A 55788-nucleotide genomic window follows, 5' to 3' on the forward strand; every position below is an offset into this window, starting at 1 on the left:
TTTCTTCTTCCGGCTCGTAGAGCTTGCCGCCGATCAGGTTCGCGTATTCATTGGACTTGAAGTCCGACAGGCGCACGATGACCTTTTTCGGGTAGAACGCCGCAGCCAGGGTGCTGATGCCTTCGACCAGTTTCTCGACGTAGAAACCTACCGGGTCGTTGTAGCCGGCGATGCGCTTGTCGACGCTTTCCTTGATGTCCAGCGGCAGCCCGTCATAGTTCAGCAGTGCCTTGGGGTGCACGCCGATCATGCGGTTGATGATGAATTCCAGGCGGGCCAGGCCCACGCCGGCGTTCGGCAACTGCGCAAAATCAAAGGCGCGGTCCGGGTTGCCGACGTTCATCATGATCTTGAACGGCAGGTCGGGCATGGCGTCGATGGAGTTTTGCTTGATATCGAAGCCCAGCTCACCTTCGAAGATAAAGCCGGTATCGCCTTCGGCGCAGGAAACGGTCACGCCCTGGCCATCCTTGAGCAGTTGGGTGGCGTTGCCGCAACCCACGACTGCCGGAATCCCCAGCTCACGGGCAATGATCGCCGCGTGGCAGGTACGCCCGCCACGGTTGGTGACAATGGCACTGGCGCGCTTCATCACCGGTTCCCAATCCGGGTCGGTCATGTCGGAAACCAGTACGTCACCCGGCTGGACCTTGTCCATCTCGGACACGTCCTTGATGATCCGCACCTTGCCTGCGCCAATGCGTTGGCCAATGGCACGGCCTTCTACCAGCACGGTGCCGGTTTCTTTGAGCAGGTAGCGCTCCATGACGTTGGCCGAAGTGCGGCTCTTCACGGTTTCCGGGCGAGCCTGCACGATGTACAGCTTGCCGTCGTCACCGTCCTTGGCCCACTCGATGTCCATCGGGCACTTGTAGTGCTTTTCGATGATCATCGCTTGTTTGGCCAACTCACTGACTTCAGCGTCGGTCAGGCAGAAACGCGCGCGCTCGGCCTTGTCGACTTCAACGGTTTTGACCGAGCGACCGGCCTTGGCCTCATCGCCGTAGATCATCTTGATGGCCTTGCTGCCCAGGTTACGGCGCAGGATGGCCGGGCGGCCCGCTTCGAGGGTGCCCTTGTGTACGTAGAATTCGTCGGGGTTGACCGCGCCTTGTACGACGGTTTCGCCCAGGCCGTAGGCGCCGGTGATAAACACCACGTCACGGAAACCGGATTCGGTATCCAGGGTGAACATCACACCGGCAGTGCCGGTTTCCGAACGCACCATGCGCTGCACACCGGCAGACAGGGCCACCAGCTTGTGGTCGAAACCCTGGTGTACGCGATAGGAAATCGCACGGTCGTTAAAGAGGGAGGCAAACACTTCCTTGGCCGCGCGGATCACGTTTTCGACGCCGCGAATGTTGAGGAAGGTTTCCTGCTGGCCCGCAAAGGAGGCGTCCGGCAAGTCTTCGGCGGTGGCAGAGGAACGCACGGCAACAGCCATGTCCGGGTTACCGGCCGACAGAGTGGCGAAGGCGGTGCGAATTTCTTCGTTGAGCTTCTCGGGGAACTCGGCTTCCATGATCCACTGGCGGATCTGGGCGCCGGTCTTGGCCAGGGCGTTGACGTCATCGACGTCCAGGGCGTCCAGCGCGGCGTGGATCTGGGCGTTGAGGCCGCTCAGCTCGAGGAAGTCGCGGTAAGCCTGGGCCGTGGTGGCGAAACCACCGGGCACCGAGACACCAGCGCCTGCAAGATTACTGATCATCTCGCCGAGGGATGCGTTCTTGCCCCCCACATGCTCTACATCATGGACGCCGAGCTTATCGAGGGAAACTACGTACTCTACCAAGGTGATCTCTCCACTTTCTGTGTTGGAAAAGCTCAGGACGCGGGTTGCTCAGTAGGAGCTAACGCCAGCGCTTGTGGCCTGGACCTGGAAAATAAGTGAGAATGCGGCCCACTGCGGGACGGCAAAATCGCGCCTATCATATCCAAGATTCGCCATCAGCTTAAGGCCCAGGGCTCAAATGAAACGATCTGCTTTCTTTATTTCCGACGGCACCGGCATCACAGCCGAAACATTGGGCCAGAGCCTGCTCGCGCAGTTCGAAAACATTACCTTCGCCAAATTCACCCGGCCTTATATAGACAGCGTGGATAAAGCGCGGGCCATGGTACAACAAATCAATCTGGCGGCTGAAAAAGACGGTTTTCGCCCGATCATTTTCGACACCATCGTCAATCAAGACATTCGTGAGATTCTCGCAACGTCGAATGGTTTCATGATCGACATTTTCTCTACCTTCCTGGCGCCGCTGGAACAGGAGTTGAGTGAACATTCGTCCTATTCCGTCGGAAAGTCCCATTCCATCGGGCATAACTCCAACTATATGGAGCGTATCGAGGCGGTGAACTTCGCCCTCGACAACGACGACGGTGCCCGCACCCACTACTACGACAAGGCCGACCTGATCCTGGTGGGCGTGTCGCGTTGCGGCAAGACCCCCACCTGCCTGTACATGGCCATGCAATTCGGTATTCGTGCGGCCAACTACCCGCTGACCGAAGACGACATGGAGCACCTGACCCTGCCCGCCGCCTTGCGCGCGCATTCACACAAGCTGTTCGGCCTGACCATCGACCCGGACCGGCTGACCGCCATCCGCAACGAACGCAAGCCCAACAGCCGCTACTCCAGCTATGCCCAGTGCGAATTTGAAGTGCGTGAAGTAGAAAATCTGTTTCGCCGGGAGAATATTGCGCACATCAATTCCACGCATTTTTCGGTGGAAGAGATTTCGGCGAAGATTCTGGTGGAGAAGGGTGTGGAGCGGCGCTTCAAGTGATCTCTGTCGCCTGATCTGATCGTTCCCACGCTCTGCGTGGGAACGCCGCCTGGAACGCTCCGCGTCCCGCAATAGCGACGCGGAGCGTCGCAAGATGGATTCCCACGCAGAGCGTGGGAACGAGCAATAACGCGGTCTCACAGATGAAACCGCCCGCCCCCCTGCCCCAACGCCGTCGCCAGCGCATCAAACCCCTCGCGCAATAACTGATCATCACCCGACGTGTTGCAGATACTCGCCCGAATAAACTGCGGCACCGCCGTCTGCCCCACGGCAAACGCCTCGGCGGTGGCGATCAGGTAATTGTTCTGCTTGAGCTCTGCCTCGATTTCCGAGGCCCGCCAGGGCTCCGGTACTTCGATCCAGAAGTGCGGGCTATTGAGGTGGGTGCGATAGGCCAGGCCGGTCAATAAATCTTCGACCAGCGTCTTGCGACGGCTGATCTCGTTGATCTGCTGACGCAACAAATATTCCGCCGTGCCGTTTTCAATCCACTGGGTCGCCAGTTCCAGGGTCACAGGTGTGGCCATCCAGCAGGTCGAACGTAGCGCCGCCGAAATGCGACTGACCAGCGCCGGCGGCGCATGCACGTAGCCCACCCGCAAACCGGCCGATACCGCCTTGCTCAGGCTGCTGATCAAGATCGTACGCTCAGGCGCGAAATAACTGAGGGGCGGCGGACGGTCCTCCACCAGCACACCGTGGGCTTCGTCCTCCAGAATCAGCAGGTTATGTTCGCGACACACCCTGGCCAAGGCTTCGCGGCGCGCCACCGACAACACAGCGGTGGTCGGATTCTGGATAGTCGGCGTGCAGTACAACGCCGAAATACGGTGATTGCGACAGACCTCATCCAGCGCCGTGGGCAGTACGCCTTCCTCATCCATCTCCAGGCCGATCAGCCGCACCCCCAGCATACGCGCAGCGGTAATCAGCCCGGGATAAGTCAACTGCTCGGTGACCACCGTATCGCCAGCACGCAGCAACGCCATCATGGCGCACAGCAAGCCGTGCTGGCCGCCGTTGACGCAGATGACCTGCTCGGGAATCGGATGAAACTCGCGCTGTACCAGCCATTGCGCGCCCGCTTCACGGTAACGCGGCAGGCCGGCGTCGGGGGTGTAGGCGCTGATGTCCTGGAGGAACTTGGCGTTGGTCGACAGGGTTTGAAAGCTCTGGGCGAGAAACACCGTCTCTTGCCCGGGAATGTGCATGTTGCGGCTCATGTCGAAGTACTGGCGCGGCTCCTCGCTGAAATTACGAAAGCCCTCATCACGCTGGCGCTCCATCCCACGCTTGCGCACGAAGGTGCCGTCACCTACCCGTGCAACCACCAGGCCCAGGCGTTCCAGTTCACCGTAGGCCCGGCTGATGGTGCCGATGGTCACGCCTAAATTGTCGGAAAGCACCCGATGGGGCGGCAGTTTTCGTCCCGGTTCAATCAAGCCTTCGAGGATGCCCCGTTCCATCACATCAGACAGGCGCTTGTACTTCACGCCCTGCCCGTTGGACAGGCCCTCACGCATAATTGACACCATGTCAATATTTGTTTTGACAGCCATCTTTCGCCCTAATAGTGTGCTTTTACGGGTTCAATCGCCGATAAACATAACTCATTACAAGTTCAATATAGAGTTCAATTTCGGCCCAGGGAAGCAATAAACGATGCCAATGTCCGCCGTTCTCGAAAACACTGCAAAAACAAAAACGCAAAAACAGTGGCTCGCCGGGCTGGTGACCAGCGTGATGTTCCTGATCGTGTGCCTGAGTTGGGGCACTACGTGGCTGGGCATCAAGATCGCCGTCGAGAGCGTGCCGCCGCTGACATCTGCCGGCCTGCGCTTTCTCATCGCGTTTCCGCTGTTCCTGTGTTTTGCCATGGTGCGCCGTGAGCCGATCCTGTTTCCCCGGGAAAGCCGCTGGTTCTTCGTATTCGTGACCCTGTCCTACTTCAGCGTTCCCTACTATTTGCTCAATTACGGCGAAATGCATGTGTCGTCGGGCCTCACGGCCCTGCTGTTCAGCTGCATGCCAGTGTTCATCCTGATCTTCTCCGCGCTGTTCCTGCGCGAGCGCATCTATTTCTCCCAGGTGGTCGGCATCGGCATTGGTTTCGGCAGCCTTTACATGATCATCAAGAGCCAGGGCCTGCACCTGGACCACGCCGAGTTCTTCGGGGTGCTGGCCATTCTGAGCGCCGCGATCATGCACGCCTTGTGCTATGTCATTACCAAACAAAAAGGCAGCGCCATCAGCGTCATCACCTACAACACCCTGCCCATCGGCATTGCCGGGCTGATGCTGTTCCTGGCCGGCCTGTGGTTTGAAACACCGACGTTCGACGACATCACCCTGCGTTCCTGGAGCGCGCTGTTCTACCTGGGGCTAGTGGCCTCGGTGGGTGGGTTCATTGTGTATTTCATGCTGCTCAAGCGCCTGAGCCCGATCATCCTGTCGTTCGTCTTCATCATCTTCCCGGTGTTCGCGGTCATCATCGGAGCCTGGTACGAAGGCGTGGAAATTTCCCGCGACCTGATGCTGTACTCGGCGATCCTGCTGGCCGGCTTTGCGATTACCAAGTTGCCGATCGAAAAACTCATGGCCAAGAAAAAGTGACCCTCAACCAACGCGAGAGAAACATGGACGTCCTCCGCCCCACCGCCCTGGAACAGATCTACGCCCACGCCAGCCGCAGCTACCCCGAGGAGTGCTGTGGTTTCGTCTTCGCCGACGGCAGCGTGTACCTGGGCAGCAATATCCAGAATGAGCTGCACCGCAAGAACCCCGAGATGTACCCACGCAGCGCGGCCAATGGCTACACCTTTTCGGTGGCCGACACCTTGCTGATGAACAAGGCGTTTCGCAGTGACAACCCGGTGGTGGTGATCTACCACTCACACCCGGATGTCGGCGCCTATTTCAGTGACGAAGACCAGGACAAGGCACTGTTTCTGGGCGAGCCGATCTTCCCCGTCAGCTATTTGGTGGTGGATGTCCGCCAGGGCCAGGCCCTGGGCTCCAAGCTGTTTGCCTGGGATGGCAAGCATTTCTCCCTTCAACCTTTCAACGACCTGCACACGGAGTTGTCCATGAACGCTGTCTCTTTCCCCGACATTCTGGTTCGCGTGGCCAAGCTGCCGGAATCGACCCTTGAGGGCGCCGGATCGACATTGCGCGAAGTCATTGAAAATCTCTGCACCCATCACCCCCAATTGCGTCAGCACCTGTTCCATGAAAAGAACAACCAGCTCAAGGAACACTTCCTGTTTACCGCCGAGGAGGCGCTGATCGAAGCCGATGAAGCCCTGCCGCCGAAATCCCGGATCGAAGTGTTGCTCGCCACCTCAGGTGGCATGGACATCGATACCCTGAGCAACGAAGAAGTGCAGCGCTACGTGCGCCACATCACCCTGCCGGGCGTGGGCCGCGAAGGCCAATTGAACCTGAAGAAAGCCAAGGTACTGGTCATTGGTACCGGCGGGCTGGGCTCGCCCATCAGCCTGTACCTGGCCGCGGCCGGCATCGGCACCCTGGGGCTGGTGGACTTTGATGTGGTGGAAAGCAGCAACCTGCAACGCCAGATTGTGCATGGCAACAGCACCCTGGGCATGCCCAAGGTCGAGTCCGCCAAGCAGCGCCTGCTGGACCTCAATCCACATATCCAGATCAACGCGTACAACACCGCGCTCAACAGCGACAACGCCCTGGAACTGGTGGGCGCCTATGACCTGGTGATCGACGGAACCGACAATTTCGACACCCGCTACCTGGTCAACGACGCCTGTGTGCAGTTGGGCAAACCTTTGGTGTACGGCGCTATCTACCGTTTCGACGGGCAGATCAGCGTGCTCAACTATAAAGGTGGGCCGTGCTATCGCTGCCTGTTCCCCAAGGCCCCACCCGCAGAGTTGGCACCCAATTGCAGCGCGGGCGGTGTGATCGGCGTGTTGCCGGGCGTGGTCGGTATGATCCAGGCCACCGAGGCGATCAAATTGCTGATCGGTATTGGCGAACCCTTGTCCGGCCGCTTGATGCGCTTCGACGCGCTGGCGATGAAGTTCAGCGAAATCCGCTTCAAGCGCCGCGCTGATTGCCCCTGCTGCTCGGACCTGCGCCATAGCGAAACCGTCGCGCCGGCCACCTGCGCCGATGCCGTACCGAGCCTGCCCTCCCTGGCCGCGGAACGCTACATCAAGCCCCAGGTGCTCAAGCAAGTGCTTGAACACCCCAGCAGCGCCGATGTATTGCTCGACGTGCGCGACGCCAGCGAACTGGAGGTCTGCAAATTACCCGGCGTGGTGCATATCCCGCTGGCAGAACTGGATGGACAGCTCGCGAGCTTGAGCCGCGACAACACCCACTACCTGATCTGCTACGCAGGCGCCCGTGCCGAGCAAGCCGCCAGCACCCTGTTGGCGGCCGGCTTTGCCAACACCAAAGTCCTCCAGGGTGGCATGAAACATTGGGTTCGCGACGTCGAACCTGACATGCCGTTGTACTGAAAGTGGGGACGTGCTGATGCTGCATAACTCCATTCTCGACGTCATCGGCCAAACGCCGATCGTGCGTCTGGCCCAGTTTTCCGAAGACCTCGGCATCGAGGTCTACGCCAAGCTGGAGTCCCTCAACCCCGGCGGCAGCCACAAGGCACGCATCGCCCTGGGCATGATCCTGGATGCCGAGCGCCGCGGCGTGCTGATCCGTGATTCCGGGCAAACCATCATCGAACCCAGTGGCGGCAACACCGGCATTGGCCTGGTGATGGCCGGCAATGTGCTGGGTTACAAAGTAGTGCTGGTGATCCCTGACAACTACAGCCCGGAAAAACAGAAACTGCTGCGTCTGTATGGCGCCAGGGTAGTGCTGTCCGACAGTCGCCTGGGCAATAACTCCCACGGCGAAAAGTGCATGGAGCTGCAGTTGGAGAACCCCAACTATGTGATGCTCAACCAGCAACGCAATGGCGCCAACCCCCAAACCCACCGCGACACCACCGCCCCGGAAATCCTCCGCGCCTTCGGTGAACAGCGCGTGGACTACTTCGTCAGCGGCATTGGCACCGGTGGACACATCACCGGTATCGGCGAAACCCTCAAGGCCGCCTGGCCGGCGCTGCGGGTGATGGGTGTAGAACCGGAAGAGTGCGACCTGCTCAAAGACCAACACGCAGCGCACGGGATCCAGGGCCTGTCGATTGGCCTGATCCCCAGCATCCTCAACCTGGACGTGATCGACGGCATGCTCAAGGTGTCGCACGCCGATTGCCTGGACATGATCAAACGCATCATGCGCACCGATGCCATCAGCCTGGGGCTGTCTTCGGCCGCCAACATGGTTGCCATCGCCCAACTCGCCCCCGAACTGCCGCCTGAAACGGTGGTGTTGACCATGGTCTACGACAATGCCGACAGCTACCTGCCCAGTTTCGAATAACGGGGCTTCCAACCATTCAATGTACGGGGGTGTCTCCATGGGGGGCTTTATCGACATGCAACAGCTGCACGATGAGTTGCTCACCCACCTCATCACCACCCTGACGCCCAGACAGATGAAGCAGTTGGAGCCGCACCTGGCACCGTTGATCCAGACCGCCGCCCAGGCGGTGGCCGAGGACCTGATTGCCTATGCCTATCGCGACCCCGCGTCCCGTGGGCGCGGTGAGTTGATCCTGGAATCCTACGCCTCGTTCAAGGCCGTGCTGTTCTACCGCCTTGCGCACCTGGTGTGGCATTTCCAGGCCGCTGACCACGGCGATTTTTCGCGCATGGCCCTCAAACTGAGTAACCAGGGCAAGATTCTCTCCGGCGCCGAGATTCACCCGGCAGCGCGCATCGGCCGGCGCTTTGTGCTGGACCATGGCTACGGCACGGTCATCGGCGAGACCTGTGTGATCGGCAACGACTGCTACATCCTCTGCGGCGTGACCCTGGGTGCGCGCGGTATTGCCAACAACCCGGACGGCAAACGCCACCCGCGCCTGGGCAACAACGTCGAAGTCGGCGCCGGCGCCCGGGTGCTGGGCTATGTTTCGATCGGCGATAACGTGTTTATCAGCCCCTCCTGCGTGATTACCCAGGACGTGCCGGCAGGCACCAAGGTCAAGGTGGTCAACCAGATCCAACTGCAGAAAAACGATGAATCGGACCACAGCAACTACCTCGGCGCCTTTGCCCTGGATGAGCGCTTGCACGTGGTGGGCGAAGTGAGTGCCGGCCACAAGGTCACCGTGCTGGACGCCGACTTTCATCCGCTGCAAGGGCTGATGCTCGAACCCACGGTGAAAGAGCGGCACCACCTGCAGTTTCGCCTGCGTCGCCTCGACAACGACGAGCAACTGCCACGCCTGCCGCTGAACCTGAAGGTGTGCGGGCCGGAATTTGAAATCACCCTGCTCTCTCCCCCTGGCTTGAGCGCACTGGTGCGCCACCTCTTGCAAGCCACCCCATTGATCGTCGGAGGTTGAACATGTCCGTGCATACCATGGAAACCCTGGCGCTGTTTGACAGCGCGCCCTACCAGAACGCCTTCAGCGCCCGGGTGATTGCCGTCAGCGAACAAGGTATCGCCCTGGAGCACACCCTGTTCTACCCCACCGGCGGCGGGCAACCGGGCGATACCGGCCACTTCACCCTGGCCGATGGCACACGGGTCGAGGTGACAGGCACCGTGCGCGACCCGGTGTTGCGCTCGATCATCTGGCATCAGGTAGACCATTGCCCCGAACAGTTGGCCGCTGGCGTCCAGGTCGACGCCGGGCTGGATTGGGAGCGGCGCTACCAGCACATGAAGATGCACACTTGCCTGCACTTGCTGTGCTCCCTCATCGACGCGCCCGTGACCGGTTGCAGCATCAGTGCGGATAAAGGCCGACTGGATTTCGACCTGCCGGAGATGACCCTGGACAAAGACGGCCTCACCCGTGACCTCAACGCCCTGATCGAGCAGGCCCACGCGGTGAAAACGCTGTCGATGCCTGCCACCGAGTACGCGACCCTGCTGCAGATCACCCGCACCCAGGCGGTTGCGCCGCCGGTGGTCTCCGGTTCGGTACGGGTGATTGAAATCCCCGGCATCGATATCCAGCCCTGCGGCGGTACCCATGTGCTCAATACCGAGGAAATCGGCCGGGTGTTCTGCGAGAAGATCGAGAAAAAGAGCAAGCACAACCGCCGGGTGATACTGCGGTTTGGACACGCTTGAGCCTGCGTCATTGCCTCTGTAGGAGCGAGCTTGCTCGCGAAAAACCCATAGGCGCCGCGCTTACTCAGGAAGCACGCGGCATCGTTGACGTTTTTCGCGAGCAAGCTCGCTCCTACAGTGACTGTGCTGTTTTTCAGATAGTGAGCAGGTCCATGAAACGGTTGACTGGAGTAGCCTCAAGCCGTGCCTGATCCTTGCACAACGCAAAGATTTCGGCGCTGCGTTGCGCGGTGAACCGCGTGGCCAGGTTGGCCTTGAACTTGTCTTCCAGCAGTGGAATGCCGTCCACCCGACGGCGGCGATGGCCAATCGGGTACTCCACCACCACCTGCTCGGTGCAGGTGCCATCCGTAAAAAACACCTGCACCGCGTTGGCAATCGAGCGCTTGTCGGCCTCCAGGTATTCGCGGCTGTAGCGCGGGTCTTCGATGACGACCATCTTGTCGCGCAGCTCATCGATGATCGGGTGGGCCGCGTGGAAATCATCTTCATACTGCTCGGCCACCAGATTGCCGAACGCCAAGGGCACGGCGGTCATGTATTGCAGGCAGTGGTCGCGATCGGCGGCATTCGCCAATGGGCCGACCTTGGAAATAATGCGAATCGCCGACTCATGGGTAGTGATCACGATACGGTCGATTTCATGTAAACGATGCTTGACCTGCGGATGCAGGGCGACTGCCGCTTCACAGGCGGTTTGCGCGTGAAACTCGGCCGGAAAGCTGATCTTGAACAGCACGTTTTCCATCACATAGGTGCCGTAGGCTTGGGGCAGGCTGAAAGCTCGCTTGTCCTCGGGCTTGAGCGCCAGGTCCTTGTTGGTGTGGCTGAACAGCACGTCATAGAAGCCCCACTGCGGCGCACTCAACACGCCGGGGATGCCCATTTCGCCACGCAGGGCGATGTCTGCCAGGCGCACGCCGCGGCTCGACGCATCGCCCGCCGCCCAGGATTTGCGCGAGCCGGCATTCGGTGCATGACGATAGGTGCGCAGCGCCTGACCATCGACAAAAGCGTGGGACAACGCCGATAGCAACTGCTCGCGGTTGGCGCCCATCAGCTTGGCGGTGACCGCCGTGGTAGCGACTTTCACCAGCAACACATGGTCGAGGCCTACCCGGTTGAAGGAATTCTCCAAGGCAATCACGCCTTGGATTTCGTGAGCCATGATCATCGCTTCCAGCACTGCACGCACGGTCAACGGCGCGTCGCCTTTGGCCAGGCGCTTTTGCGACAGGTGATCGGCCACGGCGAGGATGCCGCCCAGGTTGTCCGAAGGGTGGCCCCATTCGGCGGCAAGCCAGGTGTCGTTGTAGTCGAGCCAGCGCACGATGCAACCGATATCCCAGGCGGCCTTGACCGGGTCCAGGCGAAACGAAGTGCCCGGCACCCGTGCGCCAAACGGCACCACGGTACCCTCTACCATCGGCCCCAGGTGCTTGGTGCACTCGGGGAAGCGCAGGGCCAGCAGGCCACAGCCGAGGGTGTCCATCAGGCAGTTGCGGGCGGTATCCAGGGCGTCCTGGGAGTCAATGCGGTAGTTGAGGACGTAGTCGGCGATGCCCTGCAAAACCGGGTCGTAGTCGGGGCGGTTGTTCTGGTCGACGTTGGCGCTCATGGCGGTTCTCCTAAAAGGTGGGGTTGTTCCTCAAGGTCAAGGTTGATTTGATCGTTCCCACGCTCCGCGTGGGAATGCATCCCGTGACGCTCTGCGTCACAGCAGGACGCAGAGCGTCCCAGGCGGCGTTCCCACGCGGAGCGTGGGAACGATCAAGCTAAAAGGCGTCGCCGGGGATGCGCACGTAGCCTTCCATCAACACCCGCGCACTGCGGCTCATAATGGCTTTTTTCACCACCCATTCACCGTCCACCTGGCTGGCCTCGGCGCCCACGCGCAAGGTGCCCGACGGGTGCCCGAAGCGCACGGCATTGCGCTCCACGCCGCCCGCCGCCAGGTTGACCAAGGTGCCGGAAATCGCCGCGGCGGTGCCAATCGCCACCGCCGCAGTGCCCATCATCGCGTGGTGCAGTTTGCCCATCGACAAGGCGCGCACCAGCAGGTCCACATCGCCGGCCTTGATCGCCTTGCCGCTGGAGGCCACGTAATCGGCTGGCTTGGCGACGAACGCCACCTTGGGCGTGTGCTGGCGCTGGGCGGCTTCGTCCAGGTGTTGGATCAGGCCCATGCGCAACGCGCCATACGCCCGCACGGTCTCGAACATCGCCAGGGCCTTGGGGTCGCTGTTGATCGCGCCTTGCAGCTCGGTACCGGTGTAGCCCAGGTCTTGGGCATTGATGAAAATCGTCGGAATACCGGCGTTGATCAACGTGGCCTTGAAGGTACCGACGCCGGGCACCTCCAGGTCGTCGACGAGGTTGCCGGTGGGGAACATCGAACCACCACCGCCCTCTTCTTCCGCCGCCGGGTCCATGAATTCCAACTGCACTTCGGCGGCCGGGAAGGTCACGCCGTCCAGTTCAAAGTCGCCGGTTTCCTGCACCGCGCCGTCAGTGATCGGCACGTGGGCGATGATGCTCTTGCCGATATTGGCCTGCCACACCCGCACCACGGCCACGCCGTTATGGGGCACGCGGGCCGCATCGACCAGGCCGGCACTGATGGCGAACGAACCCACCGCCGCCGACAGGTTGCCGCAGTTGCCGCTCCAATCGACAAATGGCTTGTCGATGGAGACCTGGCCAAACAGGTAATCCACGTCGTGATCGGCGCGGCTGCTTTTGGCCAGGATCACGGTCTTGCTGGTGCTCGAGGTGGCACCCCCCATGCCGTCGATCTGCTTGTCATAGGGGTCGGGGCTGCCGATCACCCGCAGCAACAAGGCGTCGCGTGCAGGGCCCGGCACCTGCGCCGCTGCGGGCAGGTCCTGGAGGCTGAAGAACACGCCCTTGCTGGTGCCGCCACGCATGTAGGTGGCGGGGATCTTGATTTGCGCTACGTGTGCCATGGTTATCCTCTTCAGGCGGTCGCCTTTGATTCCAGGAAGTCCTGGGCGAAACGTTGCAACACGCCACCGGCCTCGTAGATCGACACTTCTTCGGCGGTGTCCAGGCGGCAGGTCACTGGCACCTCGACACGTTCGCCATTCTTGCGGTTGATCACCAGGGTCAGTTGCGCACGCGGGGTGCGCTCGCCGACCACGTCATAGGTTTCACTGCCGTCGATTTGCAGGGTGTGGCGGTCGGTGCCCGGCAGGAACTCCAAGGGCAACACGCCCATGCCCACCAGGTTGGTGCGGTGGATACGCTCGAAGCCTTCGGCGGCAATGGCTTCCACACCGGCCAGACGTACGCCCTTGGCCGCCCAGTCACGGGACGAGCCCTGGCCATAGTCGGCGCCCGCGATGATGATCAACGGCTGTTTGCGTTCCATGTAGGTTTCAATCGCTTCCCACATCCGCGTGACCTTGCCTTCCGGCTCGATACGCGCAAGAGAGCCCTGCTTGACCTTGCCGTTTTCCTGCACCATTTCGTTGAACAGTTTCGGGTTGGCGAAGGTGGCGCGCTGCGCCGTCAAATGGTCACCCCTGTGGGTTGCGTAGGAGTTGAAGTCGACTTCCGGCAAGCCCATTTTCGCCAGGTATTCACCGGCGGCGCTGTCCGGCATGATCGCGTTGGACGGCGACAAGTGGTCAGTGGTGATGTTGTCCGGCAGCACCGCCAATGGGCGCATGCCCTTGAGCGGCCGTGCGCCGGCCAGCGCGCCTTCCCAGTACGGCGGGCGGCGGATATAGGTGCTTTGTGGGCGCCAGTCGTACAGCGGCGTGACCTTGGGCCCGGTGTCTTCGTGGATGGCGAACATCGGGATATACACCGCACGGAATTGCTCGGGTTTCACCGAAGCCTTGACCACCGCGTCGATCTCGTCATCGCTCGGCCAGATGTCTTGCAGGCGGATTTCCTTGCCGTCGGCGTCCAGGCCGAGCACGTCCTTCTCGATATCGAAACGGATGGTACCGGCAATCGCATAAGCCACCACCAGCGGCGGCGACGCCAGGAAGGCTTGCTTGGCGTAGGGGTGAATGCGCCCGTCAAAGTTGCGGTTACCCGACAACACTGCGGTGGCGTACAGGTCGCGGTCGATGATCTCTTGCTGGATCACCGGGTCGAGCGCGCCCGACATGCCGTTGCAGGTGGTGCAGGCAAAGGCCACCACGCCAAAACCGAGTTTTTCCAGCTCATGGCCCAGGCCCGCTTCTTCCAGGTACATGGCCACGGTTTTCGAGCCCGGCGCCAGGGACGACTTGACCCACGGCTTGCGGGTCAGCCCCAGCTTGTTGGCGTTGCGTGCCAACAGGCCGGCGGCGATCACGTTGCGCGGGTTGCTGGTGTTGGTACAACTGGTGATGGCGGCGATGATCACCGCGCCGTCGGGCATTTGCCCCGGCACGTCATCCCATTGGCCGGCAATGCCTTTTGACGCCAGGTCGCGGGTGGCCAGGCGGGCATGAGGGTTGCTCGGTCCGGCCATGTTGCGCACGACGCTGGAGAGGTCGAAGCTCAGGCTGCGCTCGTACTGCGCGCCTTTCAGGTCGTCCGCCCACAGGCCAGTGTGGCGTGCATATTGCTCGACCAGGGCGACTTGTTCGTCTTCGCGACCGGTGAGTTTGAGGTAGGCAATGGTTTGCGCGTCGATGTAGAACATCGCGGCGGTGGCGCCGTACTCCGGGGCCATGTTGGAGATGGTGGCACGGTCACCCAAGGTCAGTGCCGAAGCCCCTTCGCCGAAGAACTCCAGCCAGGCGCCGACCACCTTTTGCTGGCGCAGGAATTCGGTGAGTGCCAGCACCATATCGGTGGCGGTGATGCCCGGTTGCAGCTTGCCGGTCAATTCCACGCCAACGCTTTCCGGCAGGCGCATCCACGACGCGCGGCCGAGCATCACGCTCTCGGCTTCCAGGCCACCGACGCCGATGGCGATCACACCCAGGGCGTCTACGTGAGGCGTATGGCTGTCGGTGCCGACACAGGTATCCGGGAAGGCCACACCGTCACGCACTTGAATCACCGGAGACATTTTCTCCAGATTGATCTGGTGCATGATGCCGTTGCCCGGCGGGATCACATCGACGTTCTTGAAGGCCTTTTTGGTCCACTCGATAAAGTGGAAGCGGTCTTCGTTGCGACGGTCTTCAATGGCGCGGTTTTTTTCGAAGGCTTGCGGGTCAAAACCACCGGCCTCGACGGCCAGGGAGTGGTCGACGATCAGTTGGGTGGGCACCACCGGGTTGACCTGCGCCGGGTCGCCGCCTTGCTGGGCGATGGCATCGCGCAGGCCGGCGAGGTCGACAAGAGCGGTCTGGCCGAGGATGTCATGGCACACCACGCGGGCCGGGAACCACGGGAAGTCGAGGTCGCGCTTGCGCTCGATCAGTTGGCTCAGGGACGCGTCGAGGGTGGCCGGGTCGCAACGGCGCACCAGGTTCTCGGCGAGCACGCGCGAGGTGTAGGGCAGCGTGGCGTAGGCGCCGGGGGTGATTGCCTCGACAGCCGCACGGGCGTCGAAGAAATCCAGGCGGCTGCCGGGGAGTGGTTTGCGAAATTCAGTGTTCATCGTCAGGACTCGGTCACGGTAAGTTCGAAAGGTGAACTGTCGACACTGGCTTTGTTTCCTGTGGGAGCTGGCTTGCCTGCGATGGCATCACCTCGGTGTACCTGTCACACCACAGTGATGCCATCGCAGGCAAGCCAGCTCCCACAAACAAGCACATGAGCCAGCGGGCACAGCCCATCCCATTCAGCGACGTTCGATTGGCACGAACTTGCGCTGCTCAACGCCGGTGTACTCGGCGCTTGGACGGATGATGCGGTTGTTGGCGCGCTGCTCGAACACATGCGCAGCCCAGCCGGTCAGGCGCGAGCATACGAAGATCGGCGTGAACAACTTGGTCGGGATGCCCATGAAGTGATACGCCGAGGCATGGTAGAAATCGGCGTTGGGAAACAGCTTCTTCTGTTCCCACATGGTCTTGTCGATGGCTTCGGAGACCGGGAACAACACGGTGTCGCCCACTTCGTCAGCGAGTTTTTTCGACCAGCCCTTGATCACCTCATTGCGCGGATCGCTGTCTTTATAGATCGCGTGGCCAAAGCCCATGATCTTGTCTTTGCGCGCCAACATGCCAAGGGTGCCTTCAACCGCTTCCCGGGCCGAGGAGAAACGCTCGATCATTTCCATCGCCGCTTCGTTGGCACCGCCATGCAGCGGGCCGCGCAGGGAGCCGATGGCAGCGGTGACGCAGGAATACAGGTCGGACAATGTCGATGCACACACCCGTGCGGTGAAGGTCGAAGCGTTGAATTCGTGTTCGGCGTAGAGGATCAGTGACACGTTCATCACTTTGACGTGCAGCTCGCTCGGCTTCTTGCCATGCAGCAGGTGCAGGAAGTGGCCACCGATGCTCGGCTCGTCGGTCACGCAGTCGATGCGCTGGCCGTCGTGGCTGAAGCGATACCAGTAGCACATGATCGCCGGGAACGCGGCGAGCAGGCGGTCGGTGACATCGCGCTGTACGCTGAAGTCTTTCTCCGGCTCGATATTGCCCAGGAACGAGCACCCGGTGCGCATCACGTCCATCGGGTGGGCGTCGGCGGGGATGCGTTCGAGCACTTCTTTCAGGGCCTGGGGCAGGTCACGCAGTTTGCTCAGCTTGTTGCTGTAGGCGGCCAGTTCTGCCTGGGTCGGCAACTCACCGTACAGCAGCAGGTAGGCGACTTCTTCAAACTGGGCGTCGGCGGCCAGTTCGCGTACGTCGTAGCCACGGTAGGTCAGGCCGGCGCCGGCCTGGCCCACGGTGGACAGTGCAGTCTGCCCGGCGACCTGGCCACGCAGACCAGCACCACTCAATACTTTTGCTTCAGCCATGGTTCTTCTCCAATTTTGTAATTATTCAGGGAGCCGTCCAGCTCACACCCTGTAGGAGCGAGCTTGCTCGCGAAAAACGCAAGGGCATCGCGTTTCTCCAGGTTTCTCGCGTTATCGTTGGCGATCTTCGCGAGCAAGCTCGCTCCTACAGTGCAATTACTTTTTCGCGGCGAACAGCGCGTCGAGCTTCTGCTCGAAGGTGTGGTAGTCGATGCGATCGTAAAGCTCCATGCGCGTTTGCATGGTGTCGATCACGTTCTGCTGGGTACCGTCGCGACGAATCGCGGTGTAGACATTCTCGGCGGCCTTGTTCATGGCACGGAAGGCCGAGAGCGGGTACAGCACAATGGAAACATCCGCAGATTTCAACTGTTCGGTGGTGTACAGCGGTGTGGCGCCGAACTCGGTGATGTTCGCCAGGATCGGCGCCTTAACGCGGGAGGCGAACAGCTTGTACATCTCCAGTTCGGTGATGGCTTCCGGAAACACCATGTCGGCACCGGCCTCGATGCACGCGGCTGCACGCTCCAGGGCGGACTCCAGGCCCTCGACCGCCAGGGCGTCGGTGCGCGCCATGATCACGAAGCTGTCATCGGTACGCGCATCCACGGCGGCCTTGATGCGGTCGACCATTTCCTGCTGGGACACGATTTCTTTGTTGGGGCGATGACCGCAGCGCTTGGCGCCCACCTGGTCTTCGATATGGATGGCGGCGGCACCGAACTTGATCATCGACTTGACGGTACGCGCCACGTTGAACGCCGAGGAGCCGAAACCGGTGTCCACGTCCACCAGCAGCGGCAGGTCGCACACGTCGGTAATGCGGCGCACGTCGGTGAGCACGTCATCCAGGCCGGTGATACCCAGGTCCGGCACGCCGAGGGAGCCGGCGGCTACACCGCCACCTGACAGATAAATCGCCTTGAAGCCGGCGCGCTTGGCCAACAGCGCATGGTTGGCGTTGATGGCGCCCACCACTTGCAAGGGCTGTTCACTGGCGACGGCGTCACGGAAACGCTGGCCGGGAGTGCTGTTGTTGTTGGAACTCATGACTCACCTCGTGATGAAGGCGCACCGTCCGGGAAGTGACGGGCAATGTTGCGTTTGGAGGCGCCGATATGCCGGCGCATCAACAGTTCGGCCAGTTCACCGTCGCGATCGGCAATCGCGTCCAGAATGCGGTGATGCTCGGCAAAGGCCTGGCGTGGACGATTGGGGGTGGCGGAGAACTGGATGCGGTACATGCGCACCAGTTGATACAGCTCGCCGCAGAGCATTTGGGTGAGGGTGCGGTTACCGGCACCTTGAATGATGCGGTAGTGAAAATCGAAGTCGCCTTCCTGCTGGTAATAGCCGACACCGGCCTGGAACGCCGCATCCCGTTCGTGGGTGTGCAACACCTGGCGAAGCTCCTCGATCTCTGCGTCAGTCATGCGCTCGGCGGCCAGGCGACAGGCCATGCCTTCCAGGGACTCGCGAATCTCATACAGTTCGACCAGCTCGGCATGACTCAAAGACACCACGCGTGCGCCGACATGAGGCACCCGCACCAGCAGGCGCTGGCCTTCCAGGCGATGGATCGCTTCGCGCAGCGGGCCGCGACTGATGCCGTAGGTGCGCGCCAGCTCCGGCTCGGAAATCTTGCTGCCGGGGGCGATTTCGCCTTTGACAATGGCGGCCTGGATACGCCGGAAGACGTTCTCTGACATGGTCTGGGAATCGTCTGGTGCCACCGCTGGTTTTTCCAGTTGCTCCAACATATTGTCGACACCTTTAAAATCAATGCCGCAAAAACTAGCCAATAAGCCTCTCGCAGTCAAAGAATAAATACACATTGTCGACAATCGTCTAATAACCCCCTCATTCGCTTGCCAAGGCATGGCCGCCTGCCAGCGCTGGCGCCAAAAAAGCATCATGTTAGAATGCCCGCCGCTTTTGCCTGACATCAAATGATGAAAGGGCGCACCCGAGATTGCGCAGCAATGCCAGTCCCCCATGAAATGAACAGTGCACTGCCCTGCCTCAGGATTTATGAGACTCAAGCCTTACCTACTAGTGATGTGCCTGCTGTGCATACCGAGCCTTGGCGCTGGCGCCGAGAAGACCGTGTACGGCCTGAATGAATACGCCAAGCTTGCGGGTATCGACCTGGAAGTGGCGGCCAAACTCGACACCGGCGCCAAGACCGCCTCGTTGAGTGCCCGCGATATCAAGCGCTTCAAGCGCAATGGCGAATCCTGGGTACGCTTCTACCTGGCCATCGACACCGCCCATTCCCACCCCATCGAACTGCCCCTGGCGCGTGTCAGCAAGATCAAGCGCCGCGCCGGCGACTACGACCCCGATGAGGACAAGAACTACACCGCCCGCCCAGTGATTGCGCTGGATATCTGCATGGGCAGTGCTTTACGCAGCATCGAAGTGAACTTGACTGACCGCAGCGCATTCCAATACCCGCTGCTGATTGGCTCCGAAGCCTTGAAACGCTTTGATGCGCTGGTCGACCCTAGTCTTAAATATGCAGCAGGCAAACCCGCCTGCGCCGCCGACGCTTAATACCGCCGAGTAAACCGAATGCGCTCTCTGACCCTGCACCTGAAAATCCTGATCACCTTGCTGGTGGTGCTGGGCATTTCGGTCACCGCTTATCAGATCTTCGTGCTGGGAATTCCCGTCACCGAAGATGCCACCGACGACTTGTGGAACATCGACGCCAAGGTCGAGTTCGTCGCCAACCCGAAAGACCCGGTCAAGATCCAGATGTTCGTGCCGCCCTTGAGCCGCGACTTCGTCAGCCTCAATGAGAGCTTTATCTCGAACAACTACGGGGTGAGCGTCAACCGCATCGACGGCAACCGCAAGGTCACATGGTCGGCGCGTCGGGCCAAGGGCAACCAGACCCTCTATTACCGCCTGGTGCTGACCAAGCGCTACAGCGGCGAAAAGGTCAAGATCAAAGGCCCGACCTTCCGCGACAGCATCGCCGTGGAAGGCCCCGAGAAGATCGCCGCCGAAGCCTTGCTGGCCCCGATCCGCCAGCACTCGGCCGACGTCGAGACCTTTATCAGTGAAGCCATCAAGCGCACCAACAACCTCAACGACGACAATGTGAAGTTGCTGCTGGCCGGCGACCCCTCGACGCCGCACAAAGCCAAGATCGTCGAACTGCTGCTGTCCATCGCCCACGTGCCGGTAGAGAAAGTCCACACCATCCGCCTGGTGGCCGACCAGCCGCAAACCCCGGAACTGTGGCTGCGCAGTTTCAACGGCAACGACTGGCTGTACTTCAACCCGGAGACTGGCGAACAGGGCCTGCCCGCCGACCGCCTGCTGTGGTGGACCGGCGATGAAAACCTGATCACCGTCGATGGCGGCAAGAAAGCCATGGTGACCTTCAGCCTGAACAACAGCGAGATGAACGCCATCCGCCTGGCCAAGCTGACGGACGAAAACACCGACGCCAACTTCCTCGAATACTCGCTGTACGGCCTGCCGCTGCAAACCCAGCAGACCTTCATGATCATGGTGATGATCCCGATAGGCGTGCTGGTGATCTTGATCCTGCGCAACCTCATCGGCCTGCAGACCCTGGGTACCTTCACCCCCGTACTGATCGCCCTGGCATTCCGCGAGACCCAGTTGGGCTTCGGGATTGTGCTGTTCACGATCATCACGGCACTGGGCCTGTCGCTCCGGTCGTACCTTGAACACCTTAAACTGCAGATGCTGCCGAGGCTGTCGGTGGTGCTGACCTTTGTGGTGGTGCTGATTGCCGCCATCAGCCTGTTCAGCCACAAGCTCGGGCTGGAACGCGGCTTGTCGGTGGCGCTGTTCCCGATGGTGATCCTGACCATGACCATCGAACGCCTCTCGATCACCTGGGAGGAGCGTGGCGCCAACCATGCGCTGAAAGTGGCGATTGGCACGCTGTTCGCTGCGTCCCTGGCGCACCTGATCATGAGCGTGCCGGAGTTGGTCTACTTCGTGTTCACCTTCCCGGCGATCCTGTTGATTCTGGTGGGCTTCATGCTGGCCATGGGTCGCTATCGCGGCTATCGCCTCACCGAACTGGTACGTTTCAAGGCGTTCCTGAAGGCTGATTCTTGATGTTTGGCTTCTGGAAGACCTGGAAGGCCCTGGAAGCGCGGGGAATCATGGGCATTAACCGGCGTAATGCCGACTACGTGCTCAAGTACAACAAGCGCAGCCTGTACCCCATCGTGGATGACAAGATCATCACCAAGGAACGGGCCCTTGCCGCCGGCATCCATGTACCGGAAATGTACGGGGTGATCTCCACCGAGAAGGAAATCGACAAGCTCGACGAGATCATCGGCGGGCGCAGCGACTTCGTGATCAAGCCCGCCCAGGGTGCTGGCGGCGACGGCATCCTGGTGGTGGCCGACCGGTTTGAAGGGCGCTACCGCACGGTGTCCGGAAAAATCATCAGCCATGAGGAGATCGAGCACCAGATTTCCAGCATCCTCACCGGCCTGTATTCCCTCGGCGGCCACCGCGACCGCGCGTTGATCGAGTACCGCGTGGTGCCCGACCAAATCTTCAAGAGCATCAGCTATGAAGGCGTGCCGGACATCCGCATCATCGTGCTGATGGGCTACCCGGTGATGGCGATGCTGCGCTTGCCCACCCGCCAGTCCGGCGGCAAGGCCAACCTGCACCAGGGCGCGATCGGCGTGGGTGTAGACCTGGCCACCGGCCTGACCCTGCGCGGCACCTGGCTGAACAACATCATCACCAAGCACCCCGACACCACCAACGCGGTGGATGGCGTGCAACTGCCCAACTGGGACGGTTTCATGAAGCTCGCCGCCGGCTGCTATGAGCTGTGCGGGCTGGGTTATATCGGCGTGGACATGGTGCTGGACCAGGAAAAAGGCCCATTGATCCTTGAGCTGAACGCTCGGCCTGGGCTGAACATCCAGATTGCCAACGATTGCGGCCTGACTTTGCGCACCCATGCGGTGGAGGCACGGCTTGAAGAGCTCAAGGCAGCCGGGGTGACAGAAACCCCCGAGGAACGGGTGAAGTTCGTGCAGGAGATGTTCGGGCATATTCCGCCGGTTGAAGGCTAAGCAGCGCATCGCAGGCAAGCCCGGGCTCGATAGGTGGGAGCTGGTTTGCCTGCGATAGCTTTCTGACAAGCCACTTGCCCCTCAGGCTATACCCTCTATCGAGCTATCACCGACATCCCCTCTAGGAGCAAGTCCTACAGAGGACTACAATCCCCTCCCCCCCGCCACTGGCTGATTCACCCTCGCATGTCGACCTGCTCCGTTTACCCCTTACCCTACCGGGCCAACCCCGCCGAGTACTTTGCGGCTATTCGCCATGCGCCTGGCGCGGTGCTGCTCGACAGCGGCCGCCCGGCTGCCGAGCGGGGGCGTTATGACCTGCTCAGCGCCTGGCCCGAAGCGACCTTGACGGTTGGGCCGGATGAACGCGGCAGCGATTTCCTGCAACGCCTGCGCGAGAACCTGGCGCAGTTGGGTGAGGCGGCCCTGCCTGCTGGGGTTGAATTGCCCTTTGCCGGCGGTTTGATCGGTTACTTGAGCTATGACTTCGGCCGGCACCTGGAACAGGTTGCACGCCTGGCCGTGGACGACCTGCACCTGCCGGATGCGCGCCTGGGGCTGTATGCCTGGGCACTGGTCAGCGATCACCTGGCGCACACCAGCCAACTGGTGTTTCACCCGGTGCTGGCCGATAGCGAGCGGCAACGTCTGATCGCCCTGTTCAGTCATGCAACAGGTGACACCCCCACCACCTTCAAGCTCCAGGGCACCATGGCGCCGGACCTCAGCGTGGATGCGTACCAGCAGGCCATCCTGCGTATCCAGGATTACATCCAGGCCGGCGACTGCTACCAGGTCAACTTTGCCCAACGCTTTCGTGCGCCGTGCATCGGCGATCCATGGGCAGCCTACTGCGCGCTGCGCGAAGCCTGCCCGACGCCGTTTTCCGGGTTCCAGAGTTTGCCCGATGACGGCGCGGTGCTGAGCCTGTCGCCGGAGCGCTTCGTGCGCATCAGCGAAGGCCAGGTCGAAACCCGCCCGATCAAGGGCACCCGCCCTCGCGGTTTAACACCGGAAGAGGACGCTGCCAACGCCGCTGAGCTGCTCGCCAGCCCCAAGGACCGCGCAGAAAACCTGATGATCGTTGACCTGCTGCGCAACGACCTCGGCCGCAGTTGCCGAATCGGCTCAGTGAAAGTGCCGGAGCTGTTCAGCCTGGAAAGCTACCCCAACGTGCACCACCTGGTGAGCAGTGTCACTGGCATATTGGCCGACGACAAAGACGCCCTCGACCTGATAGCCGGCAGCTTCCCTGGCGGCTCCATTACCGGCGCGCCAAAGATTCGCGCCATGCAGATCATCGATGAGCTGGAGCCCACCCGCCGCGGGTTGTATTGCGGCTCGCTGGTGTACCTGGACGTGCGCGGCGAAATGGACAGCTCCATCGCGATTCGCAGCTTGCTGGTCAAGGATGGGCAGGTGTGTTGCTGGGGTGGCGGCGGGATTGTGGCGGATTCGCAGTGGCAGGCGGAGTATCAGGAGTCGCTGACAAAGGTGCGTGTGTTGTTACAAACGTTGGAAAATCTGTAGGGCACAGCCCCTTCCTAGCGTTCGAGTAGAACGCCATGCGATAGAAAAAGCCTGAATCAGAACCGCTGTGGACGGGATAGACGCTTGCAGATAGCGTCCGGAGCGACCGTCCACCCGCCACCTGTGAAGGATCACATGAAGCGACTACCTCCTCGTCTGGAAATATTTCCGAGTTTGCCTATCCACGCAATCGCACCTATGATCTCCCAAAACGGGAGGTTGAAGCGATGCGGATAATCGCTCTATCTACCCTACGAATATTCTGGGAAAGCCATTCAGCTTATAGCGACGCCAGAACACCGCTGGTCGAGTTGTATCGGCACATGGAAAAGGCCAATTATCCAACACCGCAAGCACTCAAGGCCGAACTCAGAACAGCGAGCATTCTTAAGGGTGGCAGGGTCGTGTTCAACGTTGGCGGCAACAAGTATCGAGTGATCATGGCGATCGACTACCAGCGACAACTAGGGTTTATACGGTTCGTGGGAACCCATGCTCAGTACGACCAGATCAACGCGGAGACTGCGTGATGAACATCAAACCTATTCACTCCCAGGAAGACCTGACTGCGGCACTCGTACGAGTCGAGCAGATATGGGGAGCACCACCCGGCTCGCCTGAAGGTGATGAGCTGGAAATCCTGGCAATCCTCATCGAGAAGTACGAAGCCGAGCATTACCCCATGCCCCCTTCGGATCCGGTAGAGGCTATCAAGTTTCGCATGGAGCAATTGGGCATGACCGCCCGCGATCTGGAGCCGTTTATCGGCACCAGTGGGCGGGTGTCAGAGGTGCTGAACCACAAGCGCAAGCTGAGCCTGTCGATGATCAAGCGTCTGCATGAAGGCTTGCGTATTCCTTATGAGCGCTTGCTGGCCGAGGGTAAGGTGTGACGGCGCCGACGCCATCGCAGGCAAGCCCGACTCCCACAGTTGACCGCGTCGTTTGACGTTACAGGGTCAAAGGAGGGAGCTGGCTTGCCTGCGATGGGGCAATCAGCCGCGCCGCATAATTTACAGGCTCAACTGCCGATTCGACGCCTTGATAAACTCTTTCTTCAGGTCTTCAAACGTATGCACCGCCGGGAACTGCGGGAATTCGCGAATCACATTGTCCGGCGCATGGAACAGAATCCCACGGTCAGCTTCACCCAGCATGCTGGTGTCGTTGTAGGAGTCACCGGCAGCGATCACGCGGTAATACAGGCTTTTGAACGCCAAAACCGACTGGCGCTTGGGATCTTTCTGACGCAACTGGTAGCTCACCACCCGGTCGTTTTCATCAGTGATCAATCGGTGGCACAGCAACGTCGGGAAACCTAACTGGCGCATCAATGGTTGGGAGAACTCGTAGAAGGTGTCGGACAGGATCACCACCTGGAAGCGCTCGCGCAGCCAATTGACGAACTCAATGGCGCCGTCCAGCGGTTTGAGCGTGGCGATAACGGCCTGGATATCGGCCAGCTTGAGCCCATGTTCGTCGAGGATGCGCAGGCGCTGTTGCATCAGCACGTCGTAGTCGGGGATGTCACGGGTGGTGGCCCGCAGGGACTCAATGCCGGTTTTCTCGGCAAAGGCGATCCAGATTTCCGGAACCAGTACCCCTTCCAGGTCAAGGCAGGCAATTTCCACACGACACTCCTGTTAGATGTTGTTAGCTGAGCGAGCAAAAGGACTGCCGAACTCTAGCGACTCAAGCGCGCCGCCGCAACGCGGGACAGTTTTTGATACCATCGCCCTCCTAGAGAGCGCTCAGCGCCACTGACCTGTAGGAACCGTCCTGATGAACCAAGCCTTCGACGTCGTTGAACTCGCCACGACTTATGCCAACAAGTCTGCCCAGGACATTCTCAAGCTGGCGTTCAGCCAGTTCGGCGATGACTTGTGGATTTCCTTCAGCGGTGCCGAGGATGTGGTCCTTGTGGACATGGCCTGGAAGCTGAACAAGAACGTCAAGGTGTTCAGCCTCGACACCGGCCGCCTGCATCCGGAGACCTACCGGTTTATCGAGCAGGTGCGTGAGTTCTACAAGATCGACATTGAGCTGATCTCGCCAGACCCGAGCAAGCTGGAGCCCTTCGTCAAAGAGAAAGGCCTGTTCAGCTTCTATAAGGACGGCCATGGCGAATGCTGCGGCATCCGCAAGATCGAACCGCTGCGCCGCAAACTCGCAGGCGTCAGCGCCTGGGCCACCGGCCAGCGCCGCGACCAGAGCCCCGGCACTCGCAGCCAGGTGGCGGCGCTGGAAATCGACACGGCGTTCTCCACACCGGAACGCACCCTGTACAAGTTCAACCCGCTGGCGCAGATGACCAGCGAAGAGGTCTGGGGCTACATCCGCATGCTGGAGCTGCCGTACAACAGCCTGCATGAGCGCGGGTTCATCAGCATCGGCTGCGAGCCCTGCACCCGGCCGGTACTGCCCCGCCAGCATGAGCGCGAAGGCCGCTGGTGGTGGGAAGAAGCCACGCAGAAGGAATGCGGGCTGCATGCGGGGAATATCATCAGCAAGGCTTGAGCCTCCGATGCCACCGCCTCTGTAGGAGCGAGCTTGCTCGCGAACAACGTCAACAACAACGCGTGCTTCCTGAATAAACGCGGCGTCTGTGAGTTTTTCGCGAGCAAGCTCGCTCCTACATAAAGCGATATTTGCCTTGGGGGTCGGGTAAACCTGTACACAACCTTGTAACCATAGGTGCCATTTTTGTGTGCAACTTAATGTACAACGCACCAAAACGTAACATCTCCCTGCGCCAATGGCGCTGCATATAAATAACCCTGCAATTAATGAAAAAATAAATACCTGTTCAAACGGTCAACTTATAGTGCCCGTAATTCAGTAAGTTATTCGAAACCTATATAAAAACGAAATTAGCCAAGATTTTCATATATCGAGAATTGGCACGCATATGGCTTAGGCAGAAGTACGCTTTGTATACAATCAATACAAAACCTACATACACTTTGCCATCCGCCGCTTTGCTGCAGATGCGCTGGAGCCTGCCGGAATGCGTACAAGTCTCTCGAACACCCTCGCACTGGATCTGCCCTCCTCCCCCCTGAATCCTGCAGCCACAGGCCCCGGCCCGCTGGTACTCAGCCCGCGCCTGCACAACAAGGACCTGGCGCCCACCAAAGTTGAAGGCCGACGCTGGGGGCGCTATAGCATCTTTGCGCTGTGGACCAATGACGTGCACAACATCGCCAACTATTCATTCGCCATTGGGCTCTATGCCCTGGGCCTGGGCGGCTGGCAAATATTGCTGTCCCTGGGGATCGGCGCAGCACTGGTGTACTTCTTCATGAACTTGTCGGGCTACATGGGGCAGAAGACCGGTGTGCCATTTCCGGTTATCAGCCGCATCAGCTTCGGCATTCATGGGGCGCAGATTCCGGCGTTGATTCGGGCGGTAATTGCGATTGCCTGGTTTGGGATCCAGACCTACCTGGCCTCGGTAGTTTTCCGCGTGTTGCTGACCGCCATTCATCCAGGCTTTGCCGATTATGACCACGACTCGATTCTCGGCCTGTCGACCCTGGGCTGGGCGTGTTTTGTGGCGATCTGGCTGGTGCAGTTGGTGATCCTCGCCTATGGCATGGAAATGGTACGTCGCTATGAAGGCTTCGCCGGGCCGGTGATACTGCTGACCGTGGCCGCACTGGCCGGCTGGATGTACTTCCAGGCGAACGGGCAGATCGCCTGGTCGATCCGCGAGCCCCTGAGTGGCGGCGAGATGTGGCGCAATATCTTTGCCGGCGGCGCGCTGTGGCTGGCCATCTACGGCACCCTGATCCTCAATTTCTGCGACTTCGCGCGTTCATCGCCGTGCCGCAAGACCATCCAGGTCGGGAACTTCTGGGGCCTGCCGGTCAATATCCTGGTGTTCGCCGCGATTACCGTGCTGCTGTGCGGCGGGCAGTTCCAGCTCAATGGCCGCGTGATCGAAAGCCCGACCGAAATCATCGCGGCGATCCCCAACACCTTCTTTCTCGTGCTCGGCTGCCTGGCCTTCCTGATCGTCACCGTGGCGGTGAACATCATGGCCAACTTCGTCGCCCCGGCCTTTGTACTGAGCAACCTGGCGCCCAAGTACCTGAACTTCCGGCGCGCCGGGTTGATCAGCGCCTTCGTTGCCGTGCTGATCCTGCCGTGGAACCTCTACAACAGCCCACTGGTGATCGTGTACTTCCTCTCTGGCCTCGGCGCGCTGTTGGGGCCGTTGTACGGGGTAATCATGGTCGATTACTGGCTGATCCGTAAAAGCCAGGTGGACGTGCCACAACTGTACAGCGAAGACCCCCAAGGCACTTATTACTACAGCCGCGGGGTGAATATGCGTGCGGTGGCCGCGTTCATTCCGGCGGCAGTGATCGCCATCCTGCTGGCGCTGTTGCCGGGGTTTGCCAGCGTCTCGCCGTTTTCCTGGTTGTTTGGCGCCGGCATTGCCGGGTTGCTGTACCTGCTGATTGCCAAGCGTCAACCGCACTACGCCGATGTCAGCGGCGAAAGCATTGCCGTCGATAACGTCAGTCATTAAACAAGGACTTTCCATGCGTATCCTCGTGGTCAACGTCAACACCACCGAATCCATCACCGACACCATTGCCCAGCAAGCACGGGCCGTGGCTTCACCGGGCACCGAGATTGTCGGGCTCACCCCGTACTTCGGCGCAGAATCGGTGGAAGGCAACTTTGAAAGTTATCTGGCAGCCATCGCCGTGATGGATCGGGTAATGGCCTACGACCAGCCCTTTGATGCGGTGATCCAGGCCGGTTATGGCGAGCATGGCCGTGAAGGGTTGCAGGAATTGCTCAACGTGCCGGTGGTGGATATCACCGAAGCGGCGGCCAGCACCGCGATGTTTCTGGGGCACGCCTACTCGGTGGTGACCACCCTGGACCGCACGGTGCCGCTGATTGAAGACCGGCTGAAACTCGCCGGCCTCTACCAGCGTTGCGCTTCGGTGCGCGCCAGCGGCATGGCGGTGCTGGAGCTGGAAGAAGACCCGCTGGGCGCCATGGAAGCCATCGTGCACCAGGCGGAACTGGCCATTCGCGACGACAAGGCCGAAGTGATCTGCCTGGGCTGCGGCGGCATGGCCGGGCTGGACGAGCAGATTCGCCAGCGCACCGGGGTGCCGGTGGTGGACGGGGTAACGGCGGCGGTGATGGTGGCCGAGTCGTTGGTGCGGTTGGGGTTGTCGACATCGAAGGTCAGAACTTATGCGACACCGCGGCCGAAGAAGGTCATCGGCTGGCCGGGCAAGTTCGGGCGGTAGACCGATGCGCCTGCATCGCGGGCAAGCCCGGCTCCCACATTGGATTGCGATCACTGTGGGAGCCGGGCTTGCCCGCGATGGCCACGACTCGATGCAGGCCCTGCTCAGATAGCACTGAACCGTTGAGCCAGTTTCTGCTCGGCGAACTGCTCAATAATGAAATCCACAAACGCCCGCGTCTTGCCCGGCAGCAATTTATGCTCGGCGTAGTAGATGGAAATATTGCCGTCGTCCACATACCAATCGGGTAACACTCGCACCAACGCACCGCTGTCCAGGAACGGCACCGCCATCGGCATGCTCACCAGCGCGATGCCAAGGCCCTGGGCACTGGCGCAGCAAGCGGCTTCGGAGTCGCTCATGGTCATCGCCGGTTTCAGCACTAAAGGGCTTTGCTCGCGCTCACGATGGGTCAGTTGCCATGAACGCACCCGGCCTGTCTGCGGCGAGCGGATCAAGATGCCAAGGCAGTGGGACAGGTCGTCGGGCGCCCGTACCGGCAAGCACCGCGCCAGGTAATCCGGCGACGCCACCAGCACCCGGTGCGCCGGGGTCAACTTGCGCGCCACCACGCCTTGGGGCAGCTCAAACCCGCCGCCAATGGCCGCATCGAAGCCTTGCCCGATCAGGTCGACCTGGCGGTTATCGAAATGCCAGTCCGGGCTGATATCCGGATAGCGCCGCATAAATTCGCCCAGCAACGGCACCACGTACCGGTTACCGAACACTGGCCCCATGCTGACCTTGAGCGTGCCCACCGGCCGCCCTTCGGCACTGGCCAGGTTGGCGACCGCATTCTGAATGGTGGTGAGGCTGCCGCTGACTTCCGCCAGGAACATCTTGCCGGCTTCGGTCAGCGCCAGACGCCGAGTGCTGCGCTGGAACAGCCGCACACCGAGGCGCGCCTCCAACTTGGCAACGCTTTTACCCACCGCAGCCGGGGTCAGGCTCAGGTGCCGAGCAGCCTCGGCAAAGCTGCCACCCTCGGCGCTGCGCACAAAGCATTCGATACTGCCAAAGCTTTCCATATCGCCAAACTCTAAACTTTTGGTTTACACAGACTATAGCAACCACGGGCTACCGAGCAGCGCGGGTGAGGTCGATACTCGCTCCATCAACTACCTCGGAGATCGACATGACCACACACAACCTCACCGGCAAAGTCGCCTTGATTCAAGGCGGTTCCCGCGGCATCGGCGCCGCCATCGTCAAGCGCCTCGCCGACCAGGGGGCAGCGGTTGCCTTTACCTACGTCAGCTCGGCCGCCAAGGCTGAAACACTGCAGAACGAGGTGATCAGCGCAGGGGGTCAGGCTCTGGCGATTCACGCCGACAGCGCCGATGCCACGGCGATTCGCGCTGCGGTCAACGCCACGGTCGAGGCGTTTGGACGCCTGGATATCCTGGTGAATAACGCCGGCGTGCTGGCCATCGCGCCGCTGGACGAATTCAAGCTGGAAGACTTCGACCAGACCTTGGCGATCAACGTACGCAGCGTGTTTATCGCCACCCAGGAAGCCGCCAAGCATATGGGCGAAGGTGGCCGCGTGATCAATATCGGCAGCACCAACGCCGAACGCATGCCCTTTGGCGGTGGCGGGCCCTACGCCATGAGCAAGGCGGCGCTGGTGGGGTTGACCAAGGGATTGGCGCGGGACCTGGGGCCACGGGGCATTACCATCAACAACGTGCAGCCTGGGCCGGTGGACACCGATATGAACCCGGCGAACAGTGATTTTGCCGAAAGTCTGATCGGGTTGATGGCGGTAGGTCGGTATGGGCATGTGGAGGAGATTGCCAGTTTTGTGGCCTATCTGGCCGGGCCGGAAGCCGGCTATATCACGGGCGCCAGCCTGACCATCGATGGTGGTTTCAGCGCCTGATTTTTGCAGAACCGCAACCCAAATGTGGGAGTGGGCTTGCTCGCGAAGGCGGTGTGTCAGTGCAGCATCTGTCACTGCACTACCGCTTTCGCAGGCAAGCCAGCTCCCACATTTTTGACCGCGCGGGGTCAGGCCATGGGGGGCAAGCCGTAGGCGGCCAAATCAAAGTCGGCGAGCTTGCGAATAATCTGGTCAGCATGCTGGTACTTGCTGTCAGCCATCGCCTCATCGGGCACCGCAATAGCGGTCATGTGCGCAGCCTTCGCGGCCGTCACGCCGAACGGCGAATCTTCGAACACCAGACAATCCTCAGGCGCTACACCCAACCGGCGCGCTGCGGTAAGGAAGATATCCGGCGCGGGCTTGGCAGCACCGACTTCCGGGTCGTCAGCGGTGACGATGGTGTCGAACAGGCCAAACCATTCACGGTGCAGGGTGGTCTTGTGGCCAAACGAATTACGCGATGAACTGGTGCCCACCGCAATCGGAATATTGTGCGCCTTCAAGTGCCGCACCAACGCCTCGGCACCGGGCATGCCCAAGGCCTTGGGAAAGCGCTCGCTCATCAGCGGTTCGCGTATTTCCAGAAACTCGGCGGGCGTGATCGGCAGGTCCAGGGCCTTGACCACGTAATCGGCCAAATCCTGGGCACCCCGCCCGATGATGTGCTGCTTGATGCCCCAGTCGTAGGTACGGCCATAGCGTTCGGCAATGATCTGCGTGACTTCGGTGTAGATGCCTTCGGTATCCAGCAACAACCCGTCCATATCGAAAATCACGGCCTTGATCGGGACAGCGTTACGCGGTGCATTCATCACAACACAACCTTGGGGCGAGGACTAAAAGGATTCAGCACAATAACGGCCCTCGTTGCCTGCAAGCAACCTTCGTGGGCCTTCCGTTGATTCATACCACGCAACAGTTTTACCCGTCGGCGCTGACGGCGGCCGTCTAGGGTTTGAAAGGAAAACGTCATGACCCGTTGACGCGGATCTGAAAATACCGATTGCAAACCTTATAAAAGACTTATTAACCTCCCATGAATTCAATCCAATGGACGCGAAAAGCCGTCAAACAATTGCTTCGGTTGCATTCGTATCATCAGCAACAGGTACGCGATGCCTTGTCCGCTCTTGAACACATGCCCGATGCAATCAACGTCAAGGCACTGGTTAACCATCCTCACAGCTATCGCTTGCGGGTTGGTCATTACCGGGTCCTTTTCGACTGGGACGGCAGCACCCAGGTCGTCAGTATCCAAGAGGGTAAAAAACGTGACGAGCGAACCTACTGCCGTACAGATCATCCACAATACGCAGGGCGAGCCAGCCTATGTGGTGATTCCCTATGAACACTATGTGGCGCAGCAAAACGATCCAAACCTGATACCCCATGCGGTAGTCAGCCGCCTGGTGGATGGCGCAACACCTATTCGCGCGTGGCGCGAGCATCTGAGCCTGACCCAGGAAGAAGTCGCCAAACGCCTGGGTATTTCACAATCGGCATTTGCCCAGCAGGAAGCGGTCAGCAAACCCCGCCGCACCACGCGAGAAAAGATAGCCAAAGCGTTCGGTATCAATGCCAGTCAACTGGAGCTATAACGGCGCGCTGCAAAAATTCACGTACCCCTTCACCTCACATCGAGCTCAAACATGCTCTACCGCCTAGCCGCCGACGGCCTCGTGCTGTTCCACCTGGCCTTTATCCTGTTCGTGCTGTTCGGCGGCCTGCTCACCCTGAAGTGGCCCAGGGTAATGTGGCTGCACCTGCCCGCCGTTGCCTGGGGCATCGCGGTGGAGGTGCTGCACCTGCCCTGCCCACTCACCCGTTGGGAAAACCTGTTTCGCCACTTGGCCGGGCAGGATGGTTATGGCGGTGGGTTTATCGAGCATTACATTCTGACGATGATCTACCCAGCCGGGCTGACTGCGAATACTCAATTAGTGCTGGGGGCCGTGGTGGTGGTGGTCAACCTCGCCGTGTATGCACGCCTGATCAAACGCAAGTAGGCAGGCAACCCAGGCCAACCAGGGTGGCCTCCACCGCCTGTTCCAGCGGTGTGTGGGGCTCATGGCCGAGCGTCGCGAGCAGGCGCTGGTTATCCAGGCGCAACGGTGTTTGCCACAGGTAGCGCATCTCCTGCATCTCACGCACGGTGACAACAAAAGGCGCCGCCCAGTTCAACAACCACCAGGGAAACGCGCCGACCCTGGGTTGCTGGCCCGTCCTGCGCAGCACCACACGCTGGATCGTCTTAGCCATCTGCGCACCGTCCGCATCCATGTACCCAGCCATATGAAAGCAGGCGAAGGCGCCAAGACTGGCACGACGCTCAATCAACTCAAGCATTGTACGCGCTACGTCCGGCAGATAAGCCCATTGATGGGCCACGCCGTAATCGCCTGGGTAGCGGATGGTGTGCACCGGTTTGCCGGGTTTGACCAAGCCTTGGGCAAACCAGTTATTGGCCACCCTGGCGCCGAAAAAATCCCCAGCGCGCACAATCACCACCCGGGCGCCCTGAGTGGAAGCGGCTCGCAAGCGCTGCTCCATCTGCACACGGATCGCGCCCTTGCGAGTCAGCGGGTGCTGGGGTGAGTCTTCGTGCAGCACAGGGAATGCATCCGGCCCGAAGTTGTAGACCGTGCCGGGCAGCACGACTGTCGCGCCTTCGCAGATGGCCGCCGCAATGGAGTTGTCGATCATCGGCAACACCCACTCGGCCCATTTGCGATAACCCGGCGGATTGACGCCGTGCACGATTACCGCGCAGCCCCGGGCGGCCGCGATCACGTCGTCGCGATTCAGGGCATCGCCTTTTAGCCACGTAAAAACAGGATTTTGGCTGCGAGCCTTGATCAGATCCCGAGTCAACGCCCGCACCTCCCAGCCCGCCGCGCTCAACTGCCGCGCCACTTCGCCACCAATGCCACCGGTTGCACCCAAAACCAGAACCTTGCTCATCACCCTCTCCCACTGTTGGTTGATGAGGGTATGTTGGATGCGGAACAGCTATAGAGGAATTGCCCAAGAGTATCGAGCCGCTATACATTTATGTATGGCTACGAATATCGGTTGGGAGCTTTACCGGTCATTTCTCGGTGTACTCAAGGAAGGATCGCTGTCGGGGGCCGCACGGCAGCTCGGCATCACCCAACCCACGGTAGGGCGGCACATCGCCGCGCTGGAAACGGCGCTGGGCGTCGTGTTGTTCACCCGCTCGCCCTCAGGCTTATTACCCACTACGGTCGCCCACACACTGCGGGCGCATGCAGAAACCATGGCGCGTACCGCCGCCGCCCTTGAACGCGCCGCCTCGTCCCAAGGCGATGAGGTGCGCGGCGTGGTACGAGTATCGGCCAGTGAAGTGGTGGGTGTGGAGGTACTGCCGCCGATCATCACGCAATTGCGCCGGGAACACCCGCACCTGAAGGTGGAACTGGTGCTGACCAACCGCTTGAGCGACCTGCTGCAGCTGGAAGCCGACATTGCGGTGCGCATGGTGCGCCCCAGCCAGGAGCAGCTGCTGGCGCGGCGTATCGGCCTGATCGAAGTCGGCCTGCATGCCCGTGACGATTACCTGCAGCAACACGGCATCCCCCAACACATGCACGACCTGGCCGGCCACTCCGTCATCGGCTTTGATCAAGCCACTGCATTTATCCGCAGCCTGGCAATCAAGGGTTTTGAGCGCAACGCCTTCGCCATCAGTAGCGACAGCGACCTGGCGCAACTGGCAATGATCCGCGCCGGTGCCGGCATCGGTGGGTGCCAGGTACAACTGGCCCAGCGCGACCCACGTCTGCGCCGAGTGCTGCCTGACGGCTTCGCGTTTAAAATGGACACTTGGGTCAGCATGCACGAAGACCTGCGCAACAGCCCACGCTGCCGGGTGACATTCGATGCACTGGTGGCAGGTTTGCAGCGTTACGTACAGGCTTGAGACAGCTGCGCTGGTGAACAATCAGCGCACCTCAATCCGTTCGCGGTCGCCCCATGTCCGAAGCCTTCGAAGTTCCCAGCCCCCACGAAAAACACCTTGAACACACCACCGAGCATGCTCACGGCCGCGGCGATAGCTTTGCCAGTCGTATCGCCGTGATGACCGCGATCATGGCGACCGTCGGTGCCATGCTCAGCTATCAGGCCGGCTCCAGCGAAAGTGAAGCTGCGATGGACAAGAACAACGCCGCCATCATCAAGACCGAAGCCGCTAACCAGTGGAACTACTACCAGGCCAAATCCAGCCGCCAGAACCTGGCAGAACTGGCCAGCCATATTCCCGGCGTGGATGCGGCGCATTACCAGGCGGAGATCGAGCGCTACAAGCGCCAGAAGGAAGAAGTGCGTAAACAGGCCGAAACGCTTGAGGCCACTTCACGGGACTGGGACCACAAATCCGAGGAAGCGCTGCACCAGCACCATCGCTGGGCCCAGGCGATGACGGCGATTCAGATCGCGATTTCATTGGCGGCGATTACCCTGCTCACGCGCAAGGAATGGCTCAAACGCATGTCGTACACCGCCGGCGGGGTGGCGGTGATGTTGGGTGGCCTGGCGTGGCTGCATCTCTGACACGCCGAAGAATAAATGTGGGCGCTGTCGAGCCCCAACCAGGCTGCAATGGGATCACCGCGCAGTACCCGCCAGACTGCGACCCAGCCTCGCTGATTGATTTCAATCTGCCAACTGAGCGCTTAGAGTGTCGCCCCCCCGAGAATTGAATCTCGAGATTGAACCTATGGAGTTATGAGTGAAATACGTCAGTAAAGTCGTTGCAGCAGCCGTACTTGGTTTCACCCTGGCAGGTTGCACCGGCACCGCCATGAAAACCCAGCAATACGACGCCAGCCAATACACCGTCCTCGGCCACAGCGAAGCCAGCGCCACCGGCATCATGCTGCTGGGCGTCATCCCCATCGGCCAGAACAACCGCTTCGTACGCGCCCAGGATGCAGCCATCAAGGCCAAGGGCGGCGACGCGTTGATCAACACACAAGTGCAGGAAAAGTGGTTCTGGGCTTGGGTATTGAACGGTTACACCACCAAAATCTCCGGTGATGTGATCAAGCTGAAAACCGCGCAATAAAGTACGAAATTGCCAGGGCGCTGACCCCGGCAAGCGACGTATCATGGGCCTGACTTTCGAGGATGGCCCATGAACCTCAGCATCATTTACGCCCTCGCGGCCGCCGCCCTGTTCGGCGCCAGCACCCCGCTCGCCAAAAGTCTTGGCCTGGGCCTCTCGCCCATCCTGCTCGCCGGCCTGCTCTACCTCGGCAGCGGCATTGGCCTTGCCGGTGTGCGCTTGATCCGTGATCGCGGCTGGAAACCTACCGGGCTAACCCCATCGGAATGGCCCTGGCTACTTGGCGCCATCGCCTTCGGCGGCCTCCTCGGCCCCGTTGCACTGATGTTCGGCCTGACCCGCACCACCAGCGCCAGCGCCTCCCTGATGCTCAACCTTGAATCGGTACTGACCGCCGTGATCGCCTGGGTCGTGTTCCGCGAAAACGCCGACCGACGCATCGTCCTCGGCATGCTCGCCATTGTGCTGGGCGGCGTGGTGTTGTCAGGGTCCGGTGCCGACGGCAGCCGCCAAGACTGGACCGGACCGCTTGCCGTTGCGCTGGCGTGTTTGTGCTGGGGGATCGATAACAACCTCACGCGCAAAGTGTCCGCGTCTGACGCATTGTTTATCGCAGGAGCCAAAGGCTTGATTGCGGGGCTGGTCAATTGCAGCCTGGCACTTTACCTCGGGGCGCAGATTCCCGGCATGGCGCAACTGGCGCCGATTCTACTGGTAGGTTTCCTCGGCTATGGCATCAGCCTGGTGATGTTCGTGCTGGCCCTCCGCGGACTGGGCAGCGCGCGCACCGGCGCTTACTTCTCCACGGCACCCTTTCTCGGTGCTGCAGTGGCGTTGCTGGTATTTGGCGAGTCGGTGACCGCGGCCTTCTGGATTGCCTCGGCACTGATGGCAGTAGGCGTGTGGCTGCACCTGACGGAGCGGCATGCCCATGAGCATCTGCATGAGGCAACGGAACATGGGCATTGGCATGTGCATGATGAGCATCATCAACATGAGCATGGGTTCGAGTGGGACTCGAAGGTGCCTCATAGCCACGTGCATGCACATGGAGTGATGAGGCATAGCCACGCGCACTTTCCGGATGTGCATCATCGGCATAGGCATTGAGGGCGGGCTTAGGCAGAGGGTGTGACGTCATGGGGCCGCAGACTGAAAGGCCAGACAACTGAGCTGATAAAAGTTGTACCTTTCAAACCCCAGAAATCACAAAACCCCTGGTTTCTTTCGAAACCAGGGGTTCTGTTTACATCGAATTTGGCGGTGAAGGAGAGATTCGAACTCTCGATACAATTTCTTGTATACACACTTTCCAGGCGTGCTCCTTAAGCCACTCGGACACTTCACCGTATCTCGTCAAACCAGTTCAGTCTGTCGAGGCGCGCTAATGTAGTCGAAAGCCTTTCTGATGGCAAAGGTTTTTTTCAGAATTTTCATGCGGTTAGACCGTTATGCCATTCACCGTCCGGCAAGGGGTGGTGATTGTGCCATTCTCAGGCATCGGCGGCACGCGTCTGGAGCGCTTGCTGCGCCCTGCTCCGGGGCGTCTACCCTTGGGGATGCAGGAAAAGCCTGACTGGGTAGTCAGTCACGGCGCTTTACCCGCGCGGGCGTGGTGAGTAACGTCTGCGCATCTATCTCTATAACAAGCCCTACAAGGAACCGCGTCATGAGTGAGTTGATTGCCTACCACTTCGAAGACGGTATCGCGACCCTGACCCTGAGCAACGGCAAGGTGAATGCCATTTCTCCGGCGGTGATCAGTGAGTTTAATGCGGCGCTGGATCAGGCCGAGAAGGATCGGGCAGTGGTGATCATCACGGGCACGCCGGGGATTTTGTCGGGTGGTTATGATTTGAAGGTGATGACCGCTGGCCCTAAAGAGGCAATCAGCCTGGTGACCTCGGGTTCGACCCTGGCGCGGCGGATGTTGGCGCATCCGTTCCCGGTGATCGTGGCCTGCCCTGGCCATGCGGTGGCCAAAGGCGCGTTCCTGTTGTTGTCGGCCGATTATCGGATTGGCGTCGAAGGCCCGTTCAGCATTGGTCTGAATGAAGTGGCGATTGGCATGACCATGCACCATGCCGGTATCGAGTTGGCGCGGGATCGCCTGCGTAAGTCGGCGTTTCAGCGTTCGGTGATCAATGCCGAGATGTTTGATCCGCAAGGCGCCTTGCACGCCGGTTTCCTCGACAAGGTGGTGGCACCCGAAGAACTGCACGCTGCAGCACTGGAAGCAGCGCGGCAGTTGAAGAAGATCAATATGAACGCCCACAAGCACACCAAGTTGAAAGTACGCCGCGCGCTGCTCGAAGCCCTGGACGATGCAATCATCCAGGATCAGGGCCATAGCCTGAGCTAAGTCCTACCCCTGCTGCGCCAGAGCCCGACCTTGAGTCGGGCTTTTTCTTACCTATAAATGTGAAACGTCCGTAGCCGCTCTAGCTAGCCGTTATCGGCCCATGTGGAAACATGCGCTTAAACATCGGCTATCTCCTACGTCTGTAGGGGCAATTGCCGAATACAGTGCACATCCGTACACTGCGCCACCTTTTGTCCCGATGGGCCGTGTCGATGCTTTTTCTGTTGCGTATGTTGTTGATGAGCCTGCATTTTATGATCGCTGGCGTGCTGGGTGTGTTGGTCGGTGTGTGCCGGCCGTTCAACCCGGACAACAGCCGTCTCTGCGCTCGCCTCTATGCGTTGCCGGCCATGCGGATCTTGGGCTTGAACGTGAAGACCGACGTCGACTCGCTGCGCGACAAGCCCGGTACCTGCGTGGTGATCGCCAACCATCAGTCCAATTACGATTTGTTTGTGTTCGGCAATGTAGTGCCCCACCGCACGGTCTGCATCGCCAAGAAAAGCCTGAAATGGGTACCACTGTTCGGCCAGTTGTTCTGGCTGGCGGGCAATGTGCTGATCGACCGCGGCAATGCGCACAAGGCCCGGCGTGCGATGCTGACGACCACGCATACCTTGCAGCATGAGGACACGTCAATCTGGGTGTTCCCGGAAGGTACGCGCAACCTGGGCAAAGGGTTGTTGCCGTTCAAGAAAGGCGCGTTCCATATGGCGATTGCGGCCGGTGTGCCTATCGTGCAGGTGTGTGTCAGCAATTACGTGACGCAGATGAAGCTCAATCGTTGGGACAGCGGCAGTGTGCTGATACGCTCGTTGCCGCCGATTCCTACCTGTGGGTTGACGGTGGATGACATCCCTCAGTTGCTGCTGACGTGTCAGACGCAGATGGATGAATGCATTGCACAGATGGACCGCGAACTGCAACGCGCGTAGGCGCACGCTTAGGGTGACGCGGAGCGTCACGGGCGGCATTCCCACGCAGAGCGTGGGAACGATCAGTGATATCAGCCAGCAACAACGGAACGCCATTCAGGCTAAGCTGCCCAACATCTGTCCTCTTGATAAGAAGTGATCAGCACCATGGGTAGAGTTGTTGCGGCTGCCGTCTACAGCGCCGGTAAGAAAGTCTCGGATATCACTCTCGATGAAGGCGCGGCCCGGGCCGCCAAACCTGGGCACTTTGTGTGGATCGGCCTGGAAGAACCCAGCGCCCAGGAACTGAACAACCTGCAACGCCAGTTCAACCTGCACGAGCTGGCGATTGAAGACGCCATGGAAAAACACAGCCGCCCGAAGCTGGAAACTTTCGGCGACGCGCTGTTTATCGTCACCTACTCACCGGTGCGCGAGAACGGCAAGCTGGAGTTTATCGAAACCCATATCTTTGCCGGCAACGGCTACATCATCACCGCACGCAACGGCCACTCGGCGTCCTACGGTTTTGTGCGCCAGCGTTGTGAGGCGCGACCGTTGTTACTGGAGCATGGGGAAGATTTCGTACTCTATGCGTTGCTGGATTTTGTCACTGAAAACTACCAGCCGGTGAGCGAGGCGATCCATGCCGAGATCGATGAGCTGGAGCGCAACGTGCTGTGCAGTTCGCTAAACGAGCGCGATATCCAGCACCTCCACGGCCTGCGCCGCGATGTGTTGCGGCTCAAGCGGCATGTGGCGCCGATGGTCGAAATCAGCCAAGAGTTGCAGAAGCTCAGCTTTCCGTTTATCGACAAGAACATGCGCCCGTATTTCCGTGACGTGCAAATCCACGTGACGCGGCAAATGGAAGACCTCACCACCCTGCGCGACATTGCCAGCCAGACCATCGAGATCGGTGTGTTGCTGGAGGCTTCGCGCCAGAGCGTGGTGCAGCGCAAGTTCGCCGCGTGGGCGGCGATCCTGGCGTTCCCCACGGCGGTGGCGGGGATTTACGGGATGAACTTCCAGAACATGCCCGAGCTGCAATGGCACTACGGCTATTTTGCGGTGCTCGGTTTTATTACCTTGGGCTGTACCGGTTTATGGGCCAGCTTCAAGCGTTCGGGCTGGCTTTAAGCCTTGGCTTCAGGCTGGTGCGCCACAAAGCGCATCATCCACTCCGCCACGGTCACGCCGTGGTGGTCGCGCTCCAGGCTGGCCACGCCGTTGCTGTAGACCTTTTCACCCAAGGTTGTCTGAAGTATTTCCAGCAACTCACGGGAATAGTCGTGAACAAACTCCGGATGGCCCTGGAAGCACAGCACTTGGTCGCCAATGTGATACGCGGCAAACGGGCAGAATTCGCTGGAGGCGATCACGGTGGCGTTTTCCGGCAAGGTGGTGACTTGGTCCTGGTGGCTGATCAATAGCGTCAGCTCCGGCACCTCGGGGCTCATCCATGGCGTCTTGGCATCCAGTTTGTAGGCGTGGGTGCCCATGCCCCAGCCCTGGCTGGCACGTTCGGCCTTGCCGCCCAGCAGCAGCGCGAGCAACTGATGGCCGAAGCACACGCCCAGCAGCTTGTCGCCGCGCTCATAACGCGTGAGCAGGTAGGTCTTGAGCGTCTGGATCCAGGGGTCGGTACCGAAGGAATCGGCCTTGCTGCCGGTGATCAGGTACGCGTCAAACACTTCGTCATCCGGCGGGTACTCGCCTTGCACCACGTTGTAGACCACAAACTCGGCGGCTATCGGTTGCTTGGCGAACAGGCGCTTGAACATCTGCCCATAGCCTTGGTACTCATCGATCAAAGCGGGACGCAGAATATCGGTTTCCAGGATGCAGACGCGTAGCGACATAAAAAATACCTGACACGGCGATGGGAATATTGCACACCCAGAGCCTGCCTTGAAATACACCCCCAAAGCAAGCCCTCAATGGGCACCCACACTCACTGTAGGAGCGAGCTTGCTCGCGAAGAACGTCAACGATAACGCAGGTATCCTGGATAAAAGCGATGCCTGTGCGTTTTTCGCGAGCAAGCTCGCTCCTACAGTGAAACGTCTAAAACAGCGCACCTTTTGCGGCTTTTTCCAACAACAACGTCGGCGGCGAGAAGCGCTCCCCGTACTCCTCGGCGAGGTAGCGGGCGCGGGCGATGAAGTCGTTCAGCCCGTACTGGTTGATAAACTGCAACGCGCCGCCACTCCAAGCGGCAAAACCGATGCCGAAGATTGAACCGACGTTGGCATCCGCCGTGGACATCAACACGCCCTCCTCCACACAGCGCACGGTTTCGATGGCTTGGATAAACAGCAAGCGGTCACGCACATCCTGGGGGGAGATTTGCTTGCCGGGCTGTTCGAACCGGTTTTTCAGCTCAGGCCACAGGTGCTTCTGGCCGCCAGCGGGATAGTCGTAAAAACCACCGCCGGCCGCCTTGCCCGTGCGCTTGTATTCGTTCACCAACAGATCAATCACCGCCGTCGCCGGATGGTTCGGCATAGCCTTGCCTTCGGCCTGCAGGTCCTTGGCCGTTTGCTGTCGGATATGGCTCATCAGGCTGAGGGACACTTCATCGGACACCGCCAGCGGCCCCACTGGCATGCCGGCCTTGCGCGCTTCGGTCTCGATCATCGGCGCCGCCACGCCTTCGCCGAGCATGGCGATGCCTTCGTTGGTAAAGGTGCCGAATACCCGCGAGGTAAAGAAACCGCGACTGTCGTTGACCACAATCGGGGTTTTCTTGATTTGGAGTACGAAGTCAAAACCTCGGGCCAGGGTTTCGTCGCTGGTGCGCGCCCCCTTGATGATTTCCACCAAGGGCATCTTGTCCACGGGGCTGAAGAAGTGCAGGCCGATGAACCTGGCTTGATCAGGCACCGCCGTGGCCAGGCCGCTGATGGGCAAGGTGGAGGTGTTGGAGGCGATCACCGCGTCGGCCCCCACCACGCTTTGCGCTGCGGCCGAGACCTTGGCCTTGAGTGCGCGGTCTTCGAATACGGCCTCGATGATCAGGTCGCAGCCGGCCAGGTCGGCGTCATCCTGAGTAGGATGAATGCGCGCCAGGGTGGTTTCGCGCTGTTCGGCGGTCAATTGCCCACGGCTGACTTTCTTGTCCAGCAATGCGGCCGAATGGGCTTTGCCTTTTTCAGCGGCGGCCAGGGTGATGTCTTTGAGCACCACCTCGATCCCCGCACAGGCACTGACATAGGCGATGCCCGCGCCCATCATCCCGGCGCCGAGCACGCCGACTTTGCGCGTTACATAAGGCGCAAAACCCTGCGGTCGCGAGCTGCCGGCGTTGATTTGGTTGAGCTGGAACCAGAAGGTGCCGATCATGTTCTTCGCCACTTGCCCGGTCACCAGTTCGGTGAAGTAACGGGTTTCGATCAGGTGCGCGGTGTCGAAGTCCACTTGGGCGCCCTCGACCGCTGCACACAGGATTTTCTCCGGCGCGGGGAAGCAGCCCTGGGTCTTGCTACGCAAAATCGACGGCGCAATGGCGAGCATCTGTGCGACTTTAGGGTGGGATGGCGTGCCGCCGGGAATCGCGTAGCCCTTGGTGTCCCAGGGTTGCCTGGCCTGCGGATTAGCCAGAATCCAGGCACGGGCCTGGGCCAGCAATGCCTCGCGATCCGCCGCCAACTCATCAATCAAACCCGCTTGCAGGGCCTGTGCGGGCCGCACCTTTTTGCCTTCGAGCAAATACGGCAAGGCTTTTTCCAGGCCAAGCATGCGCACCATGCGCACCACGCCACCGCCCCCGGGCAACAGGCCAAGGGTGACTTCCGGCAAACCCAGTTGCACGGACTTGTCGTCCAGCGCGACCCGGTGATGGCAGGCCAGGCAAATCTCCCAACCACCTCCCAGGGCCGCGCCATTGATCGCGGCGACCACCGGTTTGCCGAGGGTTTCCAGGCGGCGCAATTGCGCTTTCAATACCAAGACACTGTCGTAGAACGACTTGGCGTGGGCTTTATCGACCTTGATCAGCTCATTGAGGTCACCCCCGGCAAAAAAGGTTTTCTTGGCCGAGGTGATCACCACCCCGGCGATCTCGTCCTTTTCCGCTTCCAGGCGCGCGAGGGTGGCCGCCATGGCTTCACGGTAGGCGGCGTTCATGGTGTTGGCGCTCTGGCCGGGCATGTCCAGGGTCAGTACCACGATCTGGTCCTGGCCTTTTTCGTAACGAATGGCATCGGTCATGACAAATTCCTTAGGCTCAGAGGCGTTCGATAATGGTGGCGATCCCCATGCCACCGCCGACACACAAGGTGGCCAGGCCGTAGCGTTGCTGGCGCACCTCGAGCTCGTCGAGCAAGGTGCCGAGAATCGCGCAGCCGGTGGCGCCCAAGGGATGGCCCATGGCGATGGAGCCGCCGTTGACATTGACCCGTGCGGTGTCGATGCCCATGTCCTTGATGAACTTGAGCACGACCGAAGCAAAGGCTTCGTTGACTTCGAACAGGTCGATGTCTTCAACCCGCAGGCCGGCTTTGGCCAGTGCTTTGCGAGTGGCCGGCGCGGGGCCGGTGAGCATGATGGTCGGGTCGGTGCTGGTCACCGCCGTGGCGACAATACGCGCCCGCGGTTGCAGGCCCAGTTCACGGCCTTTGGCCTCGGAACCGATCAGCATCAGCGCGGCGCCATCCACAATGCCGGAACTGTTGCCCGGCGTGTGCACATGGTGGATGCGCTCCACGTGGCTATAGACCCGCAACGCGGTGGCGTCGAAGCCCATCTGGCCCATCATTTCGAAGCTCGGCTTGAGCTTGCCCAAGCCCTCGAGGGTTGAGTCGCCGCGGATAAATTCGTCATGGTCCAGCAGCACAATGCCGTTCTGGTCGTGCACCGCGATCAGCGACTTATTGAAGGAACGGTCTGCCCGCGCCCTGGCGGCTTTCTGCTGGGACTGTAGGGCAAAGGTGTCGACATCCTGGCGTGTGAAGCCTTCCAGGGTGGCGATCAGGTCGGCGCCAATGCCTTGGGGCGTGAAGTGGCTGTGCATATTGGTTTGCGGGTCGAGCACCCAGGCGCCGCCATCGCTGCCCATGGGCACGCGGGACATGGACTCGACGCCGCCAACAACCACCAGGTCTTCGAAGCCGGAACGCACCTTCATCGCCCCCAGGTTCACCGCCTCCAGGCCCGACGCGCAGAAGCGATTGACCTGTACACCGGCAACACTGACATCCCAGTCGGCCACCAGCGCGGCGGTCTTGGCGATATCGGCGCCCTGGTCGCCCACGGGGGTGACGCAGCCAAGGACGATGTCATCCACTTGGCGGGTGTCGAGGTCGCTGCGCTGCGCCAGCGCCGTGAGCAAGCCGGCCACCAGGTTTACAGGCTTGACGCTGTGCAGGGCACCGTCGGCCTTGCCTTTACCCCGGGGCGTGCGTATCGCATCAAAGATCAAAGCTTGGGTCATGACATCCTCGAACCGCTATGGGTGTGTGCCCCTACCTTAGGCCCGATTGACACGGTTTCAATGACGGATGCGCTCATTGCTTTTGACCCCCTCGCTCGGACGAACGGTAGGTACCTACGGGAAATGCCTGATTAATCGTTTTAGCCGTCTAGCCCTAGGGCTGGCGCCAAGATGGCAATAAGCCTCATGCCGTTTTTAGCGCAAATACTTCTTAGCTGATATGAAATGAGTCTAAGCCAGAAAGAACGGGCGCTCTAAGGTTGAATCTGTAAGACGCTGCTGCCGGGTTTTGCTGGAGCAGCTGTAAGAAAAGTGCAACGTCACCTCGCGATACTGACTTCAACGGCACGCATTTGACGCTCAGGAATAACAACAAAAGAAAAGGCAGTCAGCCATGTTCAAACAATCGAAAGTACGTCAGGCGGGACTTATCCTGTTCGCCACCACCTTGATTCTGATCTTGCCCAATTTAACCAAGGTTATTGGGTGACACTTCCAGCTTCCGTGCACACATCGCACCAGGCCTGCAGCTTTTGGCAGCACCTGCCAGGACATTGCGCTTAGCGCTCCTGTTGCAGGGGCTGTCTTTTTACCTGCCGTTTTCCGTTATCGTGTGCGCCCTCACTCTCTCGCAACGGGCCTGTGCCTTGAAACCGATCCTCGCCCTTTTTGCCCTGCTGCTGAGCCTGCCTGCGGCGGCGGCACAGTTGACCATCGAGTTGGACCACACCCACAAAACCTGGGAGACCGCCGAGCTGCTCAAGCATCCCGACGCTCAGACGGTGCAGATCGTTGATGATGTGTCCTACAAGCGCAACATGACCTATCGTGCGGTGCCCCTCGCGGTGCTCTTGCCGGGCCTTAAATCTGCGAACCACCTGCAAGCCGTTGCCCTTGATGGTTTTGCCGCCGAACTTGCCGCCGCGCCGTTGCTGGAAAAAAACGGCGCCCGCGCCTGGCTGGCCGTGGAAGACCCGGCCCATCCATGGCCACCACTGGCACAGGGCAAGCCCAGCGCCGGACCGTTCTATCTGGTCTGGACCAACCCTCAAGCCGGACGTATCAGCCCGGAACAGTGGCCGTTCCAGGTCTCCAGGTTCAAACAGTTGCAGACGGTTGGCGAGCGTTTCCCGGCGTTATTGCCCGACCCTAAGCTGGCGGCGAACGACCCGATCAACCAGGGCTTTGCGTTGTTCCAGAAGAACTGCCTGGCGTGCCATCGCCTCAATGGCGGCGGTGATGCCCAGATGGGGCCGGACTTGAATGTGCCCTACAACCCCACCGAGTATTTCAGCGGCGATTTTCTCAAGCGTTACATCCGCGACCCGCAAAGCCTGAGGCATTGGCCACAGGCGAAGATGCCGGCGTTTACAGCCATTGTATTGCCAGACAATGAGTTGGACTTGCTGGTGGGGTATCTGCGGCATATGGCGGGCCGCAAGTTGTAATTGGATGGACTCGCCCAAGCCGAGGCGTCTATGCGCCACGGTGGCATTCTCGATCGTTCCCCCGCTCTGCGTGGGAACGCCTCTTGTGATGCTCTGCGTCACGCCATGGGACGCGGAGCGTCCTGGGCTGCATTCCCACGCAGAGCGTGCGAACGATCAAGCAAGCTTGCTCCGACAGTTATCGGTCATTGCTGCGGCGCCACGAATACCTTGGCGTGCATCTGCTCATGCCCACCGCCACGGCGCATGCCGCGTACCGGGCAGGCGTCGAGGTAGTCCAGGCCGACGGCCAGCTTCAAGTGCCGCTCCGGCCGCGCCAGTTGGTTGGTCACGTCAAAGCTGTACCAGGCGTCATCCAGCCAGGCTTCGGCCCAGGCATGACTGGCCAGGTGCGCGCTGTCTTCGGTGTACAAATACCCCGACACATACCGCGCCGGGATCCCCAGGCTACGTGCGCAGGCCAGGAACGCATGGGTATGGTCCTGGCACACCCCAGCGGCCCCTGCGAAGGCTTGGGCGGCGCAGGTATCGACGTCAGTCGCGCCGGGGGTGTAGACCATGGTGTGGTTCAGCGCCTGCATCAAGTCGATAAGCGCCGTGCGGTCGCGACGCTGATGGCAGTTTTGCTCGGCAAACCCGCGCAGGGCGTCGTCGGGCTCGGTGAGGCGCGTGGAGCGCAGGAACGGAAAGGCAGACTGGCTTTCGTGTTCGGCCTCGCGCCATTCATCGATCTCCACCACGCCCCGAGCGCCAATGATGATGGCGTCATGGGGTTCGTCCAGCGTGAGCACATGCAATATGTTGCCGAAGGGGTCCACCTGCGCCCGCACCGGGCGCGGCAGGTCGAGTTGCCAGCTCAGCACGTGCTGGCGCTCGCTGTCATGGGGGGTCAGGCGCAGGTACTGGATGCTGGCGCGCACCTGGTCTTCGTAGTGGTAGGTGGTGTCGTGGCTGATGGAGAGTCTCATGCCGCCTCCAGGTAGGAACTGTAGATGGCGTCGCCCAACTGGCGGACCAAGGGGATAAAGTCGGTCAGCCAGGCATGCAGGCCTTCCTCGAGGATTTCGTCGATGGCCGTAAAGCGCAGGCGCGCATCCATCTCGGCGGCCAGGCGCTGGGCCGGGCGACCATTGAGGCCTGGCAGGCTCGCGAGGATCTGGTCGATCTCTTCGCTGCAAGCACGCAGCGAACGCGGCACATCCGCGCGTAAGAGCAGCAGTTCGGCCACTTGCCGAGCGCCCGGCGCATCGCGATAAATCTCGGTGTACGCCTCGAACGACGACAGAGCGCGCAGCAACGCACTCCATTGGTAATACGCGTGAGCCGTACCATCGCTGACCGCCGCCGCCTGTTCGCCGGCCATTTCGTAGCGGGCATCCAGCAGGCGCAGGGTGTTATCGGCACGCTCAATAAAAGTGCCCAGGCGGATAAAGCGGAAGGCATCGTTGCGCATGATGGTGCCGTACGTGGCGCCCCGAAACAGATGGGAACGCTCCTTGACCCACTCACAAAACCGGCTCATGCCGTAATGGCTGAGCCCCTGCTGGGCGATATCGCGAATGTCCAGCCAGGTGGCGTTGATGTTTTCCCACATGTCGGCGGTGATCCGCCCACGTACCGCATGGGCGCTGGCCCGCGCCGCACCCAGACAGCTGTAGATGCTCGCCGGGTTGGCCGCGTCCAAGGCAAAAAAGTGCAGCAAGCGTTCAGCGTGCAATGGGCCATGGCGCTCGTGGTAATCGTCCAGAGTGCCGGTGATCAACAGCGGCATGGCCAATTCGTGCAGGCCATCGCCGCGCCCGTCCTGGGGCATCAGCGACAGCGAATAGCTGACATCGAGCATGCGTGCGAGGTTTTCGGCACGCTCCAGGTAACGTGACATCCAGTACAAATCCGAGGCAGTTCTACTCAACATGGCATCAGTCCTCGACCACCCAGGTGTCTTTGGTTCCGCCGCCCTGGGACGAGTTGACCACCAGCGAGCCTTCGCGCAGCGCCACACGGGTCAGGCCACCCGGCACCACGCGGGTGTCCTTGCCGGACAACACGAAGGGGCGCAGGTCGATATGGCGCGGGGCGATGCCGTTTTCGACAAAGGTCGGGCAGGTGGACAAGCACAGGGTCGGCTGCGCGATATAGGCGTGTGGCTTGGCCTTGATACGCGCCCGGAACGCTTCGATTTCTGCGGTCGTAGACGCCGGGCCAACCAGCATGCCGTAACCACCGGAGCCCTGGGTTTCCTTGACCACCAGGTCGGGCAGGTTGGCCAGCACGTGGGACAACTCGTCAGGCTTACGGCATTGAAAAGTCGGAACGTTCTGCAGGATCGGCTCTTCATCGAGGTAGAAGCGGATCATCTCGGTGACGAACGGGTAAACCGATTTGTCGTCCGCGACTCCGGTGCCAATGGCGTTGGCCAGCACCACATTGCCGCACCGGTAGGCGGCGAGCAGGCCGGGTACACCGAGCATCGAGTCGGGGTTGAATGCCAAGGGATCTAGAAATGCATCATCGAGGCGACGGTAGATCACATCGACAGCCTTGGGCCCATCGGTGGTGCGCATGAACACACGGTCATCGCGCACGAACAAATCCGCGCCTTCCACCAACTCCACACCCATTTCCCGAGCCAGGAAGGCATGTTCGAAGAACGCGCTATTGAAACGCCCGGGCGTCAGTACCACCACACTGGGGTTATCCAGGGGGCTGGCGCTTTTGAGGGTGTCGAGCAGCAGGTTGGGGTAATGGTCGATGGGCGCGATGCGCTGGGCCGCGAACAACTCGGGGAACAGACGCATCATCATCTTGCGGTCTTCGAGCATGTAGCTGACACCGCTGGGCGTGCGCAGGTTGTCTTCGAGCACGTAGTACGTGCCGTCGCCATCGCGTACGAGGTCCACCCCGGAGATGTGCGAATAGATATCGCGGTGCAAGTCCAGGCCCCGCATTGCCAGTTGGTATTGCTCGTTGGCCAATACCTGCTCGGCGGGGATGATGCCGGCCTTGATGATGCGTTGGTCGTGGTACAGGTCGGTGAGGAACAGGTTCAGCGCCTTGACCCGCTGGATGCAACCGCGTTCGACAACCCGCCATTCACTCGCCGGAATGCTGCGGGGGATGGTATCGAAGGGGATCAGGCGCTCGGTGCCTTGTTCGTCCCCGTAGAGGGTGAAGGTGATGCCGGCGCGGTGGAACAGCAAATCGGCTTCACGCCTGCGCTGGGCCAGCAGTTCGGCAGGGGTGTCGGCCAACCAACGGGCGAACTCGCGATAATGGGGGCGAACCTGCCCTGCCCCATCGTACATTTCATCGTAATAAGTGCGGATCATGCCGTACTCCTTGTCACCCGGACGCAAGAACCTTCGCAAGGCCCGTGCCAGCGGCATAAACACTTGATAATCAAACAGTTGCATAATCCGAGGGGATTTGCCGCACCGTCCTGGTGCGCGCAATTGCCTGGGCCACGCCGTACGCTCCGTTGCAATGCGGTGTTTGGCTATCAACAGCATAGTCAGAGTTGATTTCACTGCCCGCCTGCACATGCGGATAATCGCCCACATCGGTTGAACAGGACGTGTCCTACAGCCAAACCCTTTGCACATTCAGTAACGTATTGACTCGTGTACTGATGACTCCTCGGTCTTCCCTTTCCGCCACCCTATTCGGGTGGCTTTTTTTTGCGCCTGAAACGGCAGTTTCCGTTGCGACGGTAGCCCAAACAAAATCGGCCGACCCAAAGGTCAGCCGACACGCTGTGCTGCTCATAAATACCAACTACATGGGTAACCCACGCACCTCCTGCTTGACGCCCCATCCTTCGATGATCCCTCCCAGGGGCTCGACCACCGCTTCAAAGTCTTGCTCGAAGTCTCCTATGCCGTCGTAGGTTGCGAACATGATTTTGCTCAGTTCCAGGTACCAGGCGCCATCGTCGCGCGCGCTGACCTGGGCGTTGAGGGACTCCCCACGAAATCGACCCGCAGCCCTGCGCGCCCGTTCCTCATCCGGGAAAATGGCGTAGAACTCGATGGGGTGAAAGCGCGAGAAATCAAAGCCGCCTTCTTTCATGCGGCGCAGTACGTTGGTGCTGATGTCTTCTTGATAGGCTGTGCTCATGAAACGTCCTCCTCACACCGATGGATAGACTTTCCGTGCTTCCTGAAGCCCCGCGCCCTGCTGGCGCGGGCACCACGGCATAACAACACCGCAGGAAAACAAGCATGTAGCTGACAAGACCAGACCTTAGCGATTCATTCGCTGATCTCGATTGCAGAGTAGCGTGAAGCTGTCACCGCCACCAGAGGCGCTCGTGTGGCGCGTGAAAAATGTTTAGACGGAGGGAGAAATATCGAGAATCTGGATACTGTTCTGGTCTTTGAGAATCTTGACCGTCGGCTCGGGTTTACGGCCTTCCAGGTCATTGAGATCGAGTTTGGCAGCAATCGGCACCAGCTTCGCACGAATCATATGCGCAGCATCTTCGAGGCTGGGCTTTTGTTCGCAGGTGAACTGCTGCACGGACGTTTCACCGTGATCATCAACGAAGGTAATTTGCCACGTTTGCATCGATGCCTCCTCGATAAAACCCATAGGTGGGCTTACAAGTATCTGGACCTTGGCGGCGCGCAAAACGTTCCGCTCAAGCCCGGAGGCACCGGATCAACTGCACTTATTTTTCAGCGTGATCTTTCAAGGCTTTCAAGGTGTTGAACGGGGCGTCCACCACGAACTTGTTGGCCAGCCACGAAGGTACGCTACCACCTGGCTCGGTGTGTACCTGGTAGGTGACTTCGGTCTGGTTATCGCCCTTTGGCACCAGTTTCCAGAAACCCTCCACCTGGGCGACCCGCACGTAGCCTTTTGCTTCGGGCTTGTAGGTCGGCACACCTTCCAGTTTGCGCGTGACGGTGCCGTCAGCGGCTTTGGTGGTGGTGACGTGGATGTACGAGTCGCGGTCCGTCACGGGGAACGGGGCCTTGAACTGGGTGTAGGTCCAGGCCTCGTCGCCTTTCTTGTCGACGAGTTTCTGGGATTTGCATTCATGGATCCATGCGCAAGCACCGACCACATCTTCCTGCAGCGCCTGGACCTTGGCCAAAGGCGCCTTGATCACGGTCACGCCGCGATAGGCCTTGTACTTGGAACCGGCAATCTCGCTCAGGGACACCTTGATACCGTCTTCGTCCTTGGCGACTTGCCAATCCTCAGCCTGGGCAGTGGCCGCAAACAACAGCGTAAAACCGCACAGCACAGCCACTCGTTTCAGCGAACCCATCGTTGTATTCCTTATTGTTGAAGTTCCGATAGTAAAGCCCATCAAGCCGCCGTCATCTGCTCCCACCAGCCGATCAGCCGGATGGCATCGGCCTGGTCGTTGCCGCACACCTCAATATCGGCCTTGAAATCACTGCACACGGCGGGCCGCTGCGGTTGACCGAACAACTGGCACAATTGTTCCACCGACAGGTGCACGCAACGGACGCCAGCGGGTTTGCCCTGGGGCATTCCGGGTAGTGGCGAACTAATGGAGGGGGCAATGCAGCAGGCGCCACAGCCTTCACGGCATTTCATGACCAGCAGGTCCTCGACGACTCAATAGGGATGGCCGGGCTAGAGTACGCCCTTAAACAGCCGTTTTAAAATGGGCCAACAGGAGTTTTTCGCACAAAACAAAAATGACCGACCAGTCTGCGACAGATGGTCGGCAACCTGGGTCACCTGTGGACCGAAAGTTTATTGCTTGAATTCGAAATCCAGCGCAGCGCCTTCTACATCACGGCGCTCTTCGTTACGCAGTTGCAGCTTCATCTCATTGCTGAGCAAGCGGCCGTTGATCTGGAACGCACTGTTGTCGGTGGGCTTTTCACCAAACATCGGCGGCAATAGAGGCACGCTCTTGGGCTTGGGCATGGTGCCGATGGGTTGCAAGTGCCTGACCATGTCCGAAGGCAGGGACAGGTCCAACTGTGCCGGTGGCAGTTTGGTCTGGGCGACCTCATGGGCCGACTTGGACTTGCTCGCCACGGGTGCACGCTTTTTGGTCGAAGCGGCTTTCTTTTGCGCGGCAGGGGATTTTTTCGCAGGCGTTGGCTGCTTGGCTGAGGTCTTTTGCTCGGCACCGACAACAGGCTTGCCTTCAGCCACCGGTGCTGCAGCCAGCACGCTACCGGCATTGCACAGGCTCAGCAGACCAAGCATCAACGTAACGCGAAAAATAGAAGTCATATCGCCAACAGCATTAACGGCAGAAGGCCATATGCTCGCTTGTTGTGCGCGGCATGACAAGGGCACAGATCAGTCTTGTCCCCTTTGCTCGCCTCAAAAACCCGCTGCGGCCTCCTGGCACAGCTGGCTGGCAAGCATTCCCAGGGTCATCAACGCCCTCTCCGCCTCGCGGTTCCACGGCGTGCCGCAATTGAGGCGAATACAGTGGTTGAACTGTTCGGTATTACTGAAAATCAGCCCTGGCGCAATGCTGATGCCTTGTTGCAGGGCACGCACATGCAGTTCCTGAGTATTGACCCGCCCCGGCAAACTGACCCACAGGATAAAGCCGCCGGTCGGGCGGGTCATCTGGGTGCCCTCGGGGAAATACTGCTGCACCGCCAATTGGAAGGCGCTGAGGTTCTTGCGGTATTCCTGGCGGATGTAGCGCAAATGACGGTCGTAGCCACCGTTTTCCAGATAGGCCGCGACGCCCATCTGGGTGACGCTGCATGCCGAGTGCGTGCTGAACATCTGCAGGCGCTGGATTTCCTGCTGGTATTTGCCGGCAATCATCCAGCCAATGCGCACGCCTGGGGACAAGGTCTTGGAAAAGCTTGAGCAATAGATCACCCGGTCGAGGCGGTCGTAGGCCTTGAGGGCTTTGGTGCGGCCGAGTTCGAACATCAACTCGCCGTAAATATCATCTTCGACGATCTGGATATCGAAGTCCGACGCCAGGCGCAGCAACTGTTTCTGCCGCTCCTCCGGCATGGTGCCGCCCAGCGGGTTACTCAAGCGCGTGGTCAGCACCAGCGCTTTGATCGACCATTGGTTGGCGGCCAGTTGCAGGGCTTCCAGGCTCATGCCCGTGGCGGGGTCGCTGGGGATCTCGATCACCTTGAGGCCCAGCAGATCAGCCAATTGCAGCAAGCCGTAATAGGTCGGTGATTCAGCCGCGATCAGGTCGCCAGGGCGCGTCAGCACGCGCAACGACATTTGCAAGGCATCGACACAGCCGTGGGTAATCACCACTTCGGAAGGGTCCACTACCACCCCGGCATCGCGCATGCGGATCGCCACCTGGCGCCGCAGGGGTTCAAAGCCAGGGCTGAACATGTAGCTGAACGCACGTGGGCTCTGGAAACGCGTGACCTTGGCCAATTGCTGATGCAGTGCCCGCACTGGCAGGTAGTCGACACTCGGCACCGCCGCGCCCAAGGGAAACACCCCTTCACGGCGCGACTCGACCAGCACCTGCTGGATGATACTGCTACGGGTGACCAACCCTGGGCGCTCGACCCGTGCGATATCAGGCGTAGGCGCCGTGAGTGCTGGCGTCTGGTGCACGTAGTAGCCCGACTGCGGCCGCGCCCGGATCAGCCCCTGGTCTTCCAGGTTGGCGTAGGCCTGCAGCACCGTGGCATGGCTCACATTGAGCTGGGAACTCATCTTGCGCACCGACGGCACGCGCTCCCCCGGTTGGTAAACACCGCGGCGGATGTCCTCAGCCAGTTGCTGGGCAATACGTTGGTAAAGCAACAGATTGGTCATGACGCAGCACTCGATTTCACGGGCATTTTATTTTTGTGTGAAACATACATACCGGCACAGTTTAGAAGTGTACGGGGACAGTTGCCACAATAGTCGAGCGCGGGCAGGAGTGACAGTAAAAACTGCCGGGGAGCTGGGGTGGGCATCGCCGAAACGAAATGTGGGAGCGGGCTTGATCGCGAAGGCAGTGTGTCAGTCAGCACATCCAGTACTGAGCCACCGCATTCGCGAGCAAGCCCGCTCCCACAATTTGGATCTGCGTCAGCTATTAGCGCGCTGCGCCCAATTGGCCCTTCTCGTCAGAGAACACAATTTCCACCCGACGGTTCTGCGCGCGGCCACGCTCGGAGGCATTGGCTTCCACCGGGTATTGGTCGCCATAACCTTCGACTTCGATGCGCTTGTCATCGATACCCAGGTCCATCAACAGGTCGGCCACCGATTGAGCCCGGTCGCGGGACAGTTTCAGGTTTTCCTGCTCGCCACCGGTGTTGTCGGTGTAACCCTCGATGCGCACCCGACGCTTGGGGTTCAGTTGCAGGAATTGCACGATCTTGAGCACCGTGCGGTTGGCCGAGTTCTGCAGCTCCGCTTCGCCGGTGTCGAACAGTACGTCGCCCAGGGTCATCACCAGGCCACGGTCGGTCTGGGTGGTGAGGCTGGCGATTTGCGCTTCAACCCACTTGCCCTGCTGTTGCACGCTGGCCAGCTTGTTTTCGCGCAAGGCCAGTTGCAGGCGCTGACGTTCCAACTCCAGTTGGGTGCCGCGCTCGGCATTCAGGCCCTGCTGGGTGTGCTCTCGGGCGATGGCGCTGTACCGCTGGCTCAGGTAGGCGTAATGCACCACATCGGAGCCGCTGCCCCAGTAGCTGGACAGGCGATCGGCGCGGGCCAGGGACTCTCCGGCGCGGATCACGTCCTTGGGCGCGAAGCGCAGCACGTTGGCGTCTTCCTTGACCTTTTGAAAGTCATCGCCGGCCTGCTGCAACGCCTGCTCACTCGTGGGTTGGCTCGCACAGCCGCCCAGGGCCACGCTGCCCAGCAGCAGTACACAGCTCAGGCCACGGATCATCGGGCTCATTGTGCTTCTCCCAACTGCAGCTGCTTACGCAGGCGAGTGATACGGGTATTGAGCACGTTCAATTGTTCCTGGCTCTTGCCGGTCAGCACTTTGGCTTCGGCCAGGCGTGCGTCCAGCTCAGCCTGCTCGGCGCGCATCCGCGCTCGCTTGTAGGATTGGTCGGCCATGTTGCCCTTGGCCCGGGCGAATTTTTCTTCGGCCAGCTTCAGTTCGGGGGATTCATCGGTGTTGGCCCCGACCGCGGTGGCTTGTTCCAAGGCTTGCTGGGTCAGGCGCATTTGTTCGATCGGCGCAGGATCGGTTGCGCATCCCGCCAGCGCGACAACGGCAAGGGCCGCGAAAAGAGCTCGAAAAATCACTGTAAATCCCTACTTTGTTGGGGTGCCGACAGGTTGTTGCAGTTGCGCTTTCCAACGCTCCAGATTGCGCTGCAGCGCGGCTTGAGCGGCACCGGAGGCGGGCAATTCTGTCATCTTTTTCGTCAGCTGTCCGCGAAGCCAAGGATCATTGCAGGCCGAGTTGTGGGAAATCGCCAGGTACAGGCCAGGCTGATCGGCAGGCACCTCATGGGCCACCAGGTCATTACTCATGCCCAGGGTCTGGGCCATGGCCATGCCGGAATAGCGCCCAGCCAGCACGTAGTCCACCTCACCGAGCAACAGTTTCTGGAAAGCCGGCGTCAAATTGGGCAGGCGTTGCAGGTTGAGTTGCTGGCTGGCGAAGGTTTCGAACTCCGCGCTCAAACGCGCACGTTCCGAGACTGCGCCTTTGTGGCCGTGCAAATCGGCGGCGGTGGAATAGACCACGGCTGAATCCTTGCGCGTCCATACCAGGTAGTCGGTCTGCATCAGCGCCGGATGGATGTAGTCGAAGTGGTCCAGTTCACCCAGGTTCAGCGGTGCGTCGGCGAGAATGTCCATGCGCCCGCTGCGTGCTTCATCAAGGGCCAGGGAGCGTTTGCCGCCGTAGAGCAGGTCGATTTTCAGCCCGAGCTCCTTGCCCACTTGTTGCAGCACGTCAGCGGTCGCGCCGATCAGGTGCGTA

At 60.3% G+C, this 55788-nt stretch carries 54 protein-coding genes, 1 tRNA gene and 1 pseudogene (2 of these 56 running past the window's edge); 28 read left to right on the forward strand and 28 right to left on the reverse strand.

Annotated features, from left to right (window positions below; translation table 11 throughout):
• Positions 1 to 1795: the 5' portion of a phosphoenolpyruvate synthase gene (gene ppsA / locus AC1RAC_RS18470; protein WP_003193296.1), read on the reverse strand. Its footprint begins 581 nt before the window's first position; 1795 of the gene's 2376 nt are visible here — the first part of the coding sequence; the start codon lies at positions 1793 to 1795; its stop codon lies off the left edge, out of view.
• A 178-nt stretch (positions 1796 to 1973) separates the two neighbouring features.
• Here ppsA and ppsR point away from each other — a divergent pair, with 178 nt between their 5' ends.
• On the forward strand, positions 1974 to 2792 hold the full coding sequence (gene ppsR, locus AC1RAC_RS18475) for a posphoenolpyruvate synthetase regulatory kinase/phosphorylase PpsR (RefSeq protein WP_003193298.1): 819 nt from the start codon (positions 1974 to 1976) through the stop codon (positions 2790 to 2792).
• 137 nt (positions 2793 to 2929) lie between these two features.
• Here the strand turns inward: ppsR and AC1RAC_RS18480 are convergent, their stop codons facing one another.
• A complete protein-coding gene (locus AC1RAC_RS18480; protein WP_054897194.1) occupies positions 2930 to 4354 on the reverse strand; it encodes an aminotransferase-like domain-containing protein in 1425 nt (474 codons plus the stop codon).
• Positions 4355 to 4463: 109 nt separating this feature from the next.
• On the opposite strand from AC1RAC_RS18480, the gene AC1RAC_RS18485 reads away from it, so the two are divergent.
• From AC1RAC_RS18485 to AC1RAC_RS18505, 5 genes are read left to right on the forward strand one after another with little or no spacing between them, the layout of a single operon-like run.
• Positions 4464 to 5408, forward strand: a complete 945-nt coding sequence (locus AC1RAC_RS18485) for a DMT family transporter (RefSeq protein ID WP_034128416.1) — start codon at positions 4464 to 4466, stop codon at positions 5406 to 5408.
• A 23-nt stretch (positions 5409 to 5431) separates the two neighbouring features.
• The gene (moeB, locus tag AC1RAC_RS18490) at positions 5432 to 7294 is read left to right on the forward strand and encodes a molybdopterin-synthase adenylyltransferase MoeB (RefSeq protein WP_054897195.1); all 1863 of its coding nucleotides are present in this window, start codon (positions 5432 to 5434) and stop codon (positions 7292 to 7294) included.
• Positions 7295 to 7310: 16 nt separating this feature from the next.
• Complete coding sequence (locus AC1RAC_RS18495) at positions 7311 to 8225, forward strand: PLP-dependent cysteine synthase family protein (protein ID WP_127881138.1); 915 nt, start codon at positions 7311 to 7313, stop codon at positions 8223 to 8225.
• Between the two features lie 37 nt (positions 8226 to 8262).
• Positions 8263 to 9255, forward strand: coding sequence for a serine O-acetyltransferase (locus AC1RAC_RS18500; protein WP_034128354.1), 993 nt, complete (start codon positions 8263 to 8265; stop codon positions 9253 to 9255).
• Positions 9256 to 9257: 2 nt separating this feature from the next.
• On the forward strand, positions 9258 to 9992 hold the full coding sequence (locus tag AC1RAC_RS18505; protein ID WP_034128353.1) for an alanyl-tRNA editing protein: 735 nt from the start codon (positions 9258 to 9260) through the stop codon (positions 9990 to 9992).
• Positions 9993 to 10125: 133 nt separating this feature from the next.
• On the opposite strand, the gene prpD is transcribed toward AC1RAC_RS18505, so the two are convergent.
• The 6 genes from prpD to AC1RAC_RS18535 form a co-directional block, all read right to left on the reverse strand.
• Positions 10126 to 11610, reverse strand: coding sequence for a 2-methylcitrate dehydratase (gene prpD, locus AC1RAC_RS18510; protein WP_200583197.1), 1485 nt, complete (start codon positions 11608 to 11610; stop codon positions 10126 to 10128).
• A 157-nt stretch (positions 11611 to 11767) separates the two neighbouring features.
• Complete coding sequence (gene prpF, locus AC1RAC_RS18515; protein WP_054920636.1) at positions 11768 to 12958, reverse strand: 2-methylaconitate cis-trans isomerase PrpF; 1191 nt, start codon at positions 12956 to 12958, stop codon at positions 11768 to 11770.
• An 11-nt stretch (positions 12959 to 12969) separates the two neighbouring features.
• The gene (gene acnD, locus AC1RAC_RS18520) at positions 12970 to 15564 is read right to left on the reverse strand and encodes a Fe/S-dependent 2-methylisocitrate dehydratase AcnD (protein ID WP_200583198.1); all 2595 of its coding nucleotides are present in this window, start codon (positions 15562 to 15564) and stop codon (positions 12970 to 12972) included.
• A 183-nt stretch (positions 15565 to 15747) separates the two neighbouring features.
• A complete protein-coding gene (prpC, locus tag AC1RAC_RS18525) occupies positions 15748 to 16875 on the reverse strand; it encodes a bifunctional 2-methylcitrate synthase/citrate synthase (RefSeq protein WP_200583199.1) in 1128 nt (375 codons plus the stop codon).
• A gap of 156 nt (positions 16876 to 17031) precedes the next feature.
• Complete coding sequence (gene prpB, locus AC1RAC_RS18530; RefSeq protein ID WP_003193320.1) at positions 17032 to 17925, reverse strand: methylisocitrate lyase; 894 nt, start codon at positions 17923 to 17925, stop codon at positions 17032 to 17034.
• Positions 17922 to 18635, reverse strand: coding sequence for a GntR family transcriptional regulator (locus tag AC1RAC_RS18535; protein ID WP_003193321.1), 714 nt, complete (start codon positions 18633 to 18635; stop codon positions 17922 to 17924). Before AC1RAC_RS18535 ends, prpB begins: the two co-directional genes overlap by 4 nt.
• Before the next feature lie 271 nt (positions 18636 to 18906).
• Between AC1RAC_RS18535 and rloA the strand changes: the two genes are divergently transcribed.
• From rloA to AC1RAC_RS18565, 6 genes are all read left to right on the forward strand, one after another.
• Entirely contained in the window at positions 18907 to 19431 is a 525-nt protein-coding gene (gene rloA, locus AC1RAC_RS18540) for a retropepsin-like aspartic peptidase RloA (protein WP_014719501.1), read from the forward strand.
• Between the two features lie 18 nt (positions 19432 to 19449).
• Complete coding sequence (gene rloB, locus AC1RAC_RS18545; RefSeq protein WP_003193324.1) at positions 19450 to 20982, forward strand: osmotic stress tolerance membrane protein RloB; 1533 nt, start codon at positions 19450 to 19452, stop codon at positions 20980 to 20982.
• Entirely contained in the window at positions 20982 to 21968 is a 987-nt protein-coding gene (locus tag AC1RAC_RS18550) for an alpha-L-glutamate ligase-like protein (RefSeq protein ID WP_003193326.1), read from the forward strand. Before rloB ends, AC1RAC_RS18550 begins: the two co-directional genes overlap by 1 nt.
• Before the next feature lie 186 nt (positions 21969 to 22154).
• Positions 22155 to 23498 (forward strand): aminodeoxychorismate synthase component I, encoded by a 1344-nt coding sequence (pabB, locus tag AC1RAC_RS18555; protein ID WP_492616879.1) that lies wholly within the window; start codon positions 22155 to 22157, stop codon positions 23496 to 23498.
• A gap of 227 nt (positions 23499 to 23725) precedes the next feature.
• Positions 23726 to 24028 carry a type II toxin-antitoxin system HigB family toxin gene (locus tag AC1RAC_RS18560; protein ID WP_034128346.1) on the forward strand — a complete coding sequence of 101 codons (303 nt, stop codon included), beginning with the start codon at positions 23726 to 23728 and terminating at the stop codon, positions 24026 to 24028.
• A complete protein-coding gene (locus AC1RAC_RS18565) occupies positions 24028 to 24390 on the forward strand; it encodes a helix-turn-helix domain-containing protein (RefSeq protein ID WP_492616880.1) in 363 nt (120 codons plus the stop codon). Before AC1RAC_RS18560 ends, AC1RAC_RS18565 begins: the two co-directional genes overlap by 1 nt.
• Positions 24391 to 24510: 120 nt before the next feature.
• Here AC1RAC_RS18565 and thrH read toward each other — a convergent pair whose 3' ends face one another.
• Positions 24511 to 25128, reverse strand: coding sequence for a bifunctional phosphoserine phosphatase/homoserine phosphotransferase ThrH (gene thrH, locus AC1RAC_RS18570; protein ID WP_127881142.1), 618 nt, complete (start codon positions 25126 to 25128; stop codon positions 24511 to 24513).
• A gap of 151 nt (positions 25129 to 25279) precedes the next feature.
• Between thrH and AC1RAC_RS18575 the strand changes: the two genes are divergently transcribed.
• From AC1RAC_RS18575 to AC1RAC_RS18585, 3 genes are all read left to right on the forward strand, one after another.
• Positions 25280 to 26014 carry a phosphoadenylyl-sulfate reductase gene (locus AC1RAC_RS18575; protein WP_014719506.1) on the forward strand — a complete coding sequence of 245 codons (735 nt, stop codon included), beginning with the start codon at positions 25280 to 25282 and terminating at the stop codon, positions 26012 to 26014.
• 490 nt (positions 26015 to 26504) lie between these two features.
• Positions 26505 to 28034, forward strand: coding sequence for an NCS1 family nucleobase:cation symporter-1 (locus AC1RAC_RS18580; protein WP_492616881.1), 1530 nt, complete (start codon positions 26505 to 26507; stop codon positions 28032 to 28034).
• A 13-nt stretch (positions 28035 to 28047) separates the two neighbouring features.
• Positions 28048 to 28776 carry an aspartate/glutamate racemase family protein gene (locus AC1RAC_RS18585; protein WP_034126767.1) on the forward strand — a complete coding sequence of 243 codons (729 nt, stop codon included), beginning with the start codon at positions 28048 to 28050 and terminating at the stop codon, positions 28774 to 28776.
• Positions 28777 to 28880: 104 nt separating this feature from the next.
• Here AC1RAC_RS18585 and AC1RAC_RS18590 read toward each other — a convergent pair whose 3' ends face one another.
• A complete protein-coding gene (locus AC1RAC_RS18590) occupies positions 28881 to 29804 on the reverse strand; it encodes a LysR family transcriptional regulator (RefSeq protein ID WP_492616882.1) in 924 nt (307 codons plus the stop codon).
• Positions 29805 to 29911: 107 nt separating this feature from the next.
• On the opposite strand from AC1RAC_RS18590, the gene AC1RAC_RS18595 reads away from it, so the two are divergent.
• Complete coding sequence (locus tag AC1RAC_RS18595) at positions 29912 to 30658, forward strand: 3-oxoacyl-ACP reductase family protein (protein WP_057976282.1); 747 nt, start codon at positions 29912 to 29914, stop codon at positions 30656 to 30658.
• Positions 30659 to 30786: 128 nt separating this feature from the next.
• On the opposite strand, the gene AC1RAC_RS18600 is transcribed toward AC1RAC_RS18595, so the two are convergent.
• A complete protein-coding gene (locus tag AC1RAC_RS18600) occupies positions 30787 to 31473 on the reverse strand; it encodes an HAD-IA family hydrolase (protein WP_054897203.1) in 687 nt (228 codons plus the stop codon).
• Positions 31474 to 31697: 224 nt separating this feature from the next.
• Here AC1RAC_RS18600 and AC1RAC_RS18605 point away from each other — a divergent pair.
• The 3 genes and pseudogenes from AC1RAC_RS18605 to AC1RAC_RS18615 form a co-directional block, all read left to right on the forward strand.
• Positions 31698 to 31949 (forward strand): annotated as a pseudogene (locus tag AC1RAC_RS18605) (type II toxin-antitoxin system RelE family toxin); the annotation flags it as partial.
• Positions 31933 to 32259: a helix-turn-helix domain-containing protein gene (locus AC1RAC_RS18610; protein WP_014719512.1), complete on the forward strand. Its 327-nt coding sequence runs from the start codon at positions 31933 to 31935 to the stop codon at positions 32257 to 32259. The pseudogene AC1RAC_RS18605 and the gene AC1RAC_RS18610, both read left to right, overlap by 17 nt.
• A gap of 51 nt (positions 32260 to 32310) precedes the next feature.
• Positions 32311 to 32667 (forward strand): DUF2784 domain-containing protein, encoded by a 357-nt coding sequence (locus AC1RAC_RS18615; protein WP_014719513.1) that lies wholly within the window; start codon positions 32311 to 32313, stop codon positions 32665 to 32667.
• On the opposite strand, the gene AC1RAC_RS18620 is transcribed toward AC1RAC_RS18615, so the two are convergent.
• The gene (locus tag AC1RAC_RS18620) at positions 32654 to 33622 is read right to left on the reverse strand and encodes an NAD-dependent epimerase/dehydratase family protein (protein WP_181124867.1); all 969 of its coding nucleotides are present in this window, start codon (positions 33620 to 33622) and stop codon (positions 32654 to 32656) included. The two genes, AC1RAC_RS18615 and AC1RAC_RS18620, sit on opposite strands and share 14 nt — an antisense overlap.
• Positions 33623 to 33716: 94 nt before the next feature.
• On the opposite strand from AC1RAC_RS18620, the gene AC1RAC_RS18625 reads away from it, so the two are divergent.
• From AC1RAC_RS18625 to AC1RAC_RS18640, 4 genes are all read left to right on the forward strand, one after another.
• On the forward strand, positions 33717 to 34601 hold the full coding sequence (locus tag AC1RAC_RS18625; protein ID WP_014719515.1) for a LysR family transcriptional regulator: 885 nt from the start codon (positions 33717 to 33719) through the stop codon (positions 34599 to 34601).
• A 53-nt stretch (positions 34602 to 34654) separates the two neighbouring features.
• The gene (locus AC1RAC_RS18630) at positions 34655 to 35233 is read left to right on the forward strand and encodes a DUF4337 domain-containing protein (protein ID WP_003193347.1); all 579 of its coding nucleotides are present in this window, start codon (positions 34655 to 34657) and stop codon (positions 35231 to 35233) included.
• A gap of 178 nt (positions 35234 to 35411) precedes the next feature.
• Positions 35412 to 35747: a hypothetical protein gene (locus AC1RAC_RS18635; protein ID WP_003193349.1), complete on the forward strand. Its 336-nt coding sequence runs from the start codon at positions 35412 to 35414 to the stop codon at positions 35745 to 35747.
• A 69-nt stretch (positions 35748 to 35816) separates the two neighbouring features.
• Complete coding sequence (locus AC1RAC_RS18640) at positions 35817 to 36857, forward strand: DMT family transporter (protein WP_492616883.1); 1041 nt, start codon at positions 35817 to 35819, stop codon at positions 36855 to 36857.
• 148 nt (positions 36858 to 37005) lie between these two features.
• Here the strand turns inward: AC1RAC_RS18640 and AC1RAC_RS18645 are convergent.
• Positions 37006 to 37095: transfer RNA gene (locus tag AC1RAC_RS18645), tRNA-Ser, on the reverse strand.
• Positions 37096 to 37198: 103 nt separating this feature from the next.
• Here AC1RAC_RS18645 and AC1RAC_RS18650 point away from each other — a divergent pair.
• From AC1RAC_RS18650 to AC1RAC_RS18665, 4 genes are all read left to right on the forward strand, one after another.
• Entirely contained in the window at positions 37199 to 37366 is a 168-nt protein-coding gene (locus AC1RAC_RS18650; protein WP_155290843.1) for a hypothetical protein, read from the forward strand.
• 50 nt (positions 37367 to 37416) lie between these two features.
• Complete coding sequence (locus AC1RAC_RS18655; protein ID WP_034126762.1) at positions 37417 to 38109, forward strand: crotonase/enoyl-CoA hydratase family protein; 693 nt, start codon at positions 37417 to 37419, stop codon at positions 38107 to 38109.
• A 212-nt stretch (positions 38110 to 38321) separates the two neighbouring features.
• Entirely contained in the window at positions 38322 to 39044 is a 723-nt protein-coding gene (locus AC1RAC_RS18660) for a 1-acylglycerol-3-phosphate O-acyltransferase (protein WP_096143565.1), read from the forward strand.
• 147 nt (positions 39045 to 39191) lie between these two features.
• Entirely contained in the window at positions 39192 to 40163 is a 972-nt protein-coding gene (locus tag AC1RAC_RS18665) for a magnesium and cobalt transport protein CorA (protein ID WP_492616884.1), read from the forward strand.
• Here the strand turns inward: AC1RAC_RS18665 and AC1RAC_RS18670 are convergent.
• From AC1RAC_RS18670 to AC1RAC_RS18680, 3 genes are all read right to left on the reverse strand, one after another.
• Positions 40160 to 40885, reverse strand: coding sequence for an amidotransferase (locus AC1RAC_RS18670; RefSeq protein WP_014719523.1), 726 nt, complete (start codon positions 40883 to 40885; stop codon positions 40160 to 40162). The genes AC1RAC_RS18665 and AC1RAC_RS18670 overlap by 4 nt on opposite strands.
• 205 nt (positions 40886 to 41090) lie before the next feature.
• Positions 41091 to 43235, reverse strand: coding sequence for a 3-hydroxyacyl-CoA dehydrogenase NAD-binding domain-containing protein (locus AC1RAC_RS18675; RefSeq protein WP_054897209.1), 2145 nt, complete (start codon positions 43233 to 43235; stop codon positions 41091 to 41093).
• 16 nt (positions 43236 to 43251) lie between these two features.
• Complete coding sequence (locus AC1RAC_RS18680; protein ID WP_054897210.1) at positions 43252 to 44457, reverse strand: acetyl-CoA C-acetyltransferase; 1206 nt, start codon at positions 44455 to 44457, stop codon at positions 43252 to 43254.
• 647 nt (positions 44458 to 45104) lie between these two features.
• On the opposite strand from AC1RAC_RS18680, the gene AC1RAC_RS18685 reads away from it, so the two are divergent.
• Positions 45105 to 45905 (forward strand): c-type cytochrome, encoded by an 801-nt coding sequence (locus tag AC1RAC_RS18685; RefSeq protein WP_127881152.1) that lies wholly within the window; start codon positions 45105 to 45107, stop codon positions 45903 to 45905.
• Between the two features lie 185 nt (positions 45906 to 46090).
• On the opposite strand, the gene AC1RAC_RS18690 is transcribed toward AC1RAC_RS18685, so the two are convergent.
• The 12 genes from AC1RAC_RS18690 to AC1RAC_RS18745 all read right to left on the reverse strand — a co-directional run.
• The gene (locus AC1RAC_RS18690; protein WP_034126757.1) at positions 46091 to 46873 is read right to left on the reverse strand and encodes a transglutaminase family protein; all 783 of its coding nucleotides are present in this window, start codon (positions 46871 to 46873) and stop codon (positions 46091 to 46093) included.
• A complete protein-coding gene (locus AC1RAC_RS18695; protein WP_034126756.1) occupies positions 46870 to 47820 on the reverse strand; it encodes an alpha-E domain-containing protein in 951 nt (316 codons plus the stop codon). The genes AC1RAC_RS18690 and AC1RAC_RS18695 overlap by 4 nt, the downstream gene beginning before the upstream one ends.
• A gap of 4 nt (positions 47821 to 47824) precedes the next feature.
• Positions 47825 to 49234 (reverse strand): circularly permuted type 2 ATP-grasp protein, encoded by a 1410-nt coding sequence (locus AC1RAC_RS18700; RefSeq protein ID WP_054897219.1) that lies wholly within the window; start codon positions 49232 to 49234, stop codon positions 47825 to 47827.
• A gap of 445 nt (positions 49235 to 49679) precedes the next feature.
• The gene (locus AC1RAC_RS18705) at positions 49680 to 50021 is read right to left on the reverse strand and encodes a ribonuclease E inhibitor RraB (protein ID WP_003193463.1); all 342 of its coding nucleotides are present in this window, start codon (positions 50019 to 50021) and stop codon (positions 49680 to 49682) included.
• Between the two features lie 213 nt (positions 50022 to 50234).
• A complete protein-coding gene (locus AC1RAC_RS18710; RefSeq protein WP_054897212.1) occupies positions 50235 to 50471 on the reverse strand; it encodes a hypothetical protein in 237 nt (78 codons plus the stop codon).
• A 103-nt stretch (positions 50472 to 50574) separates the two neighbouring features.
• A complete protein-coding gene (locus tag AC1RAC_RS18715) occupies positions 50575 to 51180 on the reverse strand; it encodes an START domain-containing protein (protein WP_054897213.1) in 606 nt (201 codons plus the stop codon).
• A 41-nt stretch (positions 51181 to 51221) separates the two neighbouring features.
• The gene (locus tag AC1RAC_RS18720) at positions 51222 to 51476 is read right to left on the reverse strand and encodes a YkgJ family cysteine cluster protein (RefSeq protein WP_034126753.1); all 255 of its coding nucleotides are present in this window, start codon (positions 51474 to 51476) and stop codon (positions 51222 to 51224) included.
• Positions 51477 to 51638: 162 nt separating this feature from the next.
• Positions 51639 to 52130 (reverse strand): hypothetical protein, encoded by a 492-nt coding sequence (locus AC1RAC_RS18725; protein WP_034126752.1) that lies wholly within the window; start codon positions 52128 to 52130, stop codon positions 51639 to 51641.
• 93 nt (positions 52131 to 52223) lie between these two features.
• On the reverse strand, positions 52224 to 53663 hold the full coding sequence (locus AC1RAC_RS18730; protein WP_003193472.1) for an aminotransferase-like domain-containing protein: 1440 nt from the start codon (positions 53661 to 53663) through the stop codon (positions 52224 to 52226).
• A 268-nt stretch (positions 53664 to 53931) separates the two neighbouring features.
• A complete protein-coding gene (locus AC1RAC_RS18735; protein ID WP_034126751.1) occupies positions 53932 to 54744 on the reverse strand; it encodes an OmpA family protein in 813 nt (270 codons plus the stop codon).
• Positions 54741 to 55103 (reverse strand): DUF4398 domain-containing protein, encoded by a 363-nt coding sequence (locus AC1RAC_RS18740; protein WP_003193475.1) that lies wholly within the window; start codon positions 55101 to 55103, stop codon positions 54741 to 54743. The genes AC1RAC_RS18735 and AC1RAC_RS18740 overlap by 4 nt, the downstream gene beginning before the upstream one ends.
• Before the next feature lie 9 nt (positions 55104 to 55112).
• Positions 55113 to 55788, reverse strand: partial view of a substrate-binding periplasmic protein gene (locus AC1RAC_RS18745; RefSeq protein WP_205547393.1) — the 3' portion only. Its footprint extends 140 nt past the window's final position; the window shows 676 of its 816 coding nt (coding positions 141-816); its start codon lies off the right edge, out of view — the gene reads right to left on this strand; the stop codon is at positions 55113 to 55115.

Source organism: Pseudomonas sp. GW823-FHT02F05, assembly GCF_058797315.1.

Bases quoted from the DNA above. Each gene is read 5' to 3' on its own strand.
- AC1RAC_RS18535 (WP_003193321.1), bottom strand. From the start codon at position 18,635: ATGTTGGAGCAACTGGAAAAACCAGCGGTGGCACCAGACGATTCCCAG.
- rloB (WP_003193324.1), top strand. From the start codon at position 19,450: ATGCGCTCTCTGACCCTGCACCTGAAAATCCTGATCACCTTGCTGGTG.
- AC1RAC_RS18690 (WP_034126757.1), bottom strand. From the start codon at position 46,873: ATGAGACTCTCCATCAGCCACGACACCACCTACCACTACGAAGACCAG.
- AC1RAC_RS18585 (WP_034126767.1), top strand. From the start codon at position 28,048: ATGCGTATCCTCGTGGTCAACGTCAACACCACCGAATCCATCACCGAC.
- AC1RAC_RS18660 (WP_096143565.1), top strand. From the start codon at position 38,322: ATGCTTTTTCTGTTGCGTATGTTGTTGATGAGCCTGCATTTTATGATC.
- AC1RAC_RS18495 (WP_127881138.1), top strand. From the start codon at position 7,311: ATGCTGCATAACTCCATTCTCGACGTCATCGGCCAAACGCCGATCGTG.
- AC1RAC_RS18595 (WP_057976282.1), top strand. From the start codon at position 29,912: ATGACCACACACAACCTCACCGGCAAAGTCGCCTTGATTCAAGGCGGT.
- AC1RAC_RS18560 (WP_034128346.1), top strand. From the start codon at position 23,726: ATGCGGATAATCGCTCTATCTACCCTACGAATATTCTGGGAAAGCCAT.
- AC1RAC_RS18575 (WP_014719506.1), top strand. From the start codon at position 25,280: ATGAACCAAGCCTTCGACGTCGTTGAACTCGCCACGACTTATGCCAAC.
- AC1RAC_RS18485 (WP_034128416.1), top strand. From the start codon at position 4,464: ATGTCCGCCGTTCTCGAAAACACTGCAAAAACAAAAACGCAAAAACAG.
- pabB (WP_492616879.1), top strand. From the start codon at position 22,155: ATGTCGACCTGCTCCGTTTACCCCTTACCCTACCGGGCCAACCCCGCC.
- ppsR (WP_003193298.1), top strand. From the start codon at position 1,974: ATGAAACGATCTGCTTTCTTTATTTCCGACGGCACCGGCATCACAGCC.
- AC1RAC_RS18665 (WP_492616884.1), top strand. From the start codon at position 39,192: ATGGGTAGAGTTGTTGCGGCTGCCGTCTACAGCGCCGGTAAGAAAGTC.
- AC1RAC_RS18505 (WP_034128353.1), top strand. From the start codon at position 9,258: ATGTCCGTGCATACCATGGAAACCCTGGCGCTGTTTGACAGCGCGCCC.
- AC1RAC_RS18590 (WP_492616882.1), bottom strand. From the start codon at position 29,804: ATGGAAAGCTTTGGCAGTATCGAATGCTTTGTGCGCAGCGCCGAGGGT.
- AC1RAC_RS18730 (WP_003193472.1), bottom strand. From the start codon at position 53,663: ATGACCAATCTGTTGCTTTACCAACGTATTGCCCAGCAACTGGCTGAG.
- AC1RAC_RS18615 (WP_014719513.1), top strand. From the start codon at position 32,311: ATGCTCTACCGCCTAGCCGCCGACGGCCTCGTGCTGTTCCACCTGGCC.
- AC1RAC_RS18710 (WP_054897212.1), bottom strand. From the start codon at position 50,471: ATGCAAACGTGGCAAATTACCTTCGTTGATGATCACGGTGAAACGTCC.
- prpD (WP_200583197.1), bottom strand. From the start codon at position 11,610: ATGAGCGCCAACGTCGACCAGAACAACCGCCCCGACTACGACCCGGTT.
- AC1RAC_RS18630 (WP_003193347.1), top strand. From the start codon at position 34,655: ATGTCCGAAGCCTTCGAAGTTCCCAGCCCCCACGAAAAACACCTTGAA.
- AC1RAC_RS18550 (WP_003193326.1), top strand. From the start codon at position 20,982: ATGTTTGGCTTCTGGAAGACCTGGAAGGCCCTGGAAGCGCGGGGAATC.
- AC1RAC_RS18725 (WP_034126752.1), bottom strand. From the start codon at position 52,130: ATGACTTCTATTTTTCGCGTTACGTTGATGCTTGGTCTGCTGAGCCTG.
- AC1RAC_RS18735 (WP_034126751.1), bottom strand. From the start codon at position 54,744: ATGAGCCCGATGATCCGTGGCCTGAGCTGTGTACTGCTGCTGGGCAGC.
- AC1RAC_RS18600 (WP_054897203.1), bottom strand. From the start codon at position 31,473: ATGAATGCACCGCGTAACGCTGTCCCGATCAAGGCCGTGATTTTCGAT.
- AC1RAC_RS18680 (WP_054897210.1), bottom strand. From the start codon at position 44,457: ATGACCCAAGCTTTGATCTTTGATGCGATACGCACGCCCCGGGGTAAA.
- AC1RAC_RS18655 (WP_034126762.1), top strand. From the start codon at position 37,417: ATGAGTGAGTTGATTGCCTACCACTTCGAAGACGGTATCGCGACCCTG.
- rloA (WP_014719501.1), top strand. From the start codon at position 18,907: ATGAGACTCAAGCCTTACCTACTAGTGATGTGCCTGCTGTGCATACCG.
- AC1RAC_RS18640 (WP_492616883.1), top strand. From the start codon at position 35,817: ATGAACCTCAGCATCATTTACGCCCTCGCGGCCGCCGCCCTGTTCGGC.
- AC1RAC_RS18695 (WP_034126756.1), bottom strand. From the start codon at position 47,820: ATGTTGAGTAGAACTGCCTCGGATTTGTACTGGATGTCACGTTACCTG.
- AC1RAC_RS18580 (WP_492616881.1), top strand. From the start codon at position 26,505: ATGCGTACAAGTCTCTCGAACACCCTCGCACTGGATCTGCCCTCCTCC.
- acnD (WP_200583198.1), bottom strand. From the start codon at position 15,564: ATGAACACTGAATTTCGCAAACCACTCCCCGGCAGCCGCCTGGATTTC.
- AC1RAC_RS18480 (WP_054897194.1), bottom strand. From the start codon at position 4,354: ATGGCTGTCAAAACAAATATTGACATGGTGTCAATTATGCGTGAGGGC.
- AC1RAC_RS18700 (WP_054897219.1), bottom strand. From the start codon at position 49,234: ATGATCCGCACTTATTACGATGAAATGTACGATGGGGCAGGGCAGGTT.
- prpF (WP_054920636.1), bottom strand. From the start codon at position 12,958: ATGGCACACGTAGCGCAAATCAAGATCCCCGCCACCTACATGCGTGGC.
- moeB (WP_054897195.1), top strand. From the start codon at position 5,432: ATGGACGTCCTCCGCCCCACCGCCCTGGAACAGATCTACGCCCACGCC.
- AC1RAC_RS18620 (WP_181124867.1), bottom strand. From the start codon at position 33,622: ATGAGCAAGGTTCTGGTTTTGGGTGCAACCGGTGGCATTGGTGGCGAA.
- AC1RAC_RS18650 (WP_155290843.1), top strand. From the start codon at position 37,199: ATGCCATTCACCGTCCGGCAAGGGGTGGTGATTGTGCCATTCTCAGGC.
- AC1RAC_RS18675 (WP_054897209.1), bottom strand. From the start codon at position 43,235: ATGACCGATGCCATTCGTTACGAAAAAGGCCAGGACCAGATCGTGGTA.
- prpC (WP_200583199.1), bottom strand. From the start codon at position 16,875: ATGGCTGAAGCAAAAGTATTGAGTGGTGCTGGTCTGCGTGGCCAGGTC.
- prpB (WP_003193320.1), bottom strand. From the start codon at position 17,925: ATGAGTTCCAACAACAACAGCACTCCCGGCCAGCGTTTCCGTGACGCC.
- AC1RAC_RS18500 (WP_034128354.1), top strand. From the start codon at position 8,263: ATGGGGGGCTTTATCGACATGCAACAGCTGCACGATGAGTTGCTCACC.
- AC1RAC_RS18565 (WP_492616880.1), top strand. From the start codon at position 24,028: ATGAACATCAAACCTATTCACTCCCAGGAAGACCTGACTGCGGCACTC.
- AC1RAC_RS18715 (WP_054897213.1), bottom strand. From the start codon at position 51,180: ATGGGTTCGCTGAAACGAGTGGCTGTGCTGTGCGGTTTTACGCTGTTG.
- AC1RAC_RS18720 (WP_034126753.1), bottom strand. From the start codon at position 51,476: ATGAAATGCCGTGAAGGCTGTGGCGCCTGCTGCATTGCCCCCTCCATT.
- AC1RAC_RS18705 (WP_003193463.1), bottom strand. From the start codon at position 50,021: ATGAGCACAGCCTATCAAGAAGACATCAGCACCAACGTACTGCGCCGC.
- AC1RAC_RS18625 (WP_014719515.1), top strand. From the start codon at position 33,717: ATGGCTACGAATATCGGTTGGGAGCTTTACCGGTCATTTCTCGGTGTA.
- AC1RAC_RS18670 (WP_014719523.1), bottom strand. From the start codon at position 40,885: ATGTCGCTACGCGTCTGCATCCTGGAAACCGATATTCTGCGTCCCGCT.